The organism is Paenibacillus sp. BK033 (assembly GCF_004345425.1).
Lineage (GTDB): Bacteria > Bacillota > Bacilli > Paenibacillales > Paenibacillaceae > Pristimantibacillus.
The window spans coordinates 1-57671 of sequence record NZ_SLVP01000006.1; the positions used below are offsets into that span (position 1 = coordinate 1).

44 protein-coding genes (1 of these 44 running past the window's edge) are annotated in these 57671 nt (G+C 52.9%); 35 read left to right on the forward strand and 9 right to left on the reverse strand.

The window, feature by feature from the left end:
• From EV294_RS19645 to EV294_RS19655, 3 genes are all read left to right on the forward strand, one after another.
• A partial coding sequence (locus EV294_RS19645) for an IS3 family transposase (protein ID WP_165930751.1) occupies positions 1-144 on the forward strand: 144 nt, incomplete at its 5' end.
• A 149-nt stretch (positions 145-293) separates the two neighbouring features.
• On the forward strand, positions 294-770 hold the full coding sequence (locus EV294_RS19650; RefSeq protein ID WP_132309864.1) for a GNAT family N-acetyltransferase: 477 nt from the start codon (positions 294-296) through the stop codon (positions 768-770).
• 13 nt (positions 771-783) lie between these two features.
• Entirely contained in the window at positions 784-1191 is a 408-nt protein-coding gene (locus EV294_RS19655) for a GNAT family N-acetyltransferase (protein WP_132309866.1), read from the forward strand.
• 53 nt (positions 1192-1244) lie between these two features.
• On the opposite strand, the gene EV294_RS19660 is transcribed toward EV294_RS19655, so the two are convergent.
• Both EV294_RS19660 and EV294_RS19665 read right to left on the reverse strand, forming a co-directional pair.
• Complete coding sequence (locus tag EV294_RS19660; protein WP_132309868.1) at positions 1245-2183, reverse strand: aldo/keto reductase; 939 nt, start codon at positions 2181-2183, stop codon at positions 1245-1247.
• Between the two features lie 24 nt (positions 2184-2207).
• Complete coding sequence (locus EV294_RS19665; RefSeq protein WP_132309870.1) at positions 2208-3209, reverse strand: Gfo/Idh/MocA family protein; 1002 nt, start codon at positions 3207-3209, stop codon at positions 2208-2210.
• Between the two features lie 125 nt (positions 3210-3334).
• Between EV294_RS19665 and EV294_RS19670 the strand changes: the two genes are divergently transcribed.
• Positions 3335-4174, forward strand: a complete 840-nt coding sequence (locus EV294_RS19670; protein WP_132309872.1) for an AraC family transcriptional regulator — start codon at positions 3335-3337, stop codon at positions 4172-4174.
• Positions 4175-4214: 40 nt separating this feature from the next.
• Here EV294_RS19670 and EV294_RS19675 read toward each other — a convergent pair whose 3' ends face one another.
• Entirely contained in the window at positions 4215-4616 is a 402-nt protein-coding gene (locus tag EV294_RS19675) for a VOC family protein (protein WP_132309874.1), read from the reverse strand.
• 254 nt (positions 4617-4870) lie between these two features.
• Here EV294_RS19675 and chvE point away from each other — a divergent pair, with 254 nt between their 5' ends.
• The 10 genes from chvE (at position 4871) to EV294_RS19725 (ending at position 16568) form a co-directional block, all read left to right on the forward strand.
• A complete protein-coding gene (chvE, locus tag EV294_RS19680) occupies positions 4871-6037 on the forward strand; it encodes a multiple monosaccharide ABC transporter substrate-binding protein (RefSeq protein ID WP_132309876.1) in 1167 nt (388 codons plus the stop codon).
• Between the two features lie 115 nt (positions 6038-6152).
• Positions 6153-7661 carry a multiple monosaccharide ABC transporter ATP-binding protein gene (mmsA, locus tag EV294_RS19685; RefSeq protein ID WP_481856085.1) on the forward strand — a complete coding sequence of 503 codons (1509 nt, stop codon included), beginning with the start codon at positions 6153-6155 and terminating at the stop codon, positions 7659-7661.
• Positions 7662-7667: 6 nt separating this feature from the next.
• Positions 7668-8831, forward strand: coding sequence for a multiple monosaccharide ABC transporter permease (gene mmsB, locus EV294_RS19690; RefSeq protein WP_132309880.1), 1164 nt, complete (start codon positions 7668-7670; stop codon positions 8829-8831).
• A 102-nt stretch (positions 8832-8933) separates the two neighbouring features.
• Positions 8934-9950, forward strand: coding sequence for a substrate-binding domain-containing protein (locus tag EV294_RS19695; protein WP_132309882.1), 1017 nt, complete (start codon positions 8934-8936; stop codon positions 9948-9950).
• A gap of 22 nt (positions 9951-9972) precedes the next feature.
• The gene (locus EV294_RS19700) at positions 9973-11856 is read left to right on the forward strand and encodes a cache domain-containing sensor histidine kinase (protein ID WP_132309883.1); all 1884 of its coding nucleotides are present in this window, start codon (positions 9973-9975) and stop codon (positions 11854-11856) included.
• Entirely contained in the window at positions 11822-13015 is a 1194-nt protein-coding gene (locus EV294_RS19705; protein ID WP_132309885.1) for a response regulator, read from the forward strand. Before EV294_RS19700 ends, EV294_RS19705 begins: the two co-directional genes overlap by 35 nt.
• Before the next feature lie 29 nt (positions 13016-13044).
• Positions 13045-13932: a LysR family transcriptional regulator gene (locus EV294_RS19710; RefSeq protein WP_132309887.1), complete on the forward strand. Its 888-nt coding sequence runs from the start codon at positions 13045-13047 to the stop codon at positions 13930-13932.
• Positions 13933-14036: 104 nt separating this feature from the next.
• Entirely contained in the window at positions 14037-14471 is a 435-nt protein-coding gene (locus tag EV294_RS19715; RefSeq protein ID WP_132309889.1) for a rhodanese-like domain-containing protein, read from the forward strand.
• Positions 14472-14770: 299 nt separating this feature from the next.
• Positions 14771-15313, forward strand: coding sequence for a sigma-70 family RNA polymerase sigma factor (locus tag EV294_RS19720; protein ID WP_132309891.1), 543 nt, complete (start codon positions 14771-14773; stop codon positions 15311-15313).
• Complete coding sequence (locus tag EV294_RS19725) at positions 15294-16568, forward strand: hypothetical protein (RefSeq protein ID WP_132309893.1); 1275 nt, start codon at positions 15294-15296, stop codon at positions 16566-16568. Before EV294_RS19720 ends, EV294_RS19725 begins: the two co-directional genes overlap by 20 nt.
• Positions 16569-16620: 52 nt before the next feature.
• On the opposite strand, the gene EV294_RS19730 is transcribed toward EV294_RS19725, so the two are convergent.
• Both EV294_RS19730 and EV294_RS19735 read right to left on the reverse strand, forming a co-directional pair.
• Complete coding sequence (locus EV294_RS19730) at positions 16621-17238, reverse strand: DUF975 family protein (RefSeq protein WP_132309894.1); 618 nt, start codon at positions 17236-17238, stop codon at positions 16621-16623.
• Between the two features lie 368 nt (positions 17239-17606).
• Positions 17607-20390, reverse strand: coding sequence for a carbohydrate binding domain-containing protein (locus tag EV294_RS19735; RefSeq protein ID WP_132309896.1), 2784 nt, complete (start codon positions 20388-20390; stop codon positions 17607-17609).
• Positions 20391-20669: 279 nt separating this feature from the next.
• On the opposite strand from EV294_RS19735, the gene EV294_RS19740 reads away from it, so the two are divergent.
• From EV294_RS19740 to EV294_RS19770, 7 genes are all read left to right on the forward strand, one after another.
• On the forward strand, positions 20670-22460 hold the full coding sequence (locus EV294_RS19740) for a cache domain-containing sensor histidine kinase (RefSeq protein WP_165930752.1): 1791 nt from the start codon (positions 20670-20672) through the stop codon (positions 22458-22460).
• 3 nt (positions 22461-22463) lie between these two features.
• Positions 22464-24026 carry a response regulator transcription factor gene (locus EV294_RS19745; RefSeq protein ID WP_132309900.1) on the forward strand — a complete coding sequence of 521 codons (1563 nt, stop codon included), beginning with the start codon at positions 22464-22466 and terminating at the stop codon, positions 24024-24026.
• A 151-nt stretch (positions 24027-24177) separates the two neighbouring features.
• Positions 24178-25533 (forward strand): ABC transporter substrate-binding protein, encoded by a 1356-nt coding sequence (locus tag EV294_RS19750; RefSeq protein ID WP_132309902.1) that lies wholly within the window; start codon positions 24178-24180, stop codon positions 25531-25533.
• Positions 25534-25626: 93 nt separating this feature from the next.
• Positions 25627-26511 carry a carbohydrate ABC transporter permease gene (locus EV294_RS19755; protein WP_132309904.1) on the forward strand — a complete coding sequence of 295 codons (885 nt, stop codon included), beginning with the start codon at positions 25627-25629 and terminating at the stop codon, positions 26509-26511.
• A 3-nt stretch (positions 26512-26514) separates the two neighbouring features.
• Positions 26515-27399, forward strand: a complete 885-nt coding sequence (locus EV294_RS19760; protein ID WP_243711723.1) for a carbohydrate ABC transporter permease — start codon at positions 26515-26517, stop codon at positions 27397-27399.
• A 40-nt stretch (positions 27400-27439) separates the two neighbouring features.
• Complete coding sequence (locus tag EV294_RS19765) at positions 27440-33070, forward strand: S-layer homology domain-containing protein (protein WP_165930753.1); 5631 nt, start codon at positions 27440-27442, stop codon at positions 33068-33070.
• Positions 33071-33188: 118 nt separating this feature from the next.
• Positions 33189-34019, forward strand: a complete 831-nt coding sequence (locus EV294_RS19770) for a sugar phosphate isomerase/epimerase family protein (protein WP_132309908.1) — start codon at positions 33189-33191, stop codon at positions 34017-34019.
• Between the two features lie 381 nt (positions 34020-34400).
• On the opposite strand, the gene EV294_RS19775 is transcribed toward EV294_RS19770, so the two are convergent.
• Positions 34401-35471 (reverse strand): GntR family transcriptional regulator, encoded by a 1071-nt coding sequence (locus EV294_RS19775; RefSeq protein WP_132309910.1) that lies wholly within the window; start codon positions 35469-35471, stop codon positions 34401-34403.
• 148 nt (positions 35472-35619) lie between these two features.
• Between EV294_RS19775 and EV294_RS19780 the strand changes: the two genes are divergently transcribed.
• The 7 genes from EV294_RS19780 (at position 35620) to EV294_RS19810 (ending at position 43352) form a co-directional block, all read left to right on the forward strand.
• The gene (locus tag EV294_RS19780; protein ID WP_132309912.1) at positions 35620-36897 is read left to right on the forward strand and encodes an ABC transporter substrate-binding protein; all 1278 of its coding nucleotides are present in this window, start codon (positions 35620-35622) and stop codon (positions 36895-36897) included.
• A gap of 110 nt (positions 36898-37007) precedes the next feature.
• A complete protein-coding gene (locus EV294_RS19785) occupies positions 37008-37892 on the forward strand; it encodes a carbohydrate ABC transporter permease (protein WP_132309914.1) in 885 nt (294 codons plus the stop codon).
• Positions 37893-37894: 2 nt separating this feature from the next.
• The gene (locus tag EV294_RS19790) at positions 37895-38737 is read left to right on the forward strand and encodes a carbohydrate ABC transporter permease (RefSeq protein ID WP_132309916.1); all 843 of its coding nucleotides are present in this window, start codon (positions 37895-37897) and stop codon (positions 38735-38737) included.
• Positions 38738-38767: 30 nt separating this feature from the next.
• Positions 38768-39745, forward strand: coding sequence for a glycoside hydrolase family 43 protein (locus EV294_RS19795; protein WP_132309918.1), 978 nt, complete (start codon positions 38768-38770; stop codon positions 39743-39745).
• A gap of 405 nt (positions 39746-40150) precedes the next feature.
• On the forward strand, positions 40151-41149 hold the full coding sequence (locus EV294_RS19800) for an ABC transporter substrate-binding protein (protein ID WP_243711724.1): 999 nt from the start codon (positions 40151-40153) through the stop codon (positions 41147-41149).
• Positions 41150-41237: 88 nt separating this feature from the next.
• Entirely contained in the window at positions 41238-42314 is a 1077-nt protein-coding gene (locus tag EV294_RS19805) for a FecCD family ABC transporter permease (RefSeq protein WP_243711725.1), read from the forward strand.
• A 3-nt stretch (positions 42315-42317) separates the two neighbouring features.
• On the forward strand, positions 42318-43352 hold the full coding sequence (locus EV294_RS19810; protein WP_132309920.1) for a FecCD family ABC transporter permease: 1035 nt from the start codon (positions 42318-42320) through the stop codon (positions 43350-43352).
• A 377-nt stretch (positions 43353-43729) separates the two neighbouring features.
• Here the strand turns inward: EV294_RS19810 and EV294_RS19815 are convergent, their stop codons facing one another.
• A complete protein-coding gene (locus EV294_RS19815; protein ID WP_132309922.1) occupies positions 43730-49348 on the reverse strand; it encodes an Ig-like domain-containing protein in 5619 nt (1872 codons plus the stop codon).
• A gap of 492 nt (positions 49349-49840) precedes the next feature.
• Between EV294_RS19815 and EV294_RS19820 the strand changes: the two genes are divergently transcribed.
• The 6 genes from EV294_RS19820 to EV294_RS19845 all read left to right on the forward strand — a co-directional run bounded on the left by EV294_RS19820 (position 49841) and on the right by EV294_RS19845 (position 55196).
• Positions 49841-50440, forward strand: a complete 600-nt coding sequence (locus EV294_RS19820) for a TetR/AcrR family transcriptional regulator (RefSeq protein WP_132309924.1) — start codon at positions 49841-49843, stop codon at positions 50438-50440.
• Between the two features lie 28 nt (positions 50441-50468).
• Positions 50469-51449, forward strand: coding sequence for an ABC transporter ATP-binding protein (locus tag EV294_RS19825; protein ID WP_132309926.1), 981 nt, complete (start codon positions 50469-50471; stop codon positions 51447-51449).
• Positions 51418-52212 (forward strand): ABC transporter permease, encoded by a 795-nt coding sequence (locus EV294_RS19830; RefSeq protein ID WP_165930754.1) that lies wholly within the window; start codon positions 51418-51420, stop codon positions 52210-52212. The genes EV294_RS19825 and EV294_RS19830 overlap by 32 nt, the downstream gene beginning before the upstream one ends.
• Positions 52213-52372: 160 nt before the next feature.
• A complete protein-coding gene (locus tag EV294_RS19835) occupies positions 52373-52822 on the forward strand; it encodes a GNAT family N-acetyltransferase (RefSeq protein ID WP_132309928.1) in 450 nt (149 codons plus the stop codon).
• 186 nt (positions 52823-53008) lie between these two features.
• The gene (locus tag EV294_RS19840; RefSeq protein ID WP_243711736.1) at positions 53009-54007 is read left to right on the forward strand and encodes a lysylphosphatidylglycerol synthase domain-containing protein; all 999 of its coding nucleotides are present in this window, start codon (positions 53009-53011) and stop codon (positions 54005-54007) included.
• Positions 53997-55196, forward strand: a complete 1200-nt coding sequence (locus EV294_RS19845; protein ID WP_132309932.1) for a glycosyltransferase family 4 protein — start codon at positions 53997-53999, stop codon at positions 55194-55196. Before EV294_RS19840 ends, EV294_RS19845 begins: the two co-directional genes overlap by 11 nt.
• 68 nt (positions 55197-55264) lie before the next feature.
• Here EV294_RS19845 and EV294_RS19850 read toward each other — a convergent pair whose 3' ends face one another.
• The gene (locus EV294_RS19850) at positions 55265-56470 is read right to left on the reverse strand and encodes an MFS transporter (protein WP_132309934.1); all 1206 of its coding nucleotides are present in this window, start codon (positions 56468-56470) and stop codon (positions 55265-55267) included.
• 161 nt (positions 56471-56631) lie between these two features.
• Here EV294_RS19850 and EV294_RS19855 point away from each other — a divergent pair, with 161 nt between their 5' ends.
• Positions 56632-56901 carry a hypothetical protein gene (locus tag EV294_RS19855; RefSeq protein WP_132309936.1) on the forward strand — a complete coding sequence of 90 codons (270 nt, stop codon included), beginning with the start codon at positions 56632-56634 and terminating at the stop codon, positions 56899-56901.
• A 167-nt stretch (positions 56902-57068) separates the two neighbouring features.
• On the opposite strand, the gene EV294_RS19860 is transcribed toward EV294_RS19855, so the two are convergent.
• Positions 57069-57671 carry the 3' portion of a sensor domain-containing diguanylate cyclase gene (locus EV294_RS19860; protein WP_132309938.1) on the reverse strand. Its footprint extends 372 nt past the window's final position, so 603 of the gene's 975 nt are visible here — the last part of the coding sequence; its start codon lies off the right edge, out of view; its stop codon occupies positions 57069-57071.

Genomic DNA, 57671 nt, shown 5'->3' on the forward strand with positions numbered 1-57671 from the left:
ACCCGTTTTCGCACAAAGGAGCAGGCTTACACGGAACTATTCGAGTATATTGAGTTTTTCTACAACCGCAAAAGAATTCATAGTGCTTTGAACTACCTGTCTCCGGAACGTTTCGAAGCACAGTACTACCAACAGATCGGCTAATTGCTCTTAAGCAGTGTCCACTTTCTTGACAGAGGTCCAGCGACATCGTTAAGATGCGGTGCGGGCAGCTCCCGTTAGCAAAAAGAAACCTTTGTAACCAGTCAGCTTTTACTTGTAAAATATAACCAAACTCCGATAGGAGGCCTCTGATGCTTATCCGTCAATTGCTGCAGACCGATCAAGATCGTGTTATTCCTATGTTAGAAGAATACCCCCTGCAATTTCCGCCTTTTGTTATTGCTAGATACCCCGTGCGGTGGGCAGACTATTTCGCCTCATCTCCTTCTAGCAGCAGAAGCGATTATTTTGTTGCGGAGGATAAGGGTGAAGTCGTTGGGCACTCCGGTTATATGTTTAACGACGAAGCTGGCCTTTACGAGATTGTTGGCGTTGTTGTGAAGCAGAGTTCTGCACGGAAGGGCGTTGGCCGGGCATTGCTAAGCGAGATTTGCGACAGATTGAAAGAGCTCGGAGAGGAGCAAGTTATTTTGTACACGCTTGGCCATCCGGGAAACCGGGGAACGATCGATTTTTACAGCAGCATCGGGTTTAACTTGGTTAATGAGGAGAAAGACTTCTTTGCCGTAGGATACGACAGAGTTACTTTTACAAAGCTGTTAACTTAGGAGGCCATCGGCCATGGAGCATCTATATAACCATTACCGGTTTAGCGATGATAAGTCCCAGCTTGATTTGGATGCGATTCAGACCTTTCTGGCCAAGAGTTACTGGGCAAACCATCGGACAAGGGAAACCATTGAAAAATCGATCCGGAACTCCACTTGCTACGGTATTTATTGCGGAGGCAAGCAAATAGGGTTTGCCCGAGTAATAACGGATTGGGCTACCGTCTATTATCTGGCCGATGTTTATATCGATGAAGAGCATCGGGGGCATGGTTTAGGCAAGGAGCTAGTGGGCTGGATAGTAAAGCAATACGAAGGGCTATCGGGACTGCTGGGTACGCTGGATGCCCATGGATTATATGAGCAGTTCGGCTTTAGGCGCAATGCGGAGCGGTTTATGGTTAGGAGACCTCAGGGATGAGAATAGTTCGTAAAAAAGCACGCTCCAGATAACAGGAGCGTGCTTTGTCATAACTACTTCTTATCCGAGCTCAGATCCAGCCAAGCCATCTCTTCGCGGGTCAGCTTGATGCGCGAGCCTTCGTCGCAGGAGCGGAGCTCCTCGAGCGATTGGGCGCCGATGAGGGCGCAGGTCGGGAAGGCTTGGTTGAGCACGTAAGCGAGCGCGATCTGGATTTGCGTGACGTTTTTTTGCTCGGCGAGCTGCTTCGCGCGTTCATAACGCTCCCAGTTATCGTCGCTGTAGAACACGCGGACCAGATCGGCGTTGCTCCGATCCTCCGGAGTAAAGCGGCCGGTGAAGAAGCCGCGAGCCTGGGAAGACCAGGAGAACAGCGGAAGCTGGTTGGCTTCATGCCACGCCAGGGTCTCGTCATCGACGGATACGCAGCCGGACCAGAACGGCTCGTTGGCTTTGGCAAGGCTCAGGTTAGGGCTGCTGAACGAGAAGCCAACGAGTCCTTTTGCCGCCGCGTAGTCATTTGCCTCTTGAATGCGCTGCCAAGTCCAGTTGGATACGCCGATCGTTTGCACCGCGCCGGATTTAATGTGCTCGTTCAGAATCTCGATGACTTCGCCTGCAGGCACGTTTGGATCATCGCGGTGCAGACCGTACATGTCAATCGTGTCGACTTGGAGACGCTCAAGGCTGGTCATCAGGTCGCTGCGGATCGCTTCGCGGCTGACGCGCGGGCCATTCTGGTCGTGATGGGCGCCTTTAGTCAGGATAACCCATTGGTCGCGGTTGCCGCGTTCCTTCAGGTAACGGCCGATGACTTCCTCGCTTTGTCCGCCGCAATAAATATGAGCGGAGTCGAAACAGTTGCCGCCAATGGCGAAGTAGGCGTCCATGTTGGCAGCGGCTTTTTCATAAGAGTCATGGTAGAAATAGTCCGTGCCTTTCATCAAGCGGGATACCGGTTTGTCCAATCCTTGCACCTTTAAGAATTCCATATGAAGCAGCCTCCTCAGAGATTATTAATTTAATTTGACTCTCGCATGCTCGCGGGCAGATAACAGACAAGCATCAATAACCTTCATGTTGCGGATCGCGTCGGATGTCGGGAATTCCAATGGATTGCCCTGCGTAATGGAACGGGCTATGGAATCCGCTTGCGCCGTATACGAGTTCACGTACGGCACCTCGATCTGGCGGCGCTCACCGTTTGCGGTCAGGTAGATGTGGCTGCTATCCGCCGTTGGCGTAACAAACGCGGACGGAACTTCAATAATGCCGTCGGTTCCGAGAATCTCCAGCGGATTGCGGAACGCCGCCCACATGCCGCAGTCGAACGTAAGCGATACGTTGCCTTCAAATTCAATCAGGCCGGAGGCCATCATATCCACATCGTCATGCTCCGGCGAGAAAAGGGCGTTAACCGTAACCGCTTCAGGCTCCCTATCAAGCAAGAGACGCGCTACGTTAATCGGATAGCAGCCAACATCATAGATCGAGCCGCCGCCCCAGTCTTTCCGGAAACGAACGTTTTTGGAATCATTCGGGTTGTTAAATGTGAAGGCGCTTCGGATTCCGCGAATCTGACCGATTGCACCGGAAGCGATCAGCTCTTTAATCTGCTGATAGCGCGGATGATAACGGTACATAAACGCCTCGGACAGAAGGACGCCCGCTCTGTCGGCTGCTTCGGCCATCTCTGCCGCTTCGTGCGCGTTTAGCGCGAGAGGCTTCTCGCACAAAATATGTTTTCCTGCTTCGGCTGCGCGAATCGCCCATTCCTTGTGGAGGTGGTTCGGCAGCGGGATATAAATAACGTCAATCGAGCTGTCGGCCAGGAGCGCCTCGTAGCTGTCATAGGCAGTTGGAATACTAAGCTCTTCGGCTGTTTGTCTGGCTTTTTCTCCGTCACGGCTCGCGATCGCGGCCGCTTCATTCAACTCGGATAAATGAAGACCTGGAATAACCGCACGTTTTGCAATTCCGGCACATCCCAGGATGCCCCATTTTAACTTTTTGCTCATGCTTCACCCTCGCTTCGTTAGAATGATTTATGACTATATTGCGATTATAGGAGAAGATAATTAAAATTAAAATGATATTATTTTGTATACCATTAGAACAATATTGTCATTAAGAGGTGCCATATATGAAACGCCAAAGCCTGCTGCTTACGCTTCCGAATATGCCGTATTTTTGCATGCCTGAATCGGTTGGCAATTACCGGTTTGATCCCGATCACAGCACAACTCGCGAAGCGGGAGCGCTTAACAATTTCAATATCCATTACTGCGTTGCCGGCAAAGGCTATGCGGAGATTGACGGCGTTGTCCATGAGCTTCGGGCGGGGGAAGCCGTGCTCTATTTTCCGCTGCAGAGGCAGCGCTATTACAGCAGTCAGGATGAGCCTTGGGACGTGCGGTGGTTTCACTTTTACGGAGGCACGGGCCTTCGGGATTATCTCATTGAGCAGGGCTTTCACAAAAGTCCGCTATGGAAGCTTCGCCAGCCCCAGATTTGGGAGCAGGCGCATGAGGAGCTGCTGCGCGAAGCGGAAACGCACCGGATGCTTCGGCCAGCCCAGCTATCTATGCTTACCTATATGCTGTTAACGGTCTTTGTCGAGCACGCGGCTGCGCTGCAAGGGAACAAGACGGGGACTTCGAGCGAGCGGATTATGGAGCTGCTTCCGCTGATGCAGCAGGAGGCGGTGAAGCCTTTTATCCTGGAGGAGTGGGCAGAGCGTGTGGGAGTGACGCCGTATTATTTCTGCAAGCTGTTTCGGAGCGCCACGCGTATGACGCCAATGGACTTTATTACCCGCTGCCGCCTGCAGGCGGCAAAGCAATGGCTGCTCGAGCGGAAGGACGATAACATTGGACAGATTGCGGAAGAAGCCGGCTATCCAAGCGTGAGTTACTTCAATAAGCGCTTCATGGAGCATGAGGGGATGACGCCAACGGCGTACCGAAGATTGTACGGGGTATAAAAAACGCCGGTAACCTTAACCAGGCTGCCGGCGTTATTCATTAGCCTTTCGGCATTTTGCTCTCATCCATGTACAGCAGATTCCAACGGTGGCCGTCCAGGTCGGCAAAACCTGCGCCGTACATCCAGCCGTCTGATTCGCTTGGCTTGCCGAAGATGGTGCCGCCTGCAAACTCTACTTTTCGGATCAATTCGTCCACTTCTTCTTTGCTATTAGCACCAAGCGAGAACAACACCTCTGCATATTGGGAAGTGTCGGCTACTTTCGCGCCGGAAAATTTCTCAAGCGCAGCATCGGGGAAGAGCAGGAACGTGGTCTGGCCGATCGTAAGCTTGGCCCTCTCGTTGCCTACGTTAGTTGCTTGAAATCCGATTTGATTAAAAAAGGCAGTTGATTTCTGAACATCCTTGACCGGCAGGTTAATCCAAATCTCCTGTGACATGGCTCTAGCCTCCTGGAATATATTTTTCAACTAGTCCTACTATACTCTAAATTTGGGAACGGAAGCGAATCTATGGCGATGGATTACTTCACTTTATAAAGACTTAAGCAGGTTAACCATTTACTAGCTTAAGTCTTTTTTGTTTGTTTTTTTATAAAAACGAGTAGAAGAAGTGAAAAGATTTAAAAAGCCTCCGCTTGTATGATTTGTCTATCAGCTCATTCATCTCACAAATCGAGAGGGGATAGACAGAAATGAAAAAGATGTTATCGATCCTGATGTTAACCGCATTAATCGTTGTGCTTGCCGCTTGCGGCGCGAACAGCAGCAGTAACAACGGCAGCAACAGCAGCAACAATGGCGGCGAGAAGGCAGCAAACAACGCGTCGGCCGGAAACGGCACGGAAAGCGCAAACACAGGCGCCTCCACCGAAAAAGGCAAAATCGGCATCTCCATGCCGACGAAATCGTCGGAGCGCTGGGTGGGCGACGGCGCCAACATGAAGAAGGAATTCGAAACGCTTGGTTACACGGTAGACCTTCAATATGCGGAGGATGTAATCGAGAACCAGGTTTCCCAAATCGAGAACATGATTACGAAGGGCGTTAAGGTGCTTGTCATTGCCGCAATCGACGGCGAATCCCTGACGGACGTGCTGCAAAAAGCGGCGGATCAGAACATTCAAGTAATCGCGTATGACCGTCTCATCAAAAACACCGAGCATGTCAGCTACTACGCGACCTTCGACAACTTCAAAGTAGGCGTGCTGCAAGCCTCCTACCTCGAAGACAAGCTTGGCCTGAAGGACGGCAAAGGGCCGTTTAACATCGAGCTGTTCGCCGGTTCCCCGGACGATAACAATGCTTACTTCTTCTTCGACGGCGCGATGTCGGTTCTGCAGCCTTACATCGACAGCGGCAAGCTGGTCGTGAAGAGCGGCCAGACAAAAATGGAGCAGGTCGCAACCCTCCGTTGGGACGGCGCAACCGCGCAATCCCGGATGGATAACCTGCTGAGCGCGAACTATGCAAGCGACACGGTAAACGCCGTATTGTCTCCGTATGACGGCATCAGCATCGGCATTATCTCCTCCCTGAAAGGGGTAGGCTACGGCACGGCGGATAAGCCAATGCCTATTATTACGGGCCAGGACGCCGAGGTTGCTTCGGTGAAATCCATCATTGCCGGCGAACAAACGTCCACGATCTTCAAAGACACCCGCGAGCTTGCGAAGGTAGCGGTTAGCATGGCTCAAGCGGTGATTGAAGGCAAGGAAGCGCAAGTAAACGATACGAAAACTTACAATAACGGCGTTAAGGTGGTTCCTTCCTTCCTGCTGGAGCCGGTATCCGTAGACAGCACCAACTACAAGCAAGTGCTGGTTGATTCAGGCTATTACACCGAAGACGAACTGAAATAAGCGAATTGAAGCATTGCGGCAGCCAAATGATTTAGCGACGGCCTCAAAGCCGTCGCTAGATCATTTTCCATTACTTGAAGGCGTGGTGATAGCTTTGACGGATATCCTGCTCGAAATGCGGGGAATCACCAAAACCTTTCCGGGCGTAAAAGCGCTGGAGAACGTTAATTTAAAGGTAAAAGAAGGCGAAATACACGCGCTTATGGGAGAGAACGGCGCGGGCAAATCGACGCTGATGAAGGTGCTCTCCGGCGTATATCCGTTTGGTTCCTATGAAGGCGACATTTTATTCAAGGGCAAAGCCTGCGAATTTAAAGATATCGGAAGCAGCGAGCAGCTTGGCATCGTCATCATCCATCAAGAGCTTGCGCTTATTCCGCAGCTGTCCGTGGCTGAAAATATTTTCCTCGGCAACGAGCAGGCCAGCCGCGGCATTATCAACTGGAACGAGACGATTGTAAAGACCCGGGAACTGCTCAAGACCGTAAGCTTGTCCGAATCCCCGAACACGCCTGCAGGAACGATGGGGGTAGGCAAGCAGCAGCTTGTGGAGATTGCGAAAGCTTTATCGAAGGAAGTAAAGCTGCTTATCCTGGACGAACCAACCGCTGCGCTAAATGAAGAGGACAGCGAAAATCTGCTGAATCTGATGCTGGCGTTCAAGGAGCAGGGTCTGACGTCCATTATCATCTCCCACAAGCTTAACGAAATCATGAAGGTGGCCGACTCCATTACGATTCTGCGCGACGGCCAGACGATCGAGACGCTGCGGGTCCGGGAGGATCAAATTACCGAGGACCGGATTATTAAAGGGATGGTTGGACGCGATCTGACGCATCGTTATCCGGAGCGGGAGCCGCATATCGGAGACGTCCTGTTCGAGGTCAAAGACTGGAACGTCTATCATCCGCAGCAATCGGAGCGGAAAGTGATCGACGAGGTCAGCTTCCGTATTAACCGCGGCGAGATTGTGGGCATCGCGGGGCTGATGGGGGCAGGACGCACGGAGCTTGCGATGAGTATTTTCGGCCAGTCCTACGGGAAGAAAATCAGCGGCCGGCTGTTCAAGGAAGGCAGGGAAATCCGGCTGCCCGACATCAGCAAAGCGATCGACGAGGGTATTGCTTACGTAACCGAGGACCGCAAGGAATACGGGCTTATCCTGATGGACGATATCAAACGCAATACAACGCTTGCCAACCTATGGGGCATTTCCAAATGGTTTGTGGTGGACGATTACAAAGAGATCACCGAGGCGGAAGGCTTCCGCAGGAAGCTGAACATCAAGACGCCAAGCGTCCATCAGAAAACCGGCAACCTGAGCGGAGGAAACCAGCAGAAGGTCGTGCTGAGCAAGTGGATTTTTACCGGTCCGGACCTCCTCATACTCGATGAACCAACCCGGGGCATCGACGTAGGGGCGAAATACGAGATTTACACGATTATCAATCAGCTGGCTGAGCAAGGGAAAGGCATTCTGATGATTTCCTCGGAGCTGCCGGAGCTGCTTGGGATGTGCGACCGGATTTACGTCATGAGCGAAGGACGTTTTACCGGGGAAGTGCCAAGAGCCGAAGCCAGCCAGGAAACGCTTATGAAGTATATGACGAAAAGCAGGAGGTAGGGCATCTTGGAAACCGCGCTGAAATTATTACGCAGCAATATCCGGCAATACGGCATGTTTATTGCACTTATTCTCATCATGCTGCTCTTTCAGTTTCTATCCGACGGCATTCTGCTGAAGCCGCTTAATATCACGAACCTGATTTTGCAGAACAGCTATATTCTTATTCTGGCCATCGGCATGCTGCTCGTGATTATCACCGGTCATATCGATCTATCCGTCGGCTCCGTTGCGGCCTTCGTTGGCGCGGTATCGGCCATCATGATGGTAAAACACGGGATGTCCTTCCCGGTGGCGATGGTGCTGTCGCTTGTGTTTGGCGCTATCGTTGGCGCTTGGCAGGGCTTCTGGGTGGCTTACGTGCGAATTCCGTCCTTTATCGTCACGCTTGCGGGGATGCTGTTATTCCGCGGCCTCACGATGCTGGTGCTGGACGGCAAATCGGTTGCACCGTTCCCGCAGGGCTTCCGCTCGATAAGCACCGGGTTCCTGCCGGACATTCCGGGCGGCTGGGACATTCATCTGCTCACGGTGTTGATCGGAATCGTGCTGTCGGTGCTGTACATCTTTATGGAATGGCGCGGACGGCTGGTCCAGAAGAGATACAAGCTTGAGCTGCTGCCGATTCCCTTCTTCATCATCAAGCTGGCGGCCGTGGTCATTATTACGAACCTGTTCACGTACGTGCTTGCTTCCTATAAGGGGCTTCCGAACATTCTTATCATGCTGTTTATTCTGATTGCCTTGTACACCTTCGTGATGCGCAAAACGATTATGGGCCGTCATATCTATGCGCTTGGCGGCAATGAGAAGGCAGCGAAATTGTCCGGGGTGAAGACGAAAAAGATGACCTTCTGGGTCTTCGTCAATATGGGCGTGCTTGCCGCTCTTGCGGGTCTTGTGTTCGCGGCAAGGCTAAACGCGGCCACTCCGAAGGCAGGGGTGAACTTCGAGCTGGATGCGATCGCGGCCGTCTTTATCGGCGGGGCTTCGGCAACGGGCGGAGTGGGTACGGTCATCGGGGCCATCGTTGGCGGTCTCGTTATGGGCGTCATGAATAACGGGATGTCGCTGGTTGGTCTCGGCATCGATTATCAGCAGGGCATCAAGGGTCTGGTGCTGCTGCTTGCGGTCGCTTTCGACCTCTATAACAAAAACAAATCTGCTTAATAACAGAGCCGTCTCTTAGCGCGTCTAAACACTTCTTGTGTCTAGGCGCGCTTAACTGCTATGTTAATGAAAGCGGTTTTTTGCATATGAGGGGGGATCCGGGTGAAGAAGCTGTTGCTCGTCTATATTGTGCTGATTGGGACGCTGATGGCCTATTTGTATATGGTATTCGTCAAGGAAGACAACAGCGCACTGCTGGATGAGCCCGAAGGGCTGCACGGTACGCTCGACGAGAAGTACGTAATGGTGAATTTTCTGGCGGGTATCGACTATTGGAAAAACGGGCTGAAAGGCTTCGAGGACGCGGCGGAGGCGCTTGGCGTATCGGTGGAATACCGGGGCTCCACGCAATACGACGTGCAGGAGGAAGTGATGGTGCTCGAGCAGGTGATTGCGCGGAGTCCTGCCGGAATAGCCGTAAGCGCCATCGATTCCGAGGCTCTGAACCCGGCGATTAATAAAGCGGTGGAAGCAGGCATTCCCGTTGTGATGTTCGATGCGGACGCTCCGCGAAGCAAAGCTTACTCCTACATCGGAACCAATAACTATAACGCCGGGGTTACGGCAGCCCGGAAGATGGCCGAGCTGACGGGCGGGGCCGGCAAGGTTGGCGTCATTACGCTGCCTAATCAATTGAACCATCAGGAAAGAACAAGGGGCTTTGAGGAGACGCTGGAGAAGGAATTTCCCGATCTTCAGCTGATCGGGATTGCCGACGGCAAAGGCGATCAGATGATATCGGAGCAGAAGGTGCGCGATCTGCTTGGCAGATTCCCGGACCTAAGCGGCATTTTCGTAACGGAAGCGAACGGCGGGGTTGGCGCGGGCAATGCCATTCTGCGTCTAAACAAGCTGGATCAGGTCAAGATCATCAGCTTTGACACGGATAAAGGAACGCTCGACATGGTCAAGAGCGGCACGATTTCGGCGACGTTGGCGCAGGGCACATGGAACATGGGGTATTGGTCGCTTATGCAGCTGTTCCATCTCCGCAACCGCATCGTGAATCCGATGTCGCAGGATAAGGGGGATTCCAGCATTCCGCCGCTGCCGACGAACATCGATACCGGCATTACGGTAGTAACCCCGGATGACGTAGACCAGTTTTATGCCAAGTAACCGGTAAAGGGGAGCGCTAACCATGATACTCAAACAGCTTCAGAAGAGCTTCCAGCTGAACAACTGGTCTATCCGATACAAGCTTATTTTGCACTTCCTGCTGATCAGCATTCTGCCTTCCCTTGTTATTGGACTATTAATGGGGTGGATCGTTAACGGCATTGTCGAAAAACAGGTCAACGGCCATACGATGCAGCTTATCGACAACGTGAACAAGTCGCTGGATTATTACGCGGGCAATATTCAGAATATCTCCTATTTTATCTCGATGAATCCGGACATTCAGGCCTTCTTGAGCGAGGGCAAGGAGGCTATCGACGACGACCGTGAGGAATACCGCATGTCCAAGTTTCTGCAGGGCTTTACCTCGCTTTACTCGGAGGTTGCGGGCATTATCGTTGTACGGTCGAGCGGCGATTATTTCAGCAACGAGATGTATGCCCGGACGGGCGACAGTCTGGCGAAGGAGTCCTGGTATCGGGAGGCGGTTCAGGCCAAAGGAATTTTCAAAATTATCGGCCATCCGGCCAACCGGAACGTGACCACCCATTCCAATTACAAGGACAGCGAGGTGGTCTCGGTTGTCCGCGCCATTCAGGATCCGGATACGCAGAAGACGTTGGGCGTTGTTCTTATTGATCTTAAGCTGAGGGTCATCGCGGAGACGGTTAGGGATGTGCGGCTTGGAAAATCCGGTTATTTGATGGTTATCGACGATAAGGGCGAGAGCATTTACGCACCCAAAAACTCCAAGGTCGGAAGTTTGGGCGTGGCGCTGCCCGGACAGCAGCTATCCGGTATGTTCGCTCAAACGGTAGGGGGCCAGAAGCTGCAGTTTATTTATCAGAAATCCTCTTTCACCAATTGGACGACCGTTGGGGTTTTTGCCGTTCAGGACAGCGTGCAGGAGATTAAGGACATTAACCTGTACCTCGTTACCTTCGTGTTTATCGTGTGCATGCTTGGCATTGCCGCATCGTATTACCTGTCTCATTCGATTTCCCGGCCGATCTCGCAGCTGGCCTCCTTCATGCGCAAGGTGGAGGAGGGCAATATGAGCATTCGCATTCCGGAGGAGCGGGAGGATGAGATTGGCCTGCTCGGCCGCAGCTTTAACAAGATGCTGTCGCAGATGACCCGGCTGATCTCGCAGGTGTGGGCGGAGCAGCGGCTTAAGCGGGAGGCGGAGCTGCGCAGCCTGCAGGCCCATATTCAGCCGCATTTTCTGTACAATACGCTCGATACGATCCAGTGGCTGGCCCGCAAGGACGGCGCGAAGGAAGCGACGGAGATGGTGGAGGCTTTGTCCAAGCTGTTCCGGATCGGGCTAAGCAAAGGCCAGGAGATGATACCGCTCACCGATGAGATCGAGCATATCCGGAGCTATTTGAAAATCCAGCAAACCCGCTATAAAGATAAGCTGAACTATAACATCGAAGTAGACGGAAGCTTCGACGACTTGTTCGTGCTGAAGCTTATTCTTCAGCCGCTTGTCGAGAACGCGATCTATCACGGCATTAAGGAACGCCGCGGGCCGGGAATGATTACGATCCGCGCCATTATTAGCGAAGAGATTATGGAGCTGGTTATCCAAGATGACGGAGCGGGGATGACGGAGGCCAGACTCGAAGCGCTGCGCGCCGTGCTTCAGGCCGCACCTGCGGTTCATGAAGCAAGCGCAGCGCAGAGGACAGCTGAAGAGCGTCAGCAAGGACAGGGGCAAGCGGCCAGCTATGGACTCCGAAACGTGCAGGAGCGGATCCGGCTAAGCTTTGGCGAGACCTATGGCATTACCATTGAGAGCAAAGAGAAAGCCGGGACAACGGTAATCATTAAGCATCCTATTATTCATCGGAAGGGGCAGGGTACGCATGACACGCACATGGAAGGTGTTAATCGCGGATGATGAGTCCATTATCCGGGAAGGAATCCGCAGCTCCATACCATGGGAGGACCTGCAGCTGGAGGTCGTTGGGGAAGCCGAGGACGGGGAGGAAGCGCTGGAGCTGGCCGTGGAAAAGCAGGCGAATATTCTGCTCGTCGATTTGAGCATGCCCATAATGAACGGCCTCGCCTTGATCAGCCACCTTCGTCAGCAGCTTCCCAAATGCAAGATCGTCATTATTACCGGTCATGATGAATTTAATTATGCCTATGAAGCCATTAAGCTGGAGGTTGACGATTATATTCTTAAGCCGGTAAATCCCGATATGCTGGGAGAAGTGCTGGCGAGAGTCGTTCAAAAGCTGGAGGAAACGACCGTTAATGAAGAGCTCCTGCAGATGGCTTCCAAGCAGATCGATAAAAACTTCGCGCTGCTCCGGGAAAGGTTTTGCCTCGAATGGATCAAGGGGGAGCTTGGAGAAGCGGAGATTCGCGAGCAGCTTTCGTTCCTTCGGATGCCGGGCGAGGAACCGGACTATGTAGGCGTCATCCGGTGGCCGGAGCAGTCGAAGGGCAAGGCGTTTTTCTCCGAGAAGGACCGCCAGCTTCTCTTGTTTGCCATCGAGAATATTATGGAAGAGCATCTTGAGCCGTTTACTTCCGTTCACTTCCGGGATAAAGTAGGATTAATTGTCGTTCTGATCTGGGGCAAGCCGCAGGAAGCGGTCTTTCGGCAGATTGAAGCGGATGTGGCGGGCTATTTGAAGATTGAGATCGTGGCCAGCTACCAGCCTGGTTCATCCGGGGACGTACCGTCGCTGTATGCGGAGGCGCGTGCTTCGGTTAACCGGGAGACGAAGCTTAGCCCCTTTGTCCGGCGGACGAAGGAGATTATTGCTGACCGCTTTGAAGACCGGGACTTGTCGCTTGAGGGAATCGCGGGCGAGCTGAACGTATCGGCGGTGTATCTGAGCCGTATCTTTAAGCAAGAGATGGGGACTTCTTTTATCAGCATGCTGACAGCCGCCCGGATGAAGGAAGCGATTCGGCTGCTGAACGAGACGGATCTGGCTATTCATGAAATCGCCGAGAAGACGGGTTATGAGTCGCAGCATTATTTCAGCACCGCGTTCAAGAAAACGACGGGTCTGCCCCCGAACCAGTATCGGAAACGGAATTAGCCGGCTTTTGGGAAAAGGAGGTGTCCGGCGTGGAATTGACCTATTTGAAAACCTTCTGCGAGGTCGCAAAGCACGGGAGCTTCACCCGCGCGGCGGAAATTCTGGGTTATGCCCAGTCCAGCATTACGACGCAAATCCAGCGGCTGGAGGAGTCGTACGGAGCCGTGTTAGTCGAACGGTTTGGCCGAAGCATGAGGCTGACCATAGCCGGTGAAGCATTGCTTCCTTACGCGAAGGAGGTCATCCGGCTCCACGAAGAATCGAAGGAAGTCGTGTCGAAGCAGTCCAAAGGAACGCTGTCCATCGGGACGATCGAGACGCTGGCAGCCTACTATCTTCCGCCGTATTTGCAGGCTTACCGCCAGCAGTATCCGGATATCAGCATCATGCTGCAGCCGGGGAATGAACCTGTTATTATAGAAGCCGTTAAAGAAGGGACGCTGGATGTAGGAGTTATTCTGGACCCGCCGTTCTCGGACCCGGAGCTCCATACGCAGGTGTTGAGAGAAGAGGAGCTTGTTATTATCGCGAGTCCCGAGCATCGGTTCTCGGCATTAAGCGAGGTCCGGGCAGAGGATTTATCGGGCGAGCCTCTTATCCTCACCGAGGATGGCTGCACGTACCGGGCGATGCTGCTCAAAGTGCTGCGGGACGGCGAGATTGACAGCAAGCCTTCTTACGAATTCGGGAATATGGAGGCTATCAAGCAATGCGTGGTATATGGCCTTGGCGTTGCCTTGCTGCCGCGTATCGCGGCTGCCGAGGAAATTCGGAAGCAGCAGCTGATTGCATTGCCTTTTAACCATCCTGACTGCAGATTCTACACCCAGCTGATTTATTCGAAGAAGAAATGGCAGTCCAAAGCCTTTCTTGGCTTCGTGGATTTAATGGGCGGGGGCAATCATCGGAATCATTGAAGTATGCCATCGAAAACCATCGATAACTCCGTTGTTAGGGATCATGCTATATTGAATTCAACAAGTCAAGGCATTTGGCAAATCCCTAACTGGAGGTACTCGTTATGACAACCCAACCCTTTTCGCTCGTCCTTGAAACTCCCGCCGCCGCACCGGAAGCTACGCACCGCCACTATATGAACAAGCTGTCCGTTGAGACGGACGTGGCGGATGTGTACTACGATATGCAGCATGGCCTCGACGACTTTCTGCTGATTGACGTACGCTGCCCAAAAGCGTATGCCGAGTGTCATATTCCGGGGGCGATTAACCTGCCTTCCAGAGAGATGACGGCGGAAACAACGGCTTCGTTCTCGAAGGAGCAGCTCATCGTCGTTTACTGCTGGAGCCCGGCCTGCAACGGCGGCACAAAAGGCGCAGCGCGCTTGTCCGGCCTAGGCTTCAAAGTAAAAGAGATGATCGGCGGTATCGAGTACTGGCGCAAAGAAGGCAACCCGGTAGAGGGCACGCATGCGGAGACCGCGCCGATGGTGGGCTAACAAGCGAGCGAGTGAGTGAGTGAGTGGAAGACCAGATTTCCCAGAGGGAATCTGGTTTTTTTGCTATAGTTACGCCGTATGGCATTAGGGGGCTGGCTGCAACCTGATACACGAATAGTCGCCGTCCGACACCGCCCGAGAATTTCTAAATGCTCCATTTTGCTGGAATAGCGTGTTACAGTTTCGTTAGCGTTAGCCGCCTACCGCGAAGGTGCATCGCCCGGTTGGAATTTTTCTTATGTTAAAGCCAAACGAAACGCTTATGCGTCTAATTTATAGAAGAGGTTAAAGCGAAGCAGGTGAGAGGCATTATTGATTTGGTGAAAATGGCGCAGCACGGCGACGAGTCTGCGTACTTGAAGCTTTTTCAGCAGTATGAAGAGGATTTGTATAGAGCAGCTTACGTGCATGTGGGGAACGAAGAGGATGCGTTGGATGTCATGCAGGAGACTGCGTATCGGTCATTCAAGGGGATACGCAAGCTGAAGGAGCCTGCTTATTTCAAAACGTGGCTCATCAAGATTGCGATAAGCTGCTCAATCGATCTGCTGCGCAAACGGAAGAGACAAATGCAATGGAGGCCGGAGTATCTGGAGTCGATAACCGTCAGCGATGAGGAAGATTTTACGTTGTCGATTACGTTAAAGGAACTGGTGGAGGCTTTGGAGCCGGAGGAGAAAAGCGTCGTTATTCTAAGATATTATTATGATCTTACGATCCGGGAAGTAACGGAAGTATTGGATATACCGCTAGGTACGGGAAAGACCTTGCTGTATCGGGCGTTGAAAAAGCTAAGGAAACGGGTAGAGGAGGATGGAGATTATGGATACGGGCTCCGATAAAATAAAGCAGCAAATGCAGACCATTCCCATCCCTTCTGAGCAGCTTCGTTACAGGGCACGCCTTGGTATAGAGCAAGCAGGAAGAGAAGGGCGGAAGGCAAAGCGAATAAGGCGGGGCTGGACTTCTATTGCTGCTGTCATTATTGTCCTTCTATTATCTACGGCATTAGTTAACCATACGAAGGTATGGGCGGCTATTCAGAATGCCTTGCAGTTTATCCCTGGTACGGGAATGGTGAAACAAGAGAAATCCCCGGAAGAACGTTATATCCTGAGCAAGCCCATTACCGTAAAGGTTGGGAAAGAGGGGACCATTATTATAAAAGGCATGATGTCCGACCATGAAATGACCTATCTAACGATGACCGGGCAAAATACAACCAGATTGAAGGACGTTACTCTTGTTAATGCTCAGGGTGAAGCCTTTAAGATTGATACCTCTATGGCTTCTTGGGGCGGAACGGTCTGGACGTCTTCTTTCTGGCATAAAGGAGAACTGGATGTACAGGGGGATATCAAGCTGATGATGGGGGAAGAAGCTCCGGTGGTAGTACCTATTCATTTAACGAAGGCAGAGTCCTTCGACAGCTATTCCGAGCTTGGTCTAACCTCTACAGTAAACGGACTGTCAATCACGGCTATTACGGATAAGGTAGATGGAAAAGCAAGGGTGTCTATAATTGCTCCGCCACGACAGGATTTCCGTATTATCGATTACGGAATTCACGGCGTCTACATGCATGATGAAAGTCTTAAGCTGCATGTCGTAAACAAAGCGGGCAAAAAGCTGGAGATTACCACGATTCAAGGCTTGAGCAGCCCCCAAGGCGAGTTGTATTTTCCTCTTGGCCGCGCGCCAGATGAATCCTATACCCTTACGATTCCGGAAATAAACGTTGAATACCAAGATGAGGTCAAGGTAAAAGTGCCGGCCGAAACAACTAACAACCTCAATCAAACCTTTGAAATTGCAGGGTACCCCGTCACGATTACCCGGGTGGAGAAAACCTCCCCAACGACACTTAGGGTGTATACGGATTTCCACTATGACAAGCAGGCGCCTTCATCGCTTTATATGATTGGTGCTGAAGAAAGCGGAATGGCGAGGCTAAAAGAAGGTACAGGCGAAGTGGAGTATTTGGAATGCACGATAGAACCGGGGAGCAAGCACCTAACTTTGCATATCAACCGTCCTGATGTCGTCCTTCGGGGACCTTGGGTGTTTGATTTTCAACCGAGCAATTTCTCCGATTAAACAAGAAGAAGACAGCGCATGCCGTGCTGTCTTCTTCTCGTTATTTAGTTACTTAGAACGAATCAGGGGCTGGAGGCGAGTTTCTGCCGGTTACTTCATCATAGAAGTGAGCCTGCGTAACGCTGATGTATGGACACAGCCATAGAAAACCCAGGCCAAAAGGAATCGCGGCCAGGATCGCCCAGCCGATAAAGGTCAGCTGCAGCACGAAGTAGCGCCATTTATTGCCCTTCATGATTTGTTTGCTTTCGTTGATGGCTTCAAGAACGCCGATATCCGGATTATCCCGCAGAATAAAAAACGCTTGCGAGTAGCGGAACGACGCAATAATCCCCGGAATGATTAACAAAAGCGTCCATAAAAAAGTAAATAGTCCGATCATAAAGTACAGGCAGAACGCTTTAATAAAGTGGGCGAAGCCGCTAAAGACTTCCGATACGGGCGGATTTTCTTTTCTCGCAATGCCCAGATAGAAGCTGATGAGTCCAAGTGAGATGGCGCCGCTGATCAGGAAGCTGATCACATTGCCGAGTACCGGGATCAAGTAATTGATCAGACCGATAACGGCCGCCAATAATATGGCCAGCAGAAAACCTCCGATCGCTTTTCCCCAATTGCCTCTCAGGCTTTCTCTCGCTCTGGCCCGCAGTTCCGAGTACGATGTGTTCATATGTACCTCCTAAAAAGAATTATCACTCAAACAGCCGCTTTAAGGCTGTTAGGATGATTCTTGCGTCGAAAGCGTCATCTTAAATTTAGGATGGATAGCCATCTAAATATACGGAAGGAACGGAGAGAACATTCCTGAAAATAAGGAAAAGGATATTTTTTCCGCGTAGCAAACTATTAAGGTCATATAGAATGACTCTTCATCGGGGCTACAAAAGGGCGGCGATACTGACAAACTGCGTGCCTATGTTATGGGTGGGCAGCGTTGGGACCCTGCTTTTATGCGCGAAATTATCTTAAGAGGAAAAAATCCCTCTCAAGCCGGCAATTAGCCTGCGCTTGAGAGGGATTTTTATCATAATAAACGTCTTAATACGTTTTTACCGCGTCAATATTAATCGCGCTGCTGCCGGTGCTGCCGGAGCCTTGATTAATGTAGAAGTTAATCTCGGCGATGGAGCCCAGATCGCGCGTGCTGTTGCCGCCGCTGTACCAGCTTGGGCGCGCAAAGCTGCTGAAAGGAACCTGGATGGTTGTGGCCGTTGTGCCGGATAGCGCGTAAGTCGTCTCCCACGGCTCGCCGCCGGCTTCCTTGAACTGCACGGTCAGCGTACGGTTGGAGCCGTCCGGCTTTACCCATAAAGAGAGGCCGGTTTTGCCGGACCAGCTGGCGGAAATCGGGTGAATAACGCCCGAATAGTTGGCGGCTGTCGTAATGCTGTAGCTCAATTTCATGCTGCTAGTGCCATCGCTTTTTAGGGACGTATCCAGGGTTGGCGTAATCGCGCTGCCGGACGAATTCATGGTGTAAGCGGCTTGCAGCGCGCTGTTTGAAGCATAGCTGTCAAAGCTGTCGATGGCGTCGCTTGGAGGCTGCGTGCCCCCGCCAACCTGGCCGGCAGTAATCGCATCTAAATAAATGGTGCTGCTGCCCGTCGTGCCGGAGCCCTGATTCACGTAGATACTATATTCCTTAACGGTATTAAGGTCCTTCACGCCGTTGCCGCCGCTGTACCAGCCCGGATGGTTGAAGGAGCTGAACGGCAGATTGACGATACCCGCGGTTGTGCCGGACAACGTATAGTACGTTTCCCACAGCTCTCCGCTGGTCTCCTTGAACTGAATCGTCAGGGTCCGGTTCGACCCGTCCGGCTTGAGCCAGAGCGACAAGCCTGTTGCTCCGGACCAGTCAGCCGTGCCAAGCTGCTTGGTTGCGCCTGCAAAGTTGGCCGGAGAGGCCGCGATGGTATAGGCAAATTTCATGCCGTAAGTACCGTCATTTTTGTTCGCGGCATCCCGGGTAACCGTCAAGGCGCCGCCGTCCGTATTGCGGACATAAGCGCTTTGCAGCGCGCTGTCCGAGCTGTACGAATCGAACGAATCAACCGCAGCCGACGTCGATTGTGCGGCAGTCGTAAAGGTTAGGCCGGCATTCGATGCCGCCGTGGATCCGGTGCCGTTCACGGCGGTTACCTTCCAGTAGTACGTTTTGTTGTAGGAAAGCGCGGAGCCCGCTGTATAGGAAGTGGAAGTAAGTCCGTCCGCGTTAATAACCGGGCTTGTATAGGAGCTGTTATCCGCAACAACAAGCGTATAGCTTGCGGCGTTGCTGGAAGCATTCCAGCTGAATGTCGGCAGCACGCTTTGGCCCGTTGCCCCGCTTGCCGGAGACGATTGCGTGAAAGCGCCCGGAGCAGGCAGAGCCGTTCCGCCCGTGGCATAGACAGGAGAGTAGCTGCCGGCAACCCCCGCAAGATTATGAGCTTTTACTCTATACCAGTAAGCCGTGCCCGAGACGGAGGCCGAGTCGGTCCATGGCGTGCTGGTATCCGTTGCGCATTGGTTGCACACGACGGTCCATGGTCCGCTTGCACCGGCAGTTGCGCGCTCAACGGTATATTTGTCCGCTGCGGCCGCGCCTCTCCATTTCAGCTGAACCTTGCCACCGCTTGCCTGATGCCCTGTAATGAGCGGCGCATCGGGGACGCCCGCGGCAGGAACCGATATACCGCGCATCGCGTAAGCGTGGTTGCGCAGCTGCTGGGCTTTTGTCCGCATGTCGGTTGTCGTGCCCGGATAGTAGATGGTGAAGCCGTCGTTATGCACCTTGTAGCCGTAATCGTCGTTTTGCCCGAACAGCGCCCAATAGTTGCTGCCGGCAATCGCCGGTTGGGCTTCGATGGCCGAAAGGAAGCTCGCAAGGGTACCGTAGGTTTCCAGGTTCCAGGCGAATTCGCCTACAACCATCGCTTTGCCGGCGGCTTGAACCTTGTTAGCCTGCGTATTCAGCTCGGTAACCGACAAGCCTTTGCAGCAGGCGCCAACGGCTGGCCATTGGTAAAAGTGATCGCTGTAGATGTCCACGCTCGAAATCGAAAGATGAGCATCCTTCACGCCATAGGTGCCGTCCATGACGAGATGGTTGCTGTCGATGCTTTTCAAATAATCGGCAATGTCCTGCGTCCAATTCTTCATGGCCGTCGGATTGTCGTACCAGCCCAGCTCGTTGCCGGTTTCCCAGGCCATAATGGTCGGATCGTCTTTATACTTGACGCCTGTATAGGTATTGGTGCGGTTGAGGAGAACGCTTAGATGCTGCTTGAAGGCGCTGATAATCTCAGGCTTGTTGTAGAACTCGTAGCCGGTGTAGCTGATGCCGTCGTCGGGATAGCCGAACCAGCGCGTCCATGATTTTTTGCCGCCGTGGTAGTAATCGTATTGGTCGATGAGAGGCAGAACAAGGCGAAGTCCGGCATCGCCGGCCGCTTTAATCGCATAATCGAGCTTCTGGAAGGCGGTCTCGTTGTATGTACCTAGCGATGGCATAATACACTTCGTACATCCGAAGGAGATGGCGGCATGGGAGCGGACAACGGTTGCGCCCATTTCTTTTGCCGTCTGCAGGGCATTGTTTACGCGGAATTCGGTCGGATACTCGACGGGATTCTCGTCCAGGGCAAGCCAGTAGATGTTAGGGCCGCTGTAGCGGAACGGCTGGCCGTTCAGCATCAGCTGGCTGCCGGAGCGGGTAACGAAGCCGGAGACGGCGGCGGAAGCTTTTTTGGCTGGAGGACCAACGAGACTCAGCAAAGACATAAAGGCGAGAAGCAGGGCGAGAGCATAGGAGAGCATACGGAATCTGGTGGTGATCACACGATAACCTCCTTCAATTTGGGTGGCCAATGGATAGCCAAGCACGCAAGGCCTGGGACAAAATGTAAACGCTTTACCTCCTTTCCGCACGGAATACGCAGGCCGCGTGCTACTAATCTAACGCCATCCGCAGTCTCTTGACTATTGGCTAATTTTTAGGTTTATTGCACTATGTTTAGGCCTTCCCGGTTAACGCGAAGAAAAGGTTGCCTGTTCCTCTGCCTCTGTGTCAGAATCACAGTAAACGCTTACATAATAGAAAGACAGGAGCCTGCTCAAATGAACATAGGACGTGGCTTTTTCCATATTAACGGGTTTAGCAGCATGACCATGCAGAAGAAGCTCATTATCGTATTCGTGGTTCTGATCATTATTCCTATCTCGGCTACGGGGTTTATTTCCTACCAGAATTACATCCAATCGATTAATAAGAATACCAAAAACTACGTCACCGAGCTGATCAGCAATATGCAGGCGAACCTGGACAGCCATCTGGAAGACATGATGACCGTGAGCAAAATCCCGCTTTACTCGGTTGAAATGCAGCAATACATGAGCCATCAGGAGATGACGCTCGAGAAGCAGCGCCAGATGGACTTCTACATCGGCCTGCTGGACAGCATGAGGAAAAATCTCTATTCCGCCTATCTCTACGATAATTACGGCAACGTCTTCTACCGGATCAAGACGGATGCCATCCGCGAGGATATGATGAGCCATTACGAGGAATGGAAGCAGCTGGCCGTCCAAGGCAACGGCGATCCCGTCATTATTCCGACCCAGCGGGTGATGCGCGCAAACGGCACGCCCCAATATCTGTTCACGGTGCTGCGGAGCATCCGGGATATCGGCACGCTGGAGACAATCGGCTATGTAGCGGTGGACGCCGATATTCGCGTCATTGAGGATGTCGTGCAGGAGCTGAATACGGTAACGAACGGGAAGACGCTTATCATTGACGGCCGGAACAACGTGGCCTATGACAGCGATCACGTGCTGACGGCTACCAATATTACGGGCAACGAGGTTATTCGGAAAGCCGTCGGCGATCAGGGCAATTTCAATGTCGTAGTCGACGGCATCTCCTACATCTGCAGTTACTCCGTATCCAAAGATACCGGCTGGAAAATATTCGCCTTTGTTCCGGTTAACTATCTGCATCACGATGCCCAGCTGACGCGGAACGTAACGCTTACGACGACGATCGCGATTATCAGCTTCGCGCTGCTGGTCTCGGTCATATTGGCTTTTATGATGACCAGATCCCTCCGTCAGATGACGGAACTGATGCGTACGGTTCGCGGCGGCAACCTGGACGTCAGCTTTGACGTGAAGCAGAAGGACGAGGTCGGCATTCTCGGCACGGAATTTAACCGCATGCTCAGGCGGATGAAGGAGCTCATTTCCGAAATTTACGTTATCCAGTCCCGCAAAAAAGAGGCCGACCTGGAGGCGCTGCAAAGCCAGATTAATCCCCATTTCATATACAACACCTTAGAGACCATCCGGATGACCGCCGAGATTAACGATGATGAAGAGGTAGCGGAGATGACCTTCACGCTCGGCAAGCTGTTAAGGTACAGCATTAACCGGGGGCGGGAGACGGTTGAATTAAAAGAAGAGCTGCAGCATCTGGAACGGTATCTTCAGCTGCTTCGCTACCGGTTCAGCAACCGTTTTGTCGTCACCTTCGATATCCCTCAAGAGCTGATGGCCTTCCCGGTCATGAAGCTGACCTTCCAGCCGATTGTCGAAAATGCGATCCTCCATGGCATGGAGGGCAAGCCCAACGAAGTTACGATCCGCTTGTCGGCGGAGCGGAAGGAGCAGCTTCTTATCTTTTCGATTAAGGACGAAGGCGCCGGGATGGACGCCATGACGCTCGATCTGCTGCGCCAATCCATGAACGGTACCCGCGAGGCGGGAAGCTCCAAGACGGGGGTAGGCCTGCGCAATGTCAACGAAAGGATCAAGCTGCATTACGGCGAGACGTATGGGCTGGAGATCGAGAGCAAGTGGGGAGAAGGAACAACCGTCTATTTAAAACTTCCGAGAAAGCATGGTGAATAACAAATGCTGAGCATTATGATTATCGACGATGAGGATCTGATCCGCCGCGGGCTGGAGAAGATCATTTCCAAGCTGAACGAGGAGTATCTGGTTGTCGGCAGCTTTTCGAACGGCTTTGAGGCTTCCCAGGAGCTGGACCGTTTAACGCCGGATGTTGTCATTACCGATATCAAAATGCCCTATATGGACGGGCTGCAATTCATAGAGGAATTAAGACGCCGCCTTCCGGATACGCGGTGTCTGATTTTGAGCGGCTACAATGATTTCGATTATGCGCGTACCGCCATGCAGTACGGCGTAAAGGATTATCTGATCAAGCCGGTTGACAAGGAGGAGCTGCTGGCGAACCTGTCTCATATTCATGAGGAGCTGAGGGCAGCGAAGCAGGAGAAAGAGAAGGAGCAGCTGTTAAGCAAAAAAGCGCAAATGAGCGATCTCCTGCTGCGGGAGCAGCAGCTGCGCCGGCTGCTGGGCGGAGATAGGGATGCCCCCGTATCCGCAGGCGTGGAGGAGCCTTCCGCACCTGTTATATTCGAGCAGCCTTACGCGGTGCTTGCCATTCGGGCTTCGAATCAGGGCATGAAGGAGCAGCTGCTGGAGTGGGGAAGAACGATGGCCGCTGAAGGCATGGAAAGCGTGGCGATGGAGGCGCAGGTTATCGCCTTGCTGATTCCTTCTCCAAGGGAGGAAGAGACATGCAGGCTAGCCCATAAGTCAGCGCTTCGTTTAATAAGCGACCTGCAGTTTGCCGCCAAAGGCAAGTTTGTCGTCGGAATCAGCGGCAGTTATAAAGGGAGCGCCGCTGCGTTGGCTGCTTACCGGGAAGCATTGGCGCTGTCCTATGCCGGCATTTACAAGCGCGAAGCGTTTGCCGTCGTAACGGGCAAGGAGGGACCAAACGCTCCCGCGGAGCCGGCTTTTTTTACGGCGCTATTGACGGGCGGGTTTACCCAGGCGCTCGAGCGGCTTGATGCCGAAGGCATGGGGACGGCGGTTCAGCAGCTGTTCGTGGAGATCGAGCGGGTGCGGCCGCCTTATGCGGACCTCGTCCAGTTTATGGCGAATCTGCTGTATACCGCCGTGCAGAAGGCCGACGGTCTGCTGGATGAGCTGGTGAAGCTGACGCCGCCGGGCGTGGGCGTCTACCAGTCCGTTGCCGACTTTTTTAACGTGGCGGAGCTGAAGGAACGGATCCAGCATCTGCTGGAGCTCTCGGTATACAAGCTTGCTTCCTTGCGCAAAGAAGGAGGCAATCGGGTCATCGAGACGGTTAAGCAGCTGATCCAGCAGGATTACGATAAAGACCTGGAACTGACCGAGCTGTCGGAGAAGGTATTCCTTAACCCCAGCTATCTCAGCACGCTATTCAAGCAGGAGACGGGGCTGACCATTACGCAATATGTGCTGCAGCTGCGCATGATGAAGGCGAAGGAGCTGCTCAAGAAGAGAATGGACCTGAAGGTATACGAGGTGGGCGAGCAGGTCGGCTATCCGGATTCTATCTATTTCAATAAGGTGTTTAAAAAAATGGTAGGCATTACGCCAAAGGAGTACCGGAATTTATAGTTCTTCCTCGGGTTGCCGAAGCTGGCTTTTGAAAAAATTCCAAAAACAAGACCATAAACAAAAAATCGCGACATTAAATTGCGAAGGCGCTTTCTCTATAATCGGATTTGTAAGTAAGCGCATTCACTACATATTCGAGGGGGAACCCAGTTTGAAGAAGAAGCAGTTGATTTCCGCCATGGCCGTGTTAGGCCTCGCGATGACAATGGCAGCAGGATGCGGCTCGAATAACGGCAACAACGAAGGAACGGCATCGCCAAGCAACAATAAAGCGGATAATGCCGCGGCAACAAATGCGGCCGACAACGCCGGCGCAACAAACGCCGCAGCCAGCGAAGAGCCGGCGGCTCCGAAGATTGCGGGCAAGGTCGTGTTCACAACCAACCGGACGGACCTGGTAGACACGGAGCTCAAAAACTACGCGGCCAAATTCCATGAGAAATACCCGGACGCAACGGTGGAGATCGAAGCCATCAAGGACTATGACCAAACCACGAAAATCCGTATGGCGTCCAATGAACTCGCTGACATCAGCCTGATCCCCGGCACGGTGAAAAACTCGGACCTTCCAAACTTCTATCTGCCTCTTGACGATCTTGGCTTGAACGACCGCATTTATTTCAAGGACAACCGCAGCCAGGACGGCAAGCTGTACGGCATCTCCTCCGGCAGCGCCGCGATGGGCGTCACGTATAACAAAAAGGCATTTGCCCAAGCCGGCATTACCGAAGCGCCTAAGACGCTCGACGAGCTTTACGCGGATGCGGAGAAGCTGAAAGCGGCGGGCATCATCCCGCTCGCGACAAATTTCAAGGACAAATGGCCGCTGTACGGCTGGGATCAGGAGGCGTTTATTTTCGCCAATGACCCGTCCCTGCACAACACGATGGCAACGCAGGATGAGCCGTTTGCCGTTGACGGCCCGCACTGGCAGGCATTTTCCATCCTGAAGAAAATGGTGGACAGCGGTTATGTCGAGAAGGACCTGATGTCGACGAACTGGGAAGGCTCGAAGAAGGATGTCGCTTCCGGCAAAATCGCGATGTTCCTGCTTGGCAACTGGGTTGTGCCGCAGGTTGTGGACAACGGCGCGGCTGCCGAGGACGTAGGCTTCTTCCCGCTGCCGCTGGATAACAGCGGGGAAGCGAAGGTTATTCTGGCTTCCGATTACTACTACGGTATTGATAAGAACAGCGAAAATCCGGAAACGGCAAAGGCCTTCCTCAAATTCCTGATCGAAGAATCCGGCTATGACGATTACGCGGGCTTCATCCCCGTGCTGAAAGACAAGAAGCCTAAGCTGGCTCAGCTGAACGAATTTATGGCGACAAATCCGAAGGTAATCGAAATGTCCGTCGAGAACGACGATTACCTCGCGATTGCGAACAAAATGCAGTTCGACACTAGCGCTTTTGCCCAAGACGCGATTATGGGGAAAGACATGAAGACCGTATTTGATTCCTACAACAAGAAGTGGAAGGACGCCAAGAAGGCTTTAAGCAAATAAGGTCCATAGCGGTTAACGGGAAGAGAAGATGCTTATCGCGGAATCGATAACGTTTTCTCTTCCTCCTTATCAAGGAGTAAAGAAGGGTTGCCGATGTTTGCAATGAGTTACAAGGTACAGCGCTATGTCATATTGATTTCCTTCCTCACGCTTCCGCTGCTGCTGCTTGCGGTATTTTCCTTCTATCCGGCGCTTTATCTGGCATGGCTCAGCTTTACCTCTTGGGATGGCTACAGCCCGGCAAAGGCTTGGGTAGGCTTAAGCAACTATAAGGAAATTTTTACGAATGCGGATATATTCAAGGTTCTCTCCCATAACTTCGTGTACTTCATCGGGGGGATCGTTCAGAACATCGCGGCGTTATTTTTTGCCGTGCTTCTCAATTCGCGGTTAAGAGGACGCAACGCGTTCCGGGTGCTGCTCTTCCTGCCATACATTATGAACAGCGTGGCTATCGCCTACATGTTCACCTATGTCTATGACGCCCAGAACGGCTCGCTGAATGCGCTGCTGACCTCCGTCGGGCTGGAATCCTGGATTCGGAGCTGGCTGGGAGATGCGGCTATCGTCAACTATTCGCTTGCATTTATCTCGGCATGGAAGTTTATGGGCTTTAATATGGTGATTTATTTAGGGGCTTTGCAATCGATTCCCGGCGATCTTTACGAGGCGGCGAAAATCGACGGGGCAGGACCGTTCAAATCCTTCATCTACATTACCTGGCCTAGCATTATCAAAATCGTGGAGCTCAGCATGCTGCTGACGGTCAGCGGCGCGCTTGAAGTATTCGATCTGCCGTTTGTGATGACGAAGGGCGGACCGGCCGGCTCCAGCCAGACCTTTGTGACCCAGACCGTGGAGACGGCCTTTAACTTCAGCAATTACGGGCTCGCTTCGGCGATGGGGATGGTGCTGCTGTTTATCGTGGTGCTGGTGATCTTTGTGCAGCGGAAGCTCATTTTGCGAGGGGGGGACTAGGTCATGGAAGCTCCGTTGAAAAACCGTACCGGCAGCGTTATCACGCGACCGGCCTCGGTCTCGCCTTCTGGAACGTTAGCTGCCGTCCTGAAATACGCCGTGCTGCTGGCAGCCGTATTCGTCATTTTGTTCCCGCCGTATGTTGTCGTCTTGAATGCGTTCAAGGGCAATGAGGAATACGCCAAATCCGGCGTTTTCGATTTCCCGCACTCGTTTGCCAACTGGGATAACTTCTCCACGGTGTTCCACCGCGGGGATATGCTGAACGCTTTTATGAATACGGGAACGATTCTTGTTCTGTCCGTTCTTGGCAACGTGCTGATGGGGACGATGGTGGCGTTTGCGCTCGGACGGTTTAATTTCAAGCTGAAATCCTGGATTCTCGGCGCTTATGTCGCGGCTACGCTGATACCGTCCGTCACCACGCAGGTTGCTACCTTCGGCATTATTAAAGAGCTGGGCCTGTTCAACTCCCTGTACGGTCCGGTGCTGCTGTACATCGGGACGGATGTTGTTCAGATTTACCTGTATCTGCAGTTTATCCGCCATATTCCCTACGATCTCGACGAGAATGCCATGATCGAAGGGGCGTCGCTCTTCCGGATCTACCGCTCGATTATATTCCCGCTGCTGGCGCCGGCGACGGCAACGGCGGTGATTCTGAAGAGCATCTCGATCTACAACGATATGTATATTCCGTATCTGTACATGCCGTCGCAGAAGCTGCGGGTCGTCTCGACGGGGCTGATGAATTTCGTGGGCGTCAACAGCGCGCAGTGGAACGTGGTATGCGCGGCGCTGCTTATTATTCTTATTCCGACGACAATCCTCTATCTCTTCATGCAGCGTTTTATCTTCTCCGGGATCGTCAGCGGTTCGGTCAAATAACGAAAGTCTCAATGACCTTTGAAGGAGTGGACCTATGTTTATGCGCAAGAAGATGCTGTCGCTTGGTCTCGCGGTGCTCGTAGCGGCTTCGGTTGTTATGCCCGGAACACAAGGCTCGAGAGTCTACGCGGAGGAATCGGGCGAGCCAATCGTAGCGGAAGCCGTATCCCCGTTCATTACGCGCAGCGGCGATAAGCTGATGGACGGGGCTCAGGAGTTCCGGTTTATTTCGGCCAACGTGCCAACCTTATCGATGGTAGAGGATATTTATTGGCGCACGCCAACCGAGTGGGAGCAGGAGGATGCGTTCAAGACGCTTGTCCAGATGGGCGGTACGGTGACCAGGCCGTATGTGCTGTCCGTGCGCAAAGCGGATGATCCCGCCGGCATGGTGCGCCACATTATGGGCGTAGGCTCGGACGACAAGCTGGTTTTTAACGAGGATGCCTTTGTTGCTTACGATAAAATGATTCAACTGGCCGGAGAGTACGGGATTCATCTCATTCTCCCGTTTGTGGACCAGTATCAATGGCAGGGCGGGATTGCCGAATACGCGGCTTTCCGCGGCAAGAGCAAGGACGCGTTCTGGACCGATCCGCAGCTGATCGCGGACTTTAAATCGGTTATTTCGTATACGCTGAACCGGGTGAATACATTCACCGGCGTTGCCTACAAGGACGATCCAACGATTCTCGCGTGGGAGACGGGCAACGAGCTGGTGCCTCAGTCTTCGGCCTGGACGCATGATATCGCGGCGTATATTAAAAGCATCGACGCCAACCATCTCGTGCTCGACGGCAAATACGGCATCGACGACGCTTCCCTGACGGATGACGCGATCGATATCGTTTCCAATCACTACTACCCGGATCATTACCCGAGTTATGCCTCCCAGGTGAACGTCGACAAGAACAAGGCAGCGGGCAAAAAGCCGTTTATCGTTGGAGAATTTGGCTTCAAGCCGACAAACGAGCTTGGTTCGTTCCTCGATAACGCGATCGAGAACGGCACCTCCGGCGCAATGATCTGGAGCCTTCGTTATCATAGCCGGGACGGAGGGTTTTACCCGCATACCGAATCGACGTTTAACGGCGTCTTTTACGGAGCGTACCGCTGGCCGGGCTTCCCTTCGGGCGACGGCTTTGACGAGACGAATATGCTGAATGCGCTGCGGGACAAAGCGTTTGAAATCCGCGGCATGGAACCGCCTGCGCTCCAGAAGCCGGATGCTCCCGTTATGCTGCCGGTTGCTTCCGTCTCCACGATCAGCTGGCTGGGTTCGGTTGGCGCGTCGTCTTACCGGGTTGAACGTTCGGAGCAGCCGGACGGCGGCTGGGCGGTTGTTGGCGAGAACGTGTATGACGCGGTGCCGACGGAATCGCAGCTGTTCGACGATACTGGCGCCGTCACGGGTCAAAGTTATTACTACCGGGTTACGGCAAAGAACAGCGCGGGCGAATCCGCACCCTCGGCCGTTATGGGGCCGGTTGTCGCAAGGCATGTCATTCAAGACGAAATGCGCAATTTCGGGAAGCTGTACAGCCATACCTCGGATCTCGAATACGAAAGCCGCGATCCTGACGCTTTTGGCGGGGATGTATCCCGTATCAAAGCATTAGCAGCCGATAATCAGCAAAGCGTGCAATACGCGATTCCGCTTCATGAAGACGGCACGCCGGTTAAGGTGAAGTCCGTAACGGTGGAAGGTTATGTCGCTTCGGCGAGCAGCGATCAAAACTTTGGTTTGTCCGCTTCGGTAGACGGGTTGGCTTTTGAGCCGATTGATGCGGAAGCGGCGGAGTCGGGCGGCTCGTGGAAAAAGCGGGTGTATACGACCGGTGAGCTGGCAAACGGCGTAAAGGTGCTGCGGATCGACTATCCGGCGGCATCCGCGGCGGGGCAGCTGGGCAAGGTGGTCATTGAGTACGAGCATGACGGTTCGGCTCTTACATTCCCGGATTCCGTGCAGCAGGGCGGCATCGCAAACGGGATTTTGTCCGATGACCTGAACAACTTCCTCAAGATGGATTCGCATTCCGTTAACCTTGGCTTCTCGTCGGATACGCCGGAATATTTCGGCGGCGATACGAAGCGGCTGTCCCGTACGTCCAACGAGCATGAGTGGTTTACGTACAAAGCGGACGGCGATATGAACTATTTCAAGTTCTACGAGTACGCCAGGCAGAACCCGGCCGATTACGTCCTGCCGGATTTCAGGTTCTACACGTCGGCGAACGGAACGGATTACACGGAATTTACGAATGTGGTGAAGACGAGCAAGCTGGGCGAAGGATACTGGGCGAAAACCGACTATATCGCTTATCAGCTGCCTGCCGGTACGCGGTATGTGAAATTCGAATTTCCGGTTGTGCCGGAAAGCCATCAGGATCAGCGCTGGAATCCGCAGGTCAGCAGCCTGCAGATCGGGGTAGGCGGAGCGAAGCTGGATCCGCCGGCGGAAGTGAAGAAATCGTCGATTATCGATGATTTCGAAGGCTATACGGGCTCAAACAATGCACTGCGCGCGGCTTATAAAGCGAACGCGGACGGTTCGCCGGTTACCTTGTCGCTCGATACGGCAGGCAAGGTGAACGGCACTTATGCCATGAAGCTGGTTACGGATCTCAGCAAAGGCTGGGGCGGCATGGAGAAGGACCTCGCGGGCGCCGATTGGTCCGGCAACAGCGGCATCCAGCTGTGGGTGAATCCGGGCGGCAAGGAGGTTGGCCTTACGCTGCAGCTGACCGAAGGCATGGGCACGCAAAACGAAGTGTGGAAATCGGATACCCGCATCAGCGGCAATGAGCCGGTCCTCGTGCAGCTCCCGTTCCGGAGCTTCTATATTCCGGATTGGTGGAAGAGCAGCCATGCCGGACAAGGCAACGGAACGGTAGACTTAAGCGGCGCCGCTTCATTTGGCCTTTATTTCGACGGTCCCGCTGGCGATACGACCTTAATGATTGACGATATTAAGCTTTATCGCTTGCCGACCATCGATACCTTTGAAGGCTATGGCGGGGATAACAGCAAGCTGGCTGCCGGATACTCGGTCAATTCGGATGGCGGCCCCATTACCTTGTCTTTGGATGCCGAACACAAGAGCGAAGGCGGACTGGGACTGAAGCTGGCTTATGATTTGTCTAGCAAGAGCTTCGGCGGCGTAACGAAGCAGCTTGGAGGCATTGACTGGACCGGCAACAACGGTATTCAGCTGTGGCTGGAGCCGGACGGCCGGAAGCGCGGCGTGACGGTGCAGGTGAAGGAAACAAGCGGCGAGTATTGGGAAGCGAAGATCGCAGCTTCCGGTACGGCCGCGCAGACCGTCAGCGTTCCTTTCCATTTGTTTGCGATGCCAAGCTGGAGCGGCAAGGACAATTCGAGGCTCGACATTAACTCCATTGCGGAATTCTCGGTCTATGTGGACCGCGGGGCGGGAGATGCCGGTACCGGCGCGATTTATTTGGACGATATCAAGGCTGCGAAGCTGAAGGATATCGATACGTTCGAGTATTATCAAGGCAATTCAACGCTCGTCGGAGCGGCCTATGCGCGCAATGCAAGCGGCGATAGGATTGCGGCATCCCTGGATTCGGCATGGAAAAAAAGCGGCAGCTACGCCCTGAAGCTGGACTATACGCTAACCGATGCAGTTGGTTATGCCGGCGTGAACAAGGCGCTTGGCGCCATGAACTGGTCCGAAGGCGGCAATGCCGTGCAGTTCTGGATGCTGCCTAACGGAGCAAACCATGGACTGACCTTCCAGTTCAAAGAGACGGACGGCGATATTTGGGAAGCGCAGGTAAGCATGGCGGGTACGGAGGAACAGCTTGTGACGATTCCGCTTGCCGGCTTAACCCGTACGCAGTGGTCAACCGGGGATGGCGTCATGGATGTATCAAGCGTAGCCGAGTACTCGATTTACGTGAATAAAGGCGGCGGCTCTGCCGGAACGTATTCGGTCAGCTTGGATGATATTGGACTGACGACCATTCCGGTAATCGACAACTTCGATTATTATGACGGCCGGGAGCTGGTTGCCCTTGGGTCGTACACCCGCAACCCATGGGGCGGCAGCCTGACGATGACGCCGGATGCCGAGCATAAGGAAAGCGGACGTTTCGGCTTGAAGTACGAATACTCGTATCCGGATACGGTAACCAACTTTGCCGGAGCTACTAAGCCGCTCGGCCTGTCCGATTGGAGCGGCGAGGACGGCATCCGGTTCTGGTATACGCCGGACGGTTCCGGCCGCAAGCTGGTTGTGCAGTTCAAGGAATCGGACGGCGAGACTTGGGAGTATTACGTGACATTGACTGGCACGCAGGCAAAAGGGCTGAAGATGCCGTTCGATCAGTTTGTGCACGCCCCGTGGAATACGGCGGGCAACGGCACGCTGGATCTGAACGCCATTACGGAGTTTTCGCTTTACGTCAATCAAGGGGACGGCACGCTCGGCAGCGGCATCCTTTATTTTGACTCGATTGGTCTCTATCAGGGTGATACAAATCCGACAGATCCGACGGATCCGGGGCCAAGCGGGCCGTCTAATCCAGGTACGCCTCAGGATAAGACGGTTTGGGAAGTGACCGCGGGGCAGCTCAAGACAACGGGCCAAGGTACGGTTGCGCTGAACGCTCCGGCTGGCGTAACCGCGCTGAAGCTGCCGCTCCAGGCAGGCGAGCTGCTGGGGACAAACGATCTGCAGATTAAGATCGGCTACGGGGTTCTAACGGTAGGTGCGGACGCGCTGCGAGCCGCTTCCCGATTACTCGCCGCAAGCGGGCAGGGCACGGGGGCAAGTCTTTATATCTCATTGACTTCCGCCAATGGTCCTGCAGCGGTTCCTGGGGCAGCGGGCGAGGAATGGCAGGCAGCAGGAAGCATCTATAATATTCAAGTTGGCTTGTGGACGGCGGCTGGCACCAAACAGCCTTTGACGAAGTGGGCATACCCTGTTCTGTTGCAGCTCCCGGTAAGCGAGGAGCTGAATCCAAAGCTTGCCGGTATTTATATGGGCGGCGCGGAAGACGGATGGAGCTATGCCGGCGGCCGCACGGATAAGGCGGGGACGGTTATCCGGACGTTTATTGCTCAGCCGGGAAGCTACGCGGTGCTGACGAGAGAGAAGCATTTCGCCGATGTTCCGGATGGCTCATGGGCAAGCGACGCGATTATGCAGCTTGCGGCTCTTCAGATTATTAACGGTACGGATGCGGAGCATTTTACGCCAAACCGGTCGATTACGCGCGGTGAATTCGCGGTTGTCCTGGCGAAGGTACTGGAGCTGCCGGCGGCGGATAGTCTGCCGTTTACGGACGTAAATGCGGATGCTTATTATGCGGCTGCGGTTGCGGCGGCCGCGAAAGCCGGCTTGATTCAAGGACGCGACGCGGATACGTTTGCGCCTAACGACAAGATCAGCCGGGAAGAGATGGCGGCTCTGATCGTAAGAGCTTTCGAGCTTAAGATTGGGGCGGTTGGCGTGACGGATGGACACCAATATAACGACATGAACGCGATCTCCGGCTGGGCGCTTGAGGCGGTTAACAAAGCGTTTGTTTCCGGCTTGATGAACGGTACCGGGAACGGAAACTTCGCTCCGGATAAGGAAGTTACCCGAGCGGAAGCGGCTGTAGGGCTAGCTCGCCTGCTCGACGGGCTGCTGCAGTAAAGCAGAATAAAAAGGCGCCATTTAACAAATGAAATGGCGCCTTTTTATAATAGTGACGGGGAAAGGGCTCCTGTATAATGATAGTAGTACCTATTTACATTTGGATGGAGCTGATCAGATGCTGAAAGGATTAACGCGAGCAGGACTAGGACCAATCGGTGATGACAAAGCCTTTATTGAGCAGGCGGCGCGGTACGGATTTCAATCGGTAGATCTGGACGCTGCGGGTCTTATTCATACATACGGCTTGGACGGGGCAAGAGAATTGCTGGCGGCGAACGGAATCTCGGTTGGTTCATGCGGCTTCCCGGTCGAATGGCGCACGACGGACGAAGCGTTCCGGGACGGGCTGCCTCAGCTGGAGGAGCAGGCAAAAGCCGCGGCGCAGCTGGGCTGTACGGCAAGCTGCACGTATATTTTGCCGGCAACGGACGTATCTCCTGGAATCTTCACGATTCAGGCCGTCCGCCGTTTGAGAGAATCCGCGAACATATTAAATAATTACGGCGTTAAGCTTGGACTTGAGTTCGTTGGACCGCATCATTTGCGCACGGCTTGGAAGTATCCGTTTATCTATTCCATGGAGGATACGCTTGCGTTTGCGGATGCAATCCATGCTCCGAACGTTGGCCTCCTGTTCGATGCTTATCATTGGTATACAAACGGGCTCGGCACGGAGGATATCGAAAAGCTGTCCCCTGAGCAAATCGTTCATGTTCATATTAACGATGCGAAAGACATTCCGGTCGAGCAGGTGCTGGACAATGACCGCGTGTATCCGGGCGAAGGCGTCATCGATCTGCCCGGTTTCCTGCGCAGCCTGAAGAAAATCGGCTACACCGGCGCGGTGGCGCAAGAAATCCTTGCGCCAGGCGACATCGTCAGCTCGGTGGAAGAAGCGCTGGAACGCTCCAAAGCCGGGTTTGACAAGGTATTCGCAAATATCTAATAGAGAATAGTATTGAAGCGAAAGTAAGAAGAGGCTCTCCCGTCAAGGAGAGCCTCTTTTATTTAAGCGGTATCTCTGGCGCGCTAGCGTGTAGCATTCCGTCCCAGGTGAAGCTGTAGTACGAATAAGTAACCAATTAATTGGCTTGAGCTACTTCAAATAGACTAGCTCATCATGCACGGCAGCTGCAAAAGTGCAGGTTAATCTGAAACGGGGTACTTATGGACCACAACGAGCAAATGACCTGCACTGTAGCTTATTCTAACCCTAACGATACGCCGCAACGTTAAGGTCCCGAAAAAGTAACTCTACCAGCCTCTTAACGATGCGCCGCATCGTTAGGCCTCCGCGCATGCCCAGCTCGCACCTTCCCCGCACGCTTCACGGAAACACCAGCTGTACCGGCACGACAATGTGCCGCGGGTCGTACGTTTGCCCGATCTGGTCCTGCAGCAGCATAACCGCGGAGCGGGCGAGCTCCTGCTCGTCCTGCTGGACGTAAGGGACATTCGGGATGTCCGGATTGTCGAAGGAGAAGAGCTCTACCTCGGTGCGGCGCTCGAGCAGCCGAAGCGCCTGCCAGGTCAGACCGGCAATCTCTTCGGTTAACGTGAAGGCGGCGGTGATAGTCGGATGCGACTTCAGGAAGTCGGTTACGTAATTCAGCGCGCCCTCGCTGCGCAGAACCTCCAGCGGCACATGGCACCAAAGGCTTTTGTCGATGGATTCGCCTTGATCGATATAGGCTTTTTCAAAGCCGGTCGTTCGGTCTTCAATGGCGGTATTGGTGTTCTCCGGCGAGATCAACGCGATCTGGCGATGCCCCTTCGATAACAGATGCGTCACCGTCCTATAGGCGCCGCCGTCATTGTCCGAAGTAATCGTATACGTCTCGATATTGCGCAGGAAGCGGTCAATAAACACAAAGGGGAATTTATCCAGAGAGAGCCGCAGAAGGGACTCGTTATACTTCTCGTCCTCGGTCGGGAACACGATAAGCCCCTGAACGCCGGCATCGACCAGAGCGGTAATCGCCCTGGATTCCTCAGCCGCATGCTCCCGGGTAATGCTAAGAATCATTCGGAAGCCGGCTTCCTTCAAATAGAACTCGATATGGTCAACAAGCTTCTGGATGACGGTTGTTTTCATGGTAGGAATGATGAAGCCGATAAGCGGAACTTTGAAGGGCTCGGATTCCGGCCCGGGGGCAGGCGCCTTTACTTCGACAGGTTTCAAATCCGCCGCAACAAACGTTCCTTTGCCTTGAATGCGCGTGACGAGTCCCTCATCCGCCAACTCCGTCAATGCATTCTTAACCGTTATTTTGCTGACCTTGAATTCATCCATTAGTTCCTGCTCGGAAGGGATGCGGTCGAGCGGCCGGAGCTGCCCGGAAGCAATCCGTCCCTTGATCTCCATCTGGATTTGCTTGTACAGAGCTGTCTTTTTCATGAAGGCACCTACTCTCAATAAATAAATATGTTTTTATAACCAATTGGGTATATAAATAATACTTTACGCCTATTATAATCAAATTGTGAAGCGCTTACAATGGTTCTGGTATCAAAAGCTTAACCAATATGTGAGGGGGAAACGTCAAATGAAAAAAGGGATTACGGTTACAGCAACCTTGGCTTTGGCACTCATGTTGGTCTTATCCGCGTGCAGCTCCGGCAACTCTTCGGGCAAAGCAACGAAGGTTGTTTTTTGGACTTTTAACGAGCTTCACCAGCAATTTTTCGAAAGCATGGCAGACAAATGGAATGAGGCTCATCCGGAAGAAAAAATTAAGCTGGTAGCGACGACATTCCCGTACGACGATAACCACAACAAACTGCAGGTTGCGCTGCAATCCGGCAAAGGCGCGCCGGACATGGCCGACATCGAGATCAGCAAAATCGGAAACTTCCTCAAAGGCGAGCCGCAGCTTGTACCGCTTAACGACATCGTAGAGCCGAATAAAGACAATCTCGTCATGTCCCGCCTCGACAACTACGCGAAGGATGGCCAATACTACGGCATTGACTACCACGTAGGCGCGGAGGTCATTTACTACAATAAAGAAATTCTCGATAAAGCAGGCGTAGATGCCGACAAAATCATCACTTGGGATGATTACGAAGCAGCAGGCAAGCAAGTGCTTGAGAAAACAGGCAAGCCGATGGCTACCGTTGAAACAACGGACCAATGGTCGTACTGGCCGCTCGTTGTACAGCACGGCTCCGACTTCCTCGATAAAGACGGCAATGTAACGCTTAACGATCAGGCGAATGTGGAAGTGCTGACTTATCTGCAAAAGCTCGTTAAAGAAAAGGTAGCCGTTGTAGCACCGGGCGGCTTCCATCACTCGGAAGAATACTATGGCTTTATGAACGGCGGAGGCGCTGCTTCAATCTGGATGCCGATGTGGTACATGGGCCGCTTTACGGATTACATGCCTGACCTGAAGGGCAAAATCATCATCAAACCAATGCCTGTATTCAAACAAGGCGAAATGCGTTCCTCCGGTATGGGCGGTACGGGTACCGTCATTACGAACCAATCCAAAAATCAGGAGCTCGTGAAGAAATTCCTCGAGTTTGCGAAAGTATCGAAAGAAGGCAACATCGAGATCTGGAAGCAGCTTGGCTTTGACCCGATCCGCACGGACGCTTGGACGGATCCGGCTATGAACGAGTCGAACAAATACACCGATTACTTCGGCAAGGATATCTTTACGTTCCTTAGCAGCCTGAAGGACGAAATCGCGCCAACCAATATCAAAGAGAAAACTCCTGCGGTATCCGATGTGATCAAGACAAAAGCGATGTTCCAGGCGCTTAACGATCTGAAGGATCCGAAGCAAGTATTGGACGACGCAGCGTCTAGCATTAAGTAGAAGCGAGATAACAGTCCATCAGAAAAACAAGCTTCACCGCTTCGCTGAAGGACCCCTTGCATGGCGGGCCTTCAGCGAAGTAATCCTGACAGGAAGGAGCGAGCGTCCAAATGAAAAAGCTTCTATACAATCAGCGAGTCGCCCCTTATGTTTTTGTGCTGCCGTTTGTGCTTTCGTTAGCGATCTTTTTCGTCTATCCGGTTATATCGACCTTCATTATGAGCTTTCAGGAAGTACTGCCGGGCGAGACCCATTTCATTGGCTTAGACAACTACAGGAATCTATGGGACGATTCCTTTTATACCGCGCTTTGGAACAGCTCGAAATACACATTCTGGACGATTCTGGTCCTCATTCCGCTGCCGCTTGTGCTGGCGGTATTCCTTAACTCGAAGCTGATGAAGTGGAGCGCGTTTTTCCGTTCGACCCTGTTCCTGCCGGCTTTGACTTCGGTAGTCGTAGCGGGCATTGTGTTTCGGCTCGTATTCGGCTCGTTGGACAATTCCGTCATGAATACGTTCCGTCATGCCTTTGGCCTCGAGACCATCAATTGGCTCGGCAGCAGCGCATCGGGTATGCTCGTACTGGTCATCCTGGCGACGTGGCGATATTTGGGCATCAACATCATCTACTTCATGTCGGCCTTGCAGTCCATTCCAAGCGAGCTATACGAATCGGCAAGCATCGACGGGGCGAATACCTGGAATAAATTCTGGCGCATTACGCTGCCGCTGCTCAAACCGATTGCGATCTATGTCATTACGATCAGCATTTACGGCGGGTACTCGATGTTTACGGAAAGCTTCATTCTATGGAGCGGCAACCATTCGCCAAACGATATTGGCCTGACCATGATCGGATTGTTATACCGCAGCGGAATCGAAAAGAACGAGCTTGGGCTCGGTTCGGCAATCGGGATGATCCTGCTGCTGCTTACGATGGTCCTCAATGTTATACAACTTCGTTTATTCGGACTGTTTAGGAAGGAGGATTGAACATGAGCACCAAATGGAATCGTCCTCAAACCTGGCTTTTGCTTGCCTTATTCATTCTGTTTGCGGCCTTGTCGGTCTTTCCTTTCTACAGCCTGCTGCTCGCTTCGTTTAAGCCGTCAAAGGAATTGCTTCGCTTCGGGCTTAACATTCGTCTGCAGCCGGAGCTGTTGTCCTTCCACAACTATTCGTTTATCTTCTCGAGCGGGGCGGAGAAATACCTGATCTGGTATAAAAACAGCTTGATCGTTACCGTCGTCTATACCGTCTTCTGCATGCTGCTCTCCTCCATGGTTGGATATGGGCTGGCGATGTACCGTTTCAGGGGCCGCAATATTATCTTTCTGTTTGTCCTTCTGGTCATGATGGTGCCGGTCGAGATCATTATGCTGCCGCTGTACAAGCAGATGATCGCGATGAACCTGATCAATACGTTCAGCGGGGTGATCCTGCCGTTTGTGGTATCGCCGCTGCCGATCTTCTTCTTCCGTCAATACGCGGCGGGGCTGCCGAAGGATTTCATGGATGCGGGTAGAATCGACGGCTGCTCGGAGTACGGCATTTTCTTCAAAATCTTCGTTCCGCTTATGACGCCCGCGTTTGGCGCGATGATTATCGTGCAGGCACTCGCCAGCTGGAACAGCTTCGTCTGGCCGCTGATCGTCCTGAACTCGGGAGAGAAGCTGACGCTGCCAATCGGCTTGTCCAGTCTCGTGACGCCTTACGGCAACAACTACGATATCCTTATTGCCGGCTCCGTGCTGGCGATTGTACCGATTATGATCGTCTTTATTTTCTTCCAGCGCTATTTCGTCTCCGGCTTAACCGTGGGTGGCGTGAAAGGCTAATGACAAATACGAATAGAAGCAGGTGACAGGATGGGAGTCCAGCAATCGGAAATTAACGGAGTTAAACCACTAATCGAACAGAGAGCGGATCCTTTTATTTACAGGCATACGGATGGCTGCTATTACTTTGTTGCCTCGGTACCGGAATACGACCGGATCGAGATTCGCAGGGCAGATACGATTCAGGGACTTACGGATGCTGTGCCGGCCGTTGTTTGGAGAAAGCACGAGACAGGGCTGCTAAGCGCGAATATTTGGGCGCCGGAGCTGCATTTCATCGATGGCAAATGGTACGTCTATTTTGCGGCGGCGCATACTTCGGAGACGAACGAAGGCCTGTTCGACCACCGGATGTTTGTTCTGGAGTGCGGCGATGCCGACCCGCTGAAGGGCGAGTGGGTGGAAAAGGGGCAGGTTCGCGCGGCTTGGGAAAGCTTCTCGCTGGATGCCACAACCTTCGAGCATAACGGCGAACGGTATTACGTCTGGGCGCAGAAGGATCCGGGAATCGAAGGGAACTCCAATCTGTATATTTCGAAAATGAGCAATCCGTGGACGCTTACCGGCAAGCAGACGATGATATCCGTCCCTGATCTGGACTGGGAAAGAATCGGCTTTAAAGTTAACGAGGGGGCAGCCTTTATCCGCAAGGGGGATCGCGTCTTCTTGTCTTACTCCGCAAGCGCGACTGACTTTAACTACTGCATCGGGCTCCTTGAAGCATCTGCGGACGCGGATTTGCTTGAGGCGGCTTCATGGGACAAATCCCCGGTGCCGGTGCTGACAACCGATGAGCTGCTTGGCTTGTACGGTCCAGGCCACAATAACTTTACGGTAGCGGAGGACGGCACAACCGCGATGTTTGTTTTCCACGCCAGAACGTACAAGGAGATTATAGGCGATCCGCTGTACGACCCGAACCGTCATACCTTTGTGACGGAGCTGAAGTGGACGGAGGACGGAAGACCGGATTTCCGGGCATCCGTTGCGGCATTGCCGCGATACTAAAGGAAAGGACGGCATCGGGATCATTCTCGAGCCGTCCTTTTTAATTTCTAAGAATTTATAAGCCTGCTCTTATAATGCTTGTTATTGGGCTTGCGTCTCCGTCTATCTGCCGATCTCGCTGCATCCGATACTGATTGTGTATCCGTTTCTCCAATGCTTCCTCGTGAAAGGCGTCGTGTTCGGCGCCGTGAAGGAATAAGTTTAAACTCCATTGGGCATGATAACGAAACCTCTAGACTCGGCCGTTTTCAAAGGTCCAGGTTAGAGGTTTTGTTGTTTGCGGTGCGGAGGGAGAATCGGGTATCTTCTTATAATTAAGGATTGACTTTGATAATGAGAATTGTTATCATCACTTTAGTCAATTAACGAGATTACAGCCTAGCAGCTTATTAGGGGGACGTATTTGTGTTTGGAAAAGGCAAGAAACTAGTTGTAGTGCTTCTGAGTGTAATGTCTCTTTCGCTTATGCTTGCGGCATGCGGAGGGAATAAAGAAAATAACGGCAATGCAAACAACGCGGCGGCAACGGAAAGCGCATCGCCATCGCCGGAGACGGCAGCGGCGCCAACGGAGCAAAAGCTGACGGACGGCATGGGCCACGAGGTTACGATTCCGGCTAACCCGCAGCGAATTATCGCTTCCTACCTGGAAGATTACCTGGTTGCCCTTGGCGTGAAGCCGGTTGCCCAATGGAGCGTGCCTAACGGTATCCAGGATTACCTGCAGGGCGATTTGAAAGACATTCCCACCATCTCTTACGATCTTCCGTTCGAAGCCGTAACAAGCTTCACGCCGGACCTGCTGATCCTTGGCTCGAATAGCACGGTTGACGGAGGCAAATACGATCAATACGCGAAGATTGCTCCAACCTTCGTCCTTGGCGATGAAGTGAACAGCGACTGGCGCAAAGCTCTGCTGAAAATCGGCGAGGTTCTGCAGAAGAAGGATCAAGCCCAAAAGGTGCTTGACGATTACGACGCGAAAGCGGCGGATGCGAAGACGAAACTGCAAGCGGCTATTCCGGATCAATCCGTTGCAGCTATCTGGCTTGTGGCAAACAAATTCTACGTGGTTAGCGATAAGCTTTCGAGCGGCGCGGTTCTCTACAATGATCTCGGTCTGAAAGTGCCGAATGTCGTGAAAGAAATCTCCGCTACGGGAACGGGCAGCTGGAATGAAATTTCCCTTGAGAAGCTTGCCGACCTGGACGCCGACCATCTGATTCTCATCAACAGCGACAAGGGCACCGGAGCGGAAGCGTTGAAGGATCCAATCTGGCAATCCATTCCGGCTGTTAAGAACGGCCATGTATACGAATATGAAGGAGCGTCCAGCTGGTTGTACTACGGTCCTGTAGCAAGCTCCCAAATGATCGATAACGTACTGAAAGATCTTGTGAAATAATGAGTAGTAGGAATGGAGGGAGCTGCTGCTCCCTTTTTTTCCGTTATTGAAGTGATCGAAAAACATGTTGGAGCGGAGATAAGACATTATGGCTGATAACTCTAGGCTGCATAACTCGCAATTGGAAACCGAACCTGCCTCAACAGGCCGGGAGGTTGAACAACTATATTCCCGGCCGATTACCGCGATTCTTATCATTCTTTGCGGTCTTGCCGCGCTGGTGCTTGCGTTAGGCTTGTCGGTATCCTTTGGCGCGATGGACATCAAATTCCTGACGGTGTGGGAAGCGGTCATTCATTTTAATCCCGATTTGAAAGAGCATCAGGTTATTCGGGAACTCCGTTTGCCGCGGGTGTTGGGCTGCATGCTGGTGGGCAGCGCGTTTGCGGTTGCGGGCGCGATTATGCAGGGCATGACGCGTAACCCGCTTGCGGACTCCGGACTTTTGGGGCTGAACTCCGGCGCGGGCTTTGCCCTTGCCTTATGCTTTGCTTTTGCTCCCGGCCTTTCGTATCCCTATCATATTCTATTCTCTTTCCTTGGCGCGGCGGTCAGCACCGTTATCGTTGTCGCTTTAGGAGCGTCCGTGCGCGGCGGGCTGACGCCAATGCGGATGGTGCTCGCGGGCGTAACGTTGTCCGCCTTGCTAACCGCATTAAGCGAAGGGGTTGCGCTGTATTTCCGCATTGGCCAGGAGCTTGCCTTCTGGTATGCCGGAGGGGTTGCCGGTATCCGCTGGGAACAGCTGAAGATTATGTTTCCATGGGTAGGCGTTGCGCTTATCGCGGCGATGACTCTGTCCCGTTCCATCACGATGCTGAGCCTTGGCGAAGAGGTATCCAAAGGTCTTGGCCTGCGGACGGGTCCTGTTAAGCTGGCCGGCGTCATCATCGTTGTGATGCTGGCCGGCTCGGCCGTGTCGGTGGCCGGGGCGGTATCGTTCATCGGCCTTCTGGTACCGCATGTGGCCCGCAAGCTGGTAGGCGTTGATTATAAATGGATTATTCCAACCTCGGCCGTGCTTGGCGCTTTGCTTGTTGTCCTTGCGGATTTGGCGGCAAGAACCGTCCATCCTCCGTATGAGACGCCTATCGGCACCATGATTGCGTTAATTGGCGTTCCGTTCTTCCTGTACCTTGCCAATAAGGAAAGGAGGGAGCTGTAAGCGATGAAAGGGACGACGATTTCTCTATCCGAAATACGCGGAAAACGACGCAATACTCTTGTTATTTTCATTATGCTAATCGGCATTCTTGCAGCCTTTCTAATTAGCATGAACACCGGGGTTATCCGGATGTCGCCGCTTGACGTGGTTAAAACGCTATTTGGCTTCGGAACCGCCCAGCAGCATCTGGTGTTGTTCGATTTCCGGCTTCCCCGCATTATCATCTCCATTCTGATAGGCATGGGGCTGGCTGTATCCGGCGCCGTACTGCAGGCATTGACCCGAAATGCGCTGGCCGATCCAGGCATTATCGGAATCAACTCCGGCGCGGGCATGGTAATTCTGCTCTATGTAGCGTTCTATTCTTCTCCGGCTTCAGCGCCGGCTTATATGCTTCCGATTCTGGCATGGCTGGGAGGCGGCGTTGCCGCCTTGCTGGTCTTCGTTATCTCGTACCGCAAGCACAAGGGACTGTCCTCGAACCGGCTTGTGCTGAACGGGGTAGCGATCAGCTCGGGCTTCTCGGCCGTGACCATTTTGGTCTCCTTGCGGATTAATCCGGAGCAGTATCAATTCGTGGCGACATGGACAGCCGGCAGTATCTGGAGCAAGGACTGGAACTATGTGACGGCCCTTCTGCCGTTTATCGTCGTGCTGCTGCCATTCGTCTATTTCAAGTCGCAGACGATTAATGTCCTTAACCTTGGCGCTCCGCTCGCGACGGGGCTAGGCGCGGCAGTGGCCAAGCAGCAGATCTGGCTTCTGGCGGCTGCCGTTGGCCTGGCAAGCTCCTGCGTCGCCGTAAGCGGCAGCATCGGATTCGTCGGGCTGATCGCGCCGCATTTGGCCAGAAGGCTGGTCGGACAGCGTTATCAGATCCTTCTTCCCGCAACGGCGCTTGCAGGGGGACTGCTGGTGCTTGTGGCCGATACGATCGGCAGATGGATTTTGCAGCCGTCGGAGATTCCGACGGGTATCGTTGTTGCGGTGATTGGAGCTCCGTATTTCCTCTACTTGATGTTCCGGACAAAAGGATAAGCAGTAGATGATTATAGCCGGTTAGCCCTTTGCGGGGTTGACCGGCTTTTTCGTAATTATATTGAGGGGAGAGTGCCGGAGATGGCTTTTCCGCACTTCATCAGAAGCGAAATCGTCCACGCAAGAAGACGTAGCCGAGCAATACGTGTCCAAGTACAATGCGGATCTGGCGGCTGCAAAGTAACCGCCTCTTTTTCGTATTGGCTAACGAAACGTCATATTCTTAATTCATCGAATAATTCAGCAGACTAACGAAAGCTGGTATCCTTGTTTGCCTGTTTTAGCTGCATTGCTGGGCGTTTTTCTAGAAATGAGGTGAATACGTTTTTACCGTAAAAAAGGCCGGCATTCCATCAAGGAATGCCGGCCATACGAATTTACTTTACATTGTCGTCGATTGCTTTAACGAAATGCTCGTTGCCGTCCGAAGTGCGCGTTGCTTCGTGGCTTCTTGTTGCTTCTTCGACTTGACCAAACGCCCAGTTGCTCTTCGCAACATCCGGGAAGGATGGTTCTACGTCAGTCAGCGGGCCTCTGTACAGAAGGCGGTTGATCAGCGTTACGGCTTCAAGGCGAACGATGTCTTTGCCCGGTTGGAACGTACCATCCGGATAACCCGTTGTCAGGCCGTTGCGGAACAATGCCTCGATTGCCGAGGAGGACCAGCGTCCTTCGCTGTCTCCGAATTGCGGAGTGATTGGCATTGAGGTCTCCAGCTTCAGGTAACGTACCATGACTGTAGCCAATTCCTCGCGCGTTACAGGCTGGTTCGGACGGAAGGTGCCGTCTGCAAAGCCTTTAAAGATACCGCTGTCCGTGACGATCCGGATATAACCGCTTGCCCATTGGGTAGAAGGCACATCCTTGAATTCGGCTTTCAGCGTTGTCGAGCCGCCGTTCAGGAGGCGTGCGATAATGGCCGCTAGCTCCGCGCGGGTCAGCTTCTGGCTAGGCTTGAACTTGCCGTCCGGGAAGCCGAGAATATAACGCTGATGCGTCACGGTTTCGTCTCCGGTGGAGAAGAGCAATACTTTCACGGATGCTTTTGCCGCTTCAGGATTCAGCAGCTCTTGGCTTGCTTTGCCTTCCGCGGAAATCGTTACGAGAAGCTCGGTCACATTGATCGAAGGGTACTTCACTTCCACATTGCGTACGCCTTTATCTCCGACGTTGAGATCCCCGACATTCCAAGTCACTTTATTGCCTTCTACCTTGCCTCCGTCTGCACTTGTTACCGTGGTGCCCTCAGGGAGGGTTAACGTCACAGTAGCACCGGTAGCTTGTTTCGTACCGTTGTTCAGGTACTCCACTTTAACTTTGCCTGCTGTTCCTTCTACTTGTCTGTCCTTGTCAACGGATACGTTAACAACGACGTTAGGCTTGCCGGCAGGCGTAACAGATGCCTTAGACATCTGAATGTCATGGCGGACAATCGCATACTCGACAGGGATCGTTGGGCTCGTGTAAGTGACGTAGCCCGGAGCCGTTGCAACGATGTAGTAATCGGTTGTCGGATAAACCATGTACGCGTATTTACCGCCGTCTTTGCTTGTCTGCGGGTTCGCGTTGTCGCTTGGAGCAAAGCCTGCGATCTCAGGCAGCTTAACTTCCGTGCCAGGCGTATTGCCGTTTGTAATATTGCGCGGCGTGTTTGCGTAATACAGCTTTACGGTTGCACCGTCAATGGCAGCATGGGTGTTGATGTCGGTAATGTCGCCATACGGGTCAATGAGCTCGTTAAGGATGTTCATTTCGCCGTTCGCTGCCAGCTTGATTGTCGGAAGCGTGCCGTTATTGTCCAATGCGTTAATAATAATGTCTTTGAAGCCGCCGTGCTCTGAATCCGGAACCTTGAAGATGATTGCAATCTGATATTCCGTATTCCGTTCAAGGCCAGGAATATTGAATACGCCGTCTTTCAAAGGTGCGGTAAATTCTTTATGATCCGGTGCCGGACCAATCAGCTTCACGGTGACCTGATTCATGAATTCCTGTTTAAGCGTGTCATTCTGACCGGTAGGAAGCTTTTGCGTAAGGAGGCCGGTAATGGTTTTCGTCGATTCGAAAACTTCGCCCGGGTTTCCGCTTACCGCGCCAACCTCAACGGTTTGCTTGAAGGAAACTTCTTTGGTCTGGCTGCCTACTTGAACGGTCTTGATAACTTCAATGTCATACTTTTCGTCGCCGCGTGGAACGGCAATGCTGTACTTCCCGTCTGCGTCGGTAATGGCTTCAGCCGCGAAGTCGATAATGCCGTCGCCGTCAAAGTCTTTTGTGATTTTTACGACTGCGCCGGCAACGATTGAACGCGTTCCGTTATCCGTTGTCGTTACAACGCCCGTTACGGAAGCCGGCTCAAAGGTAATGATGATTTGCTCTTGCGCGTAAATGCTGCGTTCCACGTCATCAGCCGTAGCCGTTACCGGAACGCTTTGCGATAAAATGCCTTCAATCTTCGAAGATTGGTATTCAATCGTTGCTTTGCCAGCCGCATCCGTCACCGCGGTTGGGGAACCGCCAAGGAAGGTTCCGAGCGAAGCGGAGAAGGTAATCGTGACGTCTTTGAGCGGTTTGCCGTCTATATCAGTCAGAATGGCCGTCAATTTCGAAATCGTATGGCCGTCACCAACGATGGAGCTAGGGTTCGCGCTAAGCTTCAAGATGTATTTCACAAGCTCGAAGTTCTGATGAATCGTTGTCTCAGCAGCTAAGCCAGGCAAAGCGTTAATGACTTGATTGCGTGTTGCATAGCCTTGCTTCTCCACAACAATCAGGTAATGCTCGGTACGGACATTAGGGAATTTGTAGTATCCGGAAGCATCCGTTGTTGTGTTGGCAACTTTATTCGTTCCCGTTGGATCATACAAGGTTACCTTAGCTCCTTCAATTGGAGCTTGGCTGTTGCGATCTTGAACCGTTCCGTCAACGGACACGGTGCGGATCACGGTAAAATTGTTGTTCTGAAGCTTGGAAGCCGCTTCGGCCGGCAATGCTTCGTCCCCCTTCGAAGATGCGAAGGTTACCGCATGGGCGCTGCTTGTTGCTTCTGAAGGAAGACGATACTGCACGTTTTCCCATTTCTTATATCCGTCTGTCTGGTAAGTATCGCCGTTAGCCAAAGTCAGCGTAACCGAATCGTTATCCGTTCCGTTGTCCGGACCGTCGAAGTCAAAGGTTGCCGTAACTGCCGTTGCGGTAACTTCCGTAATAGCCGAGATTTTCAGCGGTTTGTTAGGCGCTACGGTCCATTCGGAAGAATCCGTAACAGCACGGTCGCCAACCCAGCCGTCAAGAAGACGAACGGCTAAAGTAACGGTAGCCGTATTGGAATTAAGTTTTCCGTCATTGGCCTTGAACGTAAAGCTGTCCGTGCTGCCATAGCCAGCGTCTGGCGTGTACGTGTAAGTACCGTCGTTGTTGATGACAACCGTACCATGCGCCGGCGGGGTTACAACCGCGAAGGTAAGGGTATCGCCATCAACATCGCTCGCCTTAAAGCCGCCCGTCGCGCTGGAGCCGGACTCAACGACTTTGGAATCATCCGATGCCGTTGGCGCGTCGTTCACGGCAGTAACCGTAATCTCTACCGTTGCCGGCGCAGAATCAGCCGTGCCATCGTTAGCTTTAAACGTAAAGCTGTCCGGGCCGTTGTAATTAGGATCCGGCGTATAGGTGAACGTGCCGTCCCCGTTCAGGGTCAGGTCGCCATGAGCAGGTTGGCCGACTACCGAATAGTGAAGGGTATCACCGTCATCGTCCGTTGCATGAACGCTGCCGTTAAGGGATTTATCTTCCTCGGTTTGCAGAGTATCGTTTTGAGTAACGGGAGCTTCATTTACTTCATTAATCGTGATGCTGACGGTAGCGGGAGCCGAGTAGAGCACGCCATCGTAAGCCTTGAAGGTGAGGCTGTCCGAGCCGGAATAATTCGGGTTTGGCGTATACGTGTACGTTCCATCGCTGTTTAAGACGACCGTACCATGAACAGGCGCCGTATCAAGCACATAAGTCAGCGCGCTGTTCTCTACGTCTTGCCCGGTTACGCTGCCGTTGACAGGCGTATTTTCATCCGTTGTTTTGCTCGAATTGTTCGCAGCAGGTGCATCGTTAACAGCGTTAATCGTCAGATTAACGGTTGCGACGTTAGAGTCGGCTTTGCCGTCATTCGCTTTGTAAGTAAAGCTGTCGGTACCATTGATGTTTGCATTTGGCGTATACGTGTAAGTGCCGTCTGCATTCAGAACGACCGTACCGTTAACCGGTGCCGTGACAAGAGAATAGGTAACAGTGTCATTGTCTCCGTCAGTTGCAGTTACTGCACCCGTAACCGGAGTGTCTTCATCTGTAGTTTTATTGTCATCTTGGGCTACTGGAGAAGCGTTAGGAGCTGCTGTTACGTTGATGGTGACAGTTGCCTTGTTCGAACCCACTTCGGCATCGTTGGCAATGAACGTAAAGCTGTCCATTCCAACGAAACCTTGATCAGGCGTGTAGGTGTATGAACCCGCTATCGCATCGAGCGCTAAAGTACCATGTTGCGGCAAATCCTGTTCCAGATACTGCAGCAGATCCCCGTCTATATCCGAACCATTCACAGTCCCGCCAACCGGCGTGTTTTCCACGGCGCTTATGCTGGAGTCATAAGCGACTGGCGCGTCATTAACCGGCTTTACCGTAAGATCAACCGTAGCTGTATTAGAGTCAAGAGATCCGTCATTTACTTTGTACGTAAAGCTGTCGGGACCGTTGTAATTCGCGTTAGGCGAGTATGTAAAAGAACCGTTCGGGTTCAAAGTCAAGCTACCATTTGATGGTCCTGTTACTCTGGAGAAGGTGATGGTTTCACCGTCGATATCGCTGCCTTTATCGCTCAGGGATTTGTTAAAGGTCGTATCTTCGTCTCCTGAGAAAGAGGCATCTTCGGCAACTGGTGCCGTATTCACTTTATCCGTTGTATCCGTTGCCGTCTTGGCCGGATTGCCGTCGGAGCTGACCGTGTCCGCCGATACGGTTACGGTTCCGTATTTCAGAGCAGAGAAGTCAAGCTGAGTGGCATACTTCCCGTCGGGTCCAACGGTTGCCGCGTAATTCCGTTCCGAGCCCGAAGAATCCTTCACCGTAAGGGTGACAGGCTGTCCAGCGCCCGCATTGGTGGATCCGGAAATATTAACGACTTTAATATTATCTTGGCCTGCAATCAGTTTGCCGTCTCCACCGTCGTCAATAGAAACATCGATAGTTGGAGAAGAACTGTTGTCTACCTGCTTCGGATCGCTGAATGTACCGCCCGGGGCACCGAAGTTAACCGAGAATTGACGGGAGCTTAAATTGCTCGTGTTGCCAACGACAAGATCCAGTCCGTTTATTGGCGCGGTGTAATTGATGATTACGGAAGCCGTATCCTCAAAAGATGTACCATTAAGGGAGGAGCCTCTTCCTGCAAATTGCGTTCTGCCGGCAGTTGCCGAGCTTATGACAAGCTGTGTGTTTTTATTCACAGAATAGCTCGCAAAGCCGGATAATTGGACAAATTCCTTGGAGGTGGAACTGCTGCCGTCAATATCGATGACCGTCACAAAGAAGTTCTTGATTTGAACCGGATTGCCGGTTGCCTGATCAATGAAATCAAAGTGAAAGGTCAATGAGCCGCTTCCGGGACTGGTTGTAACCCATGGATTAAACCGCTCATCAAAGCCTGTTCCCGGATTATCCAATACGTTTCCGGCCAAGGATGCCCCGCTAGCCCCCTTGATCGTTACTTTGGCATCAACCGTAATGCCGTCTCTTGTAATGACATTCGTATACTTGTAGACGGCCCCTACTTGTCCGGCAGTGCCGGAAACCAGGGTTGGAGTTCCCAAATTCATTGCATTACTCTTGATGTCAACCACATTTACCGCTGCTTTGGTGGCAGTTGGATGCGTGACTCCGAGCATGACACCCAATACAAGAAGCAATAGGGCAATTCTTGTAAAGGCCGATGATCGAGCCAACATAGACTCACTTCCTTTCCGTTCTTATAGTCTGCTTGTGTCAAAATTTAGGATTAAAGTCCCTGCTAGATTCGACACCTAACTAGTCCTAAATAACTATAAATGACGGCAGGCGACAGCGTCAACTTGAAATTTTCTAGTAATATCCATTTTTCGACAAACGTTTCTGTTCCTTAATTTGGAATAAGACTATTAAAAAAAAGATAAGCGAGAATAACTTATTTTAGGGCGAAATTATTAGGTGCTGAAGCTTTGAATAACAGGAAATCAGATATTCTCGCGAAAAATAATAGTATAAAAAAATAGTATTTTTTTGTTTTACATATCTAGTAAACGAGGGCAACCGAGAACATTTTTTTCTAGAATCCATGGAGGCATGGGATAAGAAGGGTAACCATTTTACGATTCCTTAACTGGATGTATTTACAATTTAAGGAATTATGATTATTATATAAATAAACGTTCATATATTTAATTAGGAAAGGACAATCAAACATGGCAAGGACCGTCAATGAGCAAGCCAGACAAGAGAAAAGAGAGCTTATCTTACAGACTGCCGTCACTGCTTTTCCCGAGAATGGCTTCTCCGGTACCACATTCGCTATGCTGGCCAAGAGCTTGGGAATAAGCGCGGCAACGATTCTGCTCTATTTCGACAGCAAGGAGGAGCTGTTCCGTTGCGCCGTACTGGAGCCGCTTGAGCGGTTCCGCGAGCCCTTCCTTGCCTTCGTGCACGGGGAAGGAACGCCGCTGGACAGAATCAAGTCCATGATTGACGTGCATATCCGGATTGCGGCAAGCAACTCGTCCTTTCTGCGGCTGGTGCAGTACGTGCTGGGGCAGCATCAACGGTTTCCGGAGGAAGCGGAAGCGATGTACCGGTTCGCCAGTGACTATACGGCGGGGCTGACGGCGGTGATTGCTGAAGGCCAGGCGGCCGGCCAGCTTCAGTCTTACGATGCGCATGAAGTCGCGTGGGGATATTTTTGCTTTATTCAAGGCGTAGGGCTGGTCAACACCGATGATCCTTCTTCTCCGGTATGGGATGGGATGCGCCGGGTAGGCTTGCAGCTGTTTGCGCCTGCAGCAACCTAATAATCTTGAAAGCTTGAGGTGGATGCCGATGGACTTAATCGAGATTGACCAGGTCAACAAGGTGTACAAGAAAGGGAAGAAGCAAGCGAACATCGATATCAGCTTTTCCATTCGGGAAGGCGAGATTCTGGGATTGCTTGGGCCTAACGGAGCCGGGAAAAGCACGTTGATCAAGCAGATCGTCGGACTGCTTGCCCCAACCTCCGGCGAAGTCCGGTACGCAGGGGTTAATGTGCTCAAGCAGGCCAAGAAGGTAGCCTCGGAGTTTGGTTATTACGCGCAAGAGCCGCATGCCCTTGGCGCGCTGACGGCCAGAGAGGCGCTGCTTTTCACCGGCATTCTTCGAGGCCTGCCGAAGAAGGAAGCAGAGAAGCAGACGATGGAGCTGCTCGAGCGATTTAATATGGCGGAGCTCGCGGGCAGGCCGCTCAAGAAGCTGTCCGGCGGACAGAAACGGATGGTCGGAATCGGAACAACGATGATAGGCGATTCCCGCGTTCTTGTGCTTGATGAGCCGACTAACGAGCTTGACCCTCTGAACCGGCGGCTGGTGTGGGATATTATCGTGGAGCGGAACCGCCAAGGGGCTACCATTCTTCTTGTTACCCATAACGTGCTGGAAGCGGAGCGGGTGGTAGACCGCGTTGCTTTTATCAACTATGGAAGATTGCTGGAGATCGACAGCGTCTCTCACCTGAAGCAGCGCGTGGATGGGCGGCTGAAGCTGGAGCTGACGGCTGTTGAGGGGGAAGCGGTTAATCTGATGAAGCGGATGGAGGAGTGGGGCGATATCCAGCAGACAGGCGAGAACCGGCTTCGGCTTCTGATCGACAAAAATCGGGCGGGTACGATGCTGGATTGGATGTTTCATGCGACCGACCTGCCTATTGACGAATATGCGATGCTTCCTCCCAATCTGGAGGACGTCTATCTCTATATCGACAGTCAGAAGGCGAAGGCTGCGGGATATGTAATCCATGAGGAAAAGGTGGGGAGCGTCATTGGCTAATGCGCTTGCTTTTGTAAAGGGACGAATGTGGACCGAGCTGTACATCCTATTGCGGATCCAGGTTGCCATCGTGCGGGAGCAATGGATATGGATCTTTATTATGGCGACGATCTTTCCGCTGACCACGCTGTTGTTCATGAAATTTATGTACGGGGTTTCCTCGGGTCAGATCATGGTAAATGTCATTGTCGGCAATATCGTATTCGCGATCATTATGATGGGATTTAACGCGCTGGGACAGGAGATCTCGTGGCAGAAGCATGCGGGCTACTTTACCTTTTACTCCTCTCTTCCCATCTCGAAAGCGATCTTTGTCGTTACCCAGCTTGTGCGCGGGTTGATGACGGCGATGCCTTCGGTTATTATCATGGCTTTTATCGGGCAGTTTGCGTACGGAATAAAGCTTCATTACGAGTGGGGACTTATACCGGTCTTCCTGCTGGCCGTATTGAGCATGGTCGGCATAGGGGCGGGAATCGGATTCTGGTCTCCGGATCACCAGATGACCAATATGCTTGTGCAGGGGTTAATGATGTTTGTCGGGTTCTTGTCGCCGGTTATGATGGAAGCCAGCCAGCTGCCGCCGGTTCTGAGGTATATCGGGGTTATTTTTCCGACCACCTATTCGGCCTCCGCGCTCCGGGAGATGCTCACGAAAGGCTGGACGCCCGCAGTGACCATGGATATGTTCGTCCTGATCGGCTTTATTATCGTGTCGTTTGCGTTCATCTCGAGAATGATCAGCTGGCGTGCAGCTGAATAGATCCCAAACGAGCAGAAAACCGCTGGCCTCCAAGGCAGCGGTTTTCTTGTTATGTCATCCGGTTAAGGCAAGCATAACATCACCGGCAAGCCTATTCGGTTTTTGTTCTAACCGAATGATACAATGAACTACGGCAATGAAAGACAGGAGGATATTGGATATGACAACGATTGCGATACGGGAAGCGGGGCCACGGGATCTTCTCGATTTGGCCAAGCTGTTCGAGGTGCTGATGGAGGTTCGTTCCAATATAGAGGCAATGGGCAGGATGCTCGCGACTGTGACGGAGGATCCGCATTATTTTCTGGCGGCGGCTTGCGACGGCGATCAGGTGATTGGAACCGCAATGGGGATTGAATGTTACGATCTTGTCGGGAATTGCCGTCCGTTCCTCGTTGTGGAGAATGTGGTCGTTAATCCTGATTATAGAGGCCGTGGCGTTGGAAAAATGCTGATGAAGCGGCTCGAGCAATTCGCTGAGGAACGAGAGTGCAGTTACATTATTTTTGTGTCCAGCGGTTACCGGGAGAAGGCTCATCAGTTCTACCGGGCGCTTGGCTACTCCAGCGATCATCAGGGCTTTAAGAAGCAGCTTCGGGAACTGGGTTAATCGGCAGCGGAAAAGGCAGTCAAGCAGGGTTGGCTGCTTCCGCAGCCGGCTGTTTGTTTATTCATTTTTACATGGAAAAGGTATGGATTTTACCAAATTCGGCATTCTAGATAAATCACGGATGACAGAACATCCCTATAATGGAAAGATGGCTTAACTATAGTCAGGAGGTGTTGATGGTTGCCGATGTACCGCAAGCTGGCGCCAACGGTGCTCAAGGTCGCTGTCTTGGCCATCATCGTCGTATTTATTGTTCGCAACATTCCGCTGAAGCTGGAAGATCTTACGTCCTTCCTGGTGCACGCGAACTTCCGGTTTTACCTATCGCTGCTCTTATTCTCGATCTTTCTGATGCTTCAAGCCGGTATTTGGGTGTTAATCGTCAATGCCTCCTTATCCGATACCGGCCGCTTCAGCGGCAGGGCGAGACTTTCGATGCTGGGCGGTCTCCGTATTTTTATTGAAACCCAGTTCGGCAAGTACATTCCCGGAGGCTTCTGGAACGTGGCCGGACGGATTGTGATGGCGACCAAAGCCGGGGTGCCGCTGGATGCCCAATTCGCCGCCATTGTGTACGAGAACATTCTGCTCGTTGCGGCGGCGCTCGTCTACGCCATGATGCTGATTGTCACCCTCCATATTGTGCCTGTCTGGGTAGGGCTCCTGCTTGTTCTCGTGTTTGCGCTAATTTATTTGTTCTACCATCCGCTGACGGTAGCGGTCAAAGGCTTGTTCGTTCGCGCATCCCGGTGGAAATTTCTTCGGAAGATGATCGGGAAAATGACAAAGTCGTTTGGCGGCGTGGAGATGGCCGGCTCCGAGGTCAGCTTGACGCGGAATCAGTTTTTCGCTTATTTGGCATGCTTTTTGGCCAGCCATTTTGTTATGGGCATCGCCTTTTGGCTTCTTACCAACAGCTTTGATAAAGGGAAGATAGGTTTGTTTTACGCCGCGGGAACGTTCGCGACCTCTTGGCTCCTTGGGCTTGTAAGTCCGCTGCCCGGCGGGCTCGGGGTAAGGGAGGGCTTCCTGGTCTATTTCCTGTCCATGAAGCTAGGGACGGAGACGGCGCTCCAGATTTCGGTTATTGCCCGGCTTTGGAACATTATGGCGGAGTTGCTGTTCTGGGCGGTTATACGTGGCGTGTGCTATCTGACGCGAGGGGAGAAGGTATATGAAACGTAGGAAGATCGTGCTCGTCGCGGGTGTTTTTCCGCCGGGTGTCGGAGGCATGCAGAACTACTATTACAATCTGTCCAAACATACGAAGCATGAAATGATCGTTATCGCGCCTGAATACCCGGATTGCGCTTCCTTTGACGAGGGTCAGCCTTACCGGATCCTAAGGGGAGCGTTTATGCGGGGGGAGCGTGCCGACGTGTTCAGCTGGGGACGGCTGTTTCGGCAGGTGAAAAAAACGCTGCGCAGCGAAGAACCGGATATCACGGTGTACGGGTACGTGTTAATCGGCTTTATCGGTTTGTTATTCCGCGTGTTTGGCAGGCGCCGCTATATGATATCCGCCCACGGTATGGATATGCTGATGTTCCGTCGTTATATCGGCCTTAATCAGATTGTGAAGCTGATTCTGCGCAAGGCGGACGGCGTGCTGGTCAACAGCGAGTTTACCCGCCGCCTGGTCGAGGAGTACGGGGTGGAGCCCGGCAGAATCGGCATTGTCCATCCCGGCGTGGAAAGCTTATTCGAGCCAAAGGCGGTTGACGAGGAGCTAAGGCGGGAGCACGGACTGGAAGGGAAGTATGTGCTGCTGTCGGTAGGGCGGCTTGTTACGCGCAAAGGCCATGACAAGGTGATCGAAGCGATGCCCGCGATTTTGCGCCATATCCCGAATGCCGTCTATGTCATTGTAGGAGACGGTCCGGAGCGGGGCAGACTGGAGCAATTGGCCGGAACGGTCGGCGTGTCGGGAAAGGTTCGGTTCGTGGGCGGGATAAACGGCACGGAGCGGTTAAACGATTATTACAATCTGGCGAGTCAGTTCATAATGGTAAGCCGGCAGCTGGAAAAGGGCGACGCCGAAGGGTTCGGCATCGTCTATCTGGAGGCGGCTTCCGCCCGCGTGCCGGTCATTGCAGGGCGCTCAGGCGGAGCTTCGGAAGCGGTGCTCGACGGGGAGACGGGGCTCCTTGTGGAGCCTGAGTCGATAATGGCGATCACGGATGCCGTTGTAAAGCTGGCGAGCGATACGCAGCTGCGCGAAAGGCTGGTCCGCGAGGGTTATAAACGCGCTAAGCTGCAATTCCAGCATGACGTGCTTGCAGAGGTGTTTGATCAATACGCGGGACGCATCTGCTCCAATCCGGTTGCCGCGATTTATAAGCGGGCAGGGAAAAGAGCGGCTCAGCGGATGTAGCTTAAAGAAGGGAAAAACGCTGTAAGGCTGGCGGTGGACCAGCTTTACAGCGTTTTTTGTCGTGTGGGTCATTTTAGCAGCCGATGAATCAGCCATACCGAGAAGCTGAATAATCCTGCGAATCCGCCCGCGCAGCATACGCCGCTCCAGCCCCATTCATGCCAGGCGAAGCTGCCTGCAGACGAACCAATCGCTCCGCCAAGGAAGGTGGTTACCATCTGAACGGTATTCAGGCGGCTGCGGGCCGGGGGCTCAAGCGCATAGATGCGGGTCTGGTTGGCGACTTGAGTACCTTGCACGCCGAGATCAAGTAAAATAACGCCTGCAATAAGCGCCCATAACATGCCGCCAAGCAGCCCGAAGAACAGATACGCGATGATGTTTAGCGCGATTAAGCCGCCAATCATCCACTTGGTTGGAATGCGGTCGGCGAGTCTGCCGACAAAGGGAGCGCCTAATGCTCCGGCCGCACCGATTAATCCAAACAGGCCGGCGATCTGGCTGCTGTAATGATAAGGCTCGCCTTCCACATAGAAGGATAAAGCCGTCCAGAAAATACTAAAGGCGGCGAAGTTGGCTGCGCCAATCAAAGCGGACTCCCGCAGCGTGGAATATTTTTTCACGAGCCTACCCATGGAAAGCAGCAGCTCGCTATAGCGCAGCTCGGCGGTTGCGCGGGCCACGGGAAGCTTGATTCGGAGCAGAAGCAGCAAAGCCAGCATGGCCGCCGCCGCTAAGGCGTACATGAACCTCCAGCCCCAGGTTCCGCCGATCAAGCCGGACACGGTTCGGGTGAGCAGAATGCCGAGCAGCAGACCGCTTGTAACGGTTCCGACTGCTTTGCCTTGTTCGCCGGGTACAGCGAGTGTCGCGGCAAGCGGGATGAGGATTTGCGGCACAACGGTTGTCAGGCCAACGGCAAAGCTCGCGATAAACATCCAGGCGAGATTTTGCGCGGTGGCTATGCCAATCAGGGAAAGACAGACGAGCGAGAGCAGAACGGTAATAAGTCCTTTGCGTTCCTTGATGTCGCCCAGCGGCACGAACAGGAACATGCCCAGGGCATAGCCGATCTGGGTGCAGGTGGAGACAAATCCAACCTCGCTCGGGGCAACGCCAAAGGACCGGCCGATATCCGCCAGCAGCGGCTGGTTGTAATACAAATTCGCGACGGTCATGCCGGCGGTAAAAGCCATCAGGAGCAGCAGTCCCTTGGAAAGCGAGGCTTTGCCCGCCTGTGCTGCCGGTGTTTGAAGCGTAGGAGCGGATGACATGATGACGGTTCCTTTCGGGTAAATAGGATATGCTGTCTTAACCATCTTACCTGTAAATTTCTTAATGTAAAGCAGAAGCTGGGGGAGGGTGGAGTGCGTATTTTTAGTATGGTATAATTTGGGTGTTGCTGAAAGCTGCGTATTTGTAGGAGGCTGCTGTCGTGATCTATTTCGGAAGCGTGATTCTAGGATTTATCTTTATTCTGCTTGCCTATCGGTTATTGCGCTATAAATTAACGAAGTACAATAGAGAAAATATTGGTCTAAGCATGATTGCGTGCGTGGAGCTGGTTGTTTTTCGCGGGGAGTTCGTTAAGTACCAGGTAGCTTATATTCTCCTCATCTCCGCAGCGTTGCTGTCTGCGATCGTGTTCCTTTATGGGTTTTTGTTTAAAAGTAACGGGGTTAATGAAGGTCCTGGCCATCGTTGATGGCCAGGGTGCTGCTTAACGATGCGGCATATCGTTAACATGGTGAAAGAGCAGCTAGTCAGGCCCCTTAACGATGCTCCGCGCATCGTTAAGGCCCGGACGTAAGGGGCTGGCAACAAAGAAAGGAAAAAGGCCGTTCATACTCACGGTATGGGCGGCCTTTACTATTAACTACGGTAATGCGTAACCCGGTTGCGTCCGTTGTTTTTCGAGAGATAGAGCGCTTGGTCGGCCTGCTGCAGCAGGGATAACTCAGATTCCTCCTCCGCAGCAAAGGTTGCCGCGCCGATGCTGATGGTGATGCGCAAATCGCCAAGCGGAGTCGTCTCCGTGGCTGCGCGGTACCGCTCCGCGGCAGCGAGAGCCCGATCCCGATCCAGCCCCGGCAGCAAAATAACAAATTCTTCCCCGCCGAACCGGGCGACAACCGCTTCTTCCGGCGACTGCTCCTGCAGCAGCTGGGCCAGTCTGGTCAGAACAAGATCGCCGACAGGATGACCGTACGTATCGTTAATGCTTTTGAAGCGGTCGATATCGATGATGCAGAGCGAGAGGACATTCCCCGCCCCCTTTGATAATTCCGTGTGACTCAGCAGCTGCTCCTGGAAAAACCGGCGGTTCTTCAGGCCGGTCAGCGGATCCGTCGAAGCCAAGGTCTCCAGCCGCTCATTCAGTTCCATTAGCTCCCGCTGCTTCTTCTCGTATTGGGCATGCAGCAGCTCCAGCCTGTGATTGGCTTCATTCGTCTCCTGATACAAAATCTCAAGCTG

Excerpts from the sequence above, each read along its gene's own strand:
- EV294_RS19670 (WP_132309872.1), top strand. The coding sequence starts at position 3,335 with ATGAAACGCCAAAGCCTGCTGCTTACGCTTCCGAATATGCCGTATTTT.
- EV294_RS19755 (WP_132309904.1), top strand. The coding sequence starts at position 25,627 with ATGTTTGCAATGAGTTACAAGGTACAGCGCTATGTCATATTGATTTCC.
- EV294_RS19830 (WP_165930754.1), top strand. The coding sequence starts at position 51,418 with ATGAGGAAAAGGTGGGGAGCGTCATTGGCTAATGCGCTTGCTTTTGTA.
- EV294_RS19740 (WP_165930752.1), top strand. The coding sequence starts at position 20,670 with ATGAACATAGGACGTGGCTTTTTCCATATTAACGGGTTTAGCAGCATG.
- EV294_RS19660 (WP_132309868.1), bottom strand. The coding sequence starts at position 2,183 with ATGGAATTCTTAAAGGTGCAAGGATTGGACAAACCGGTATCCCGCTTG.
- EV294_RS19655 (WP_132309866.1), top strand. The coding sequence starts at position 784 with ATGGAGCATCTATATAACCATTACCGGTTTAGCGATGATAAGTCCCAG.
- EV294_RS19785 (WP_132309914.1), top strand. The coding sequence starts at position 37,008 with ATGAAAAAGCTTCTATACAATCAGCGAGTCGCCCCTTATGTTTTTGTG.
- EV294_RS19820 (WP_132309924.1), top strand. The coding sequence starts at position 49,841 with ATGGCAAGGACCGTCAATGAGCAAGCCAGACAAGAGAAAAGAGAGCTT.
- EV294_RS19730 (WP_132309894.1), bottom strand. The coding sequence starts at position 17,238 with ATGAACACATCGTACTCGGAACTGCGGGCCAGAGCGAGAGAAAGCCTG.
- EV294_RS19805 (WP_243711725.1), top strand. The coding sequence starts at position 41,238 with ATGGCTGATAACTCTAGGCTGCATAACTCGCAATTGGAAACCGAACCT.
- EV294_RS19795 (WP_132309918.1), top strand. The coding sequence starts at position 38,768 with ATGGGAGTCCAGCAATCGGAAATTAACGGAGTTAAACCACTAATCGAA.
- EV294_RS19815 (WP_132309922.1), bottom strand. The coding sequence starts at position 49,348 with ATGTTGGCTCGATCATCGGCCTTTACAAGAATTGCCCTATTGCTTCTT.
- EV294_RS19650 (WP_132309864.1), top strand. The coding sequence starts at position 294 with ATGCTTATCCGTCAATTGCTGCAGACCGATCAAGATCGTGTTATTCCT.
- EV294_RS19665 (WP_132309870.1), bottom strand. The coding sequence starts at position 3,209 with ATGAGCAAAAAGTTAAAATGGGGCATCCTGGGATGTGCCGGAATTGCA.
- EV294_RS19775 (WP_132309910.1), bottom strand. The coding sequence starts at position 35,471 with ATGAAAAAGACAGCTCTGTACAAGCAAATCCAGATGGAGATCAAGGGA.
- EV294_RS19850 (WP_132309934.1), bottom strand. The coding sequence starts at position 56,470 with ATGTCATCCGCTCCTACGCTTCAAACACCGGCAGCACAGGCGGGCAAA.
- EV294_RS19780 (WP_132309912.1), top strand. The coding sequence starts at position 35,620 with ATGAAAAAAGGGATTACGGTTACAGCAACCTTGGCTTTGGCACTCATG.
- EV294_RS19835 (WP_132309928.1), top strand. The coding sequence starts at position 52,373 with ATGACAACGATTGCGATACGGGAAGCGGGGCCACGGGATCTTCTCGAT.
- EV294_RS19725 (WP_132309893.1), top strand. The coding sequence starts at position 15,294 with ATGGATACGGGCTCCGATAAAATAAAGCAGCAAATGCAGACCATTCCC.
- EV294_RS19825 (WP_132309926.1), top strand. The coding sequence starts at position 50,469 with ATGGACTTAATCGAGATTGACCAGGTCAACAAGGTGTACAAGAAAGGG.
- EV294_RS19700 (WP_132309883.1), top strand. The coding sequence starts at position 9,973 with ATGATACTCAAACAGCTTCAGAAGAGCTTCCAGCTGAACAACTGGTCT.
- EV294_RS19675 (WP_132309874.1), bottom strand. The coding sequence starts at position 4,616 with ATGTCACAGGAGATTTGGATTAACCTGCCGGTCAAGGATGTTCAGAAA.
- EV294_RS19745 (WP_132309900.1), top strand. The coding sequence starts at position 22,464 with ATGCTGAGCATTATGATTATCGACGATGAGGATCTGATCCGCCGCGGG.
- EV294_RS19790 (WP_132309916.1), top strand. The coding sequence starts at position 37,895 with ATGAGCACCAAATGGAATCGTCCTCAAACCTGGCTTTTGCTTGCCTTA.
- EV294_RS19760 (WP_243711723.1), top strand. The coding sequence starts at position 26,515 with ATGGAAGCTCCGTTGAAAAACCGTACCGGCAGCGTTATCACGCGACCG.
- EV294_RS19770 (WP_132309908.1), top strand. The coding sequence starts at position 33,189 with ATGCTGAAAGGATTAACGCGAGCAGGACTAGGACCAATCGGTGATGAC.
- EV294_RS19840 (WP_243711736.1), top strand. The coding sequence starts at position 53,009 with ATGTACCGCAAGCTGGCGCCAACGGTGCTCAAGGTCGCTGTCTTGGCC.
- chvE (WP_132309876.1), top strand. The coding sequence starts at position 4,871 with ATGAAAAAGATGTTATCGATCCTGATGTTAACCGCATTAATCGTTGTG.
- EV294_RS19845 (WP_132309932.1), top strand. The coding sequence starts at position 53,997 with ATGAAACGTAGGAAGATCGTGCTCGTCGCGGGTGTTTTTCCGCCGGGT.
- EV294_RS19765 (WP_165930753.1), top strand. The coding sequence starts at position 27,440 with ATGCGCAAGAAGATGCTGTCGCTTGGTCTCGCGGTGCTCGTAGCGGCT.
- EV294_RS19810 (WP_132309920.1), top strand. The coding sequence starts at position 42,318 with ATGAAAGGGACGACGATTTCTCTATCCGAAATACGCGGAAAACGACGC.
- EV294_RS19705 (WP_132309885.1), top strand. The coding sequence starts at position 11,822 with ATGACACGCACATGGAAGGTGTTAATCGCGGATGATGAGTCCATTATC.
- EV294_RS19715 (WP_132309889.1), top strand. The coding sequence starts at position 14,037 with ATGACAACCCAACCCTTTTCGCTCGTCCTTGAAACTCCCGCCGCCGCA.
- mmsA (WP_481856085.1), top strand. The coding sequence starts at position 6,153 with ATGCGGGGAATCACCAAAACCTTTCCGGGCGTAAAAGCGCTGGAGAAC.